The 55,898-nt window shown below is 73.5% G+C and carries 51 protein-coding genes (1 of these 51 running past the window's edge); 25 read left to right on the top strand and 26 right to left on the bottom strand.

What is annotated here, in order from left to right; genetic code table 11:
* Together CCE02nite_RS02585 and glgA are read right to left on the bottom strand one after the other, a co-directional pair.
* Positions 1-83, bottom strand: the 5' portion of a protein-coding gene (locus CCE02nite_RS02585; protein ID WP_141387887.1) for an SRPBCC domain-containing protein. The gene continues 400 nt to the left of window position 1, outside the view; only the first 83 of its 483 coding nucleotides appear in the window; its start codon is at positions 81-83; its stop codon lies off the left edge, out of view.
* Positions 80-1,291, bottom strand: a complete 1,212-nt coding sequence (glgA, locus tag CCE02nite_RS02590; RefSeq protein WP_141387889.1) for a glycogen synthase — start codon at positions 1,289-1,291, stop codon at positions 80-82. The genes CCE02nite_RS02585 and glgA overlap by 4 nt, the downstream gene beginning before the upstream one ends.
* Before the next feature lie 172 nt (positions 1,292-1,463).
* On the opposite strand from glgA, the gene glgC reads away from it, so the two are divergent.
* A complete protein-coding gene (glgC, locus tag CCE02nite_RS02595; protein ID WP_141387891.1) occupies positions 1,464-2,705 on the top strand; it encodes a glucose-1-phosphate adenylyltransferase in 1,242 nt (413 codons plus the stop codon).
* Between the two features lie 116 nt (positions 2,706-2,821).
* Positions 2,822-3,490, top strand: a complete 669-nt coding sequence (gene serB, locus CCE02nite_RS02600; RefSeq protein WP_255318599.1) for a phosphoserine phosphatase SerB — start codon at positions 2,822-2,824, stop codon at positions 3,488-3,490.
* A gap of 75 nt (positions 3,491-3,565) precedes the next feature.
* On the opposite strand, the gene CCE02nite_RS02605 is transcribed toward serB, so the two are convergent.
* The 3 genes from CCE02nite_RS02605 to fabG form a co-directional block, all read right to left on the bottom strand.
* Complete coding sequence (locus CCE02nite_RS02605) at positions 3,566-4,102, bottom strand: SixA phosphatase family protein (protein WP_141387893.1); 537 nt, start codon at positions 4,100-4,102, stop codon at positions 3,566-3,568.
* Between the two features lie 14 nt (positions 4,103-4,116).
* Positions 4,117-4,884 (bottom strand): enoyl-ACP reductase FabI, encoded by a 768-nt coding sequence (gene fabI, locus CCE02nite_RS02610; protein ID WP_141387895.1) that lies wholly within the window; start codon positions 4,882-4,884, stop codon positions 4,117-4,119.
* A 129-nt stretch (positions 4,885-5,013) separates the two neighbouring features.
* A complete protein-coding gene (gene fabG, locus CCE02nite_RS02615; protein WP_170227190.1) occupies positions 5,014-5,739 on the bottom strand; it encodes a 3-oxoacyl-ACP reductase FabG in 726 nt (241 codons plus the stop codon).
* A gap of 209 nt (positions 5,740-5,948) precedes the next feature.
* Here fabG and CCE02nite_RS02620 point away from each other — a divergent pair, with 209 nt between their 5' ends.
* From CCE02nite_RS02620 to CCE02nite_RS02650, 7 genes are all read left to right on the top strand, one after another.
* Positions 5,949-6,317 (top strand): DUF3099 domain-containing protein, encoded by a 369-nt coding sequence (locus tag CCE02nite_RS02620; protein WP_141387897.1) that lies wholly within the window; start codon positions 5,949-5,951, stop codon positions 6,315-6,317.
* Complete coding sequence (locus tag CCE02nite_RS02625; RefSeq protein WP_141387899.1) at positions 6,314-6,562, top strand: hypothetical protein; 249 nt, start codon at positions 6,314-6,316, stop codon at positions 6,560-6,562. The genes CCE02nite_RS02620 and CCE02nite_RS02625 overlap by 4 nt, the downstream gene beginning before the upstream one ends.
* Positions 6,559-7,587 carry an SURF1 family cytochrome oxidase biogenesis protein gene (locus CCE02nite_RS02630; RefSeq protein WP_141387901.1) on the top strand — a complete coding sequence of 343 codons (1,029 nt, stop codon included), beginning with the start codon at positions 6,559-6,561 and terminating at the stop codon, positions 7,585-7,587. The genes CCE02nite_RS02625 and CCE02nite_RS02630 overlap by 4 nt, the downstream gene beginning before the upstream one ends.
* Positions 7,588-7,703: 116 nt before the next feature.
* Complete coding sequence (locus CCE02nite_RS02635) at positions 7,704-8,639, top strand: ABC transporter ATP-binding protein (RefSeq protein ID WP_141387903.1); 936 nt, start codon at positions 7,704-7,706, stop codon at positions 8,637-8,639.
* Positions 8,639-9,403, top strand: a complete 765-nt coding sequence (locus CCE02nite_RS02640) for an ABC transporter permease (RefSeq protein WP_141387905.1) — start codon at positions 8,639-8,641, stop codon at positions 9,401-9,403. Before CCE02nite_RS02635 ends, CCE02nite_RS02640 begins: the two co-directional genes overlap by 1 nt.
* Before the next feature lie 32 nt (positions 9,404-9,435).
* Positions 9,436-10,767: a sensor histidine kinase gene (locus CCE02nite_RS02645; protein WP_141387907.1), complete on the top strand. Its 1,332-nt coding sequence runs from the start codon at positions 9,436-9,438 to the stop codon at positions 10,765-10,767.
* A gap of 8 nt (positions 10,768-10,775) precedes the next feature.
* Positions 10,776-11,396 carry a response regulator gene (locus CCE02nite_RS02650; protein WP_141387909.1) on the top strand — a complete coding sequence of 207 codons (621 nt, stop codon included), beginning with the start codon at positions 10,776-10,778 and terminating at the stop codon, positions 11,394-11,396.
* Between the two features lie 48 nt (positions 11,397-11,444).
* Here CCE02nite_RS02650 and CCE02nite_RS02655 read toward each other — a convergent pair whose 3' ends face one another.
* Complete coding sequence (locus CCE02nite_RS02655) at positions 11,445-13,043, bottom strand: ABC-F family ATP-binding cassette domain-containing protein (protein WP_141387911.1); 1,599 nt, start codon at positions 13,041-13,043, stop codon at positions 11,445-11,447.
* 258 nt (positions 13,044-13,301) lie between these two features.
* Between CCE02nite_RS02655 and ypfJ the strand changes: the two genes are divergently transcribed.
* Complete coding sequence (gene ypfJ / locus CCE02nite_RS02660; RefSeq protein WP_141387913.1) at positions 13,302-14,204, top strand: KPN_02809 family neutral zinc metallopeptidase; 903 nt, start codon at positions 13,302-13,304, stop codon at positions 14,202-14,204.
* Positions 14,205-14,232: 28 nt separating this feature from the next.
* On the opposite strand, the gene CCE02nite_RS02665 is transcribed toward ypfJ, so the two are convergent.
* Entirely contained in the window at positions 14,233-15,366 is a 1,134-nt protein-coding gene (locus CCE02nite_RS02665; RefSeq protein ID WP_141387915.1) for a GNAT family N-acetyltransferase, read from the bottom strand.
* A 194-nt stretch (positions 15,367-15,560) separates the two neighbouring features.
* Between CCE02nite_RS02665 and metH the strand changes: the two genes are divergently transcribed.
* Positions 15,561-19,154 (top strand): methionine synthase, encoded by a 3,594-nt coding sequence (gene metH, locus CCE02nite_RS02670; RefSeq protein WP_141387917.1) that lies wholly within the window; start codon positions 15,561-15,563, stop codon positions 19,152-19,154.
* 20 nt (positions 19,155-19,174) lie between these two features.
* On the opposite strand, the gene CCE02nite_RS02675 is transcribed toward metH, so the two are convergent.
* Genes CCE02nite_RS02675 through CCE02nite_RS02685 form a run of 3 tightly spaced genes read right to left on the bottom strand, consistent with a single transcriptional unit; the run spans position 19,175 to position 23,864 of the window.
* Positions 19,175-20,179, bottom strand: a complete 1,005-nt coding sequence (locus tag CCE02nite_RS02675) for an NAD-dependent epimerase/dehydratase family protein (protein WP_141387919.1) — start codon at positions 20,177-20,179, stop codon at positions 19,175-19,177.
* Positions 20,176-22,845, bottom strand: a complete 2,670-nt coding sequence (locus CCE02nite_RS02680) for an alpha/beta fold hydrolase (RefSeq protein ID WP_255318590.1) — start codon at positions 22,843-22,845, stop codon at positions 20,176-20,178. Before CCE02nite_RS02680 ends, CCE02nite_RS02675 begins: the two co-directional genes overlap by 4 nt.
* Positions 22,842-23,864, bottom strand: a complete 1,023-nt coding sequence (locus CCE02nite_RS02685) for a 3-oxoacyl-ACP synthase III (protein WP_141387921.1) — start codon at positions 23,862-23,864, stop codon at positions 22,842-22,844. Before CCE02nite_RS02685 ends, CCE02nite_RS02680 begins: the two co-directional genes overlap by 4 nt.
* Positions 23,865-24,151: 287 nt before the next feature.
* Here CCE02nite_RS02685 and CCE02nite_RS02690 point away from each other — a divergent pair, with 287 nt between their 5' ends.
* The gene (locus CCE02nite_RS02690; protein ID WP_141387923.1) at positions 24,152-24,799 is read left to right on the top strand and encodes a dihydrofolate reductase family protein; all 648 of its coding nucleotides are present in this window, start codon (positions 24,152-24,154) and stop codon (positions 24,797-24,799) included.
* A 78-nt stretch (positions 24,800-24,877) separates the two neighbouring features.
* Complete coding sequence (locus tag CCE02nite_RS02695) at positions 24,878-25,318, top strand: VOC family protein (RefSeq protein ID WP_141387925.1); 441 nt, start codon at positions 24,878-24,880, stop codon at positions 25,316-25,318.
* Positions 25,319-25,331: 13 nt separating this feature from the next.
* Here CCE02nite_RS02695 and CCE02nite_RS02700 read toward each other — a convergent pair whose 3' ends face one another.
* The 5 genes from CCE02nite_RS02700 to CCE02nite_RS02720 all read right to left on the bottom strand — a co-directional run bounded on the left by CCE02nite_RS02700 (position 25,332) and on the right by CCE02nite_RS02720 (position 29,687).
* Entirely contained in the window at positions 25,332-25,700 is a 369-nt protein-coding gene (locus CCE02nite_RS02700; RefSeq protein WP_141387927.1) for a DUF2200 domain-containing protein, read from the bottom strand.
* Between the two features lie 97 nt (positions 25,701-25,797).
* On the bottom strand, positions 25,798-26,373 hold the full coding sequence (locus tag CCE02nite_RS02705) for a DUF6580 family putative transport protein (protein WP_141387929.1): 576 nt from the start codon (positions 26,371-26,373) through the stop codon (positions 25,798-25,800).
* On the bottom strand, positions 26,370-26,846 hold the full coding sequence (locus tag CCE02nite_RS02710; protein WP_141387931.1) for a DUF4430 domain-containing protein: 477 nt from the start codon (positions 26,844-26,846) through the stop codon (positions 26,370-26,372). Before CCE02nite_RS02710 ends, CCE02nite_RS02705 begins: the two co-directional genes overlap by 4 nt.
* A 64-nt stretch (positions 26,847-26,910) precedes the next feature.
* Positions 26,911-27,555: a cation efflux transmembrane domain-containing protein gene (locus CCE02nite_RS02715; protein WP_141387933.1), complete on the bottom strand. Its 645-nt coding sequence runs from the start codon at positions 27,553-27,555 to the stop codon at positions 26,911-26,913.
* A 2-nt stretch (positions 27,556-27,557) separates the two neighbouring features.
* The gene (locus CCE02nite_RS02720; RefSeq protein ID WP_141387935.1) at positions 27,558-29,687 is read right to left on the bottom strand and encodes a DNA gyrase/topoisomerase IV subunit B; all 2,130 of its coding nucleotides are present in this window, start codon (positions 29,685-29,687) and stop codon (positions 27,558-27,560) included.
* A 197-nt stretch (positions 29,688-29,884) separates the two neighbouring features.
* Between CCE02nite_RS02720 and CCE02nite_RS02725 the strand changes: the two genes are divergently transcribed.
* Positions 29,885-30,097: a DUF7455 domain-containing protein gene (locus CCE02nite_RS02725; RefSeq protein ID WP_141387937.1), complete on the top strand. Its 213-nt coding sequence runs from the start codon at positions 29,885-29,887 to the stop codon at positions 30,095-30,097.
* A 206-nt stretch (positions 30,098-30,303) separates the two neighbouring features.
* Here the strand turns inward: CCE02nite_RS02725 and CCE02nite_RS02730 are convergent, their stop codons facing one another.
* The 3 genes from CCE02nite_RS02730 to CCE02nite_RS02740 all read right to left on the bottom strand — a co-directional run bounded on the left by CCE02nite_RS02730 (position 30,304) and on the right by CCE02nite_RS02740 (position 33,815).
* On the bottom strand, positions 30,304-31,872 hold the full coding sequence (locus CCE02nite_RS02730; RefSeq protein ID WP_141387939.1) for an RNA polymerase sigma factor: 1,569 nt from the start codon (positions 31,870-31,872) through the stop codon (positions 30,304-30,306).
* 271 nt (positions 31,873-32,143) lie between these two features.
* Complete coding sequence (locus tag CCE02nite_RS02735) at positions 32,144-32,545, bottom strand: universal stress protein (protein WP_141387941.1); 402 nt, start codon at positions 32,543-32,545, stop codon at positions 32,144-32,146.
* Positions 32,546-32,639: 94 nt separating this feature from the next.
* Positions 32,640-33,815: a DUF4192 domain-containing protein gene (locus tag CCE02nite_RS02740; RefSeq protein ID WP_141387943.1), complete on the bottom strand. Its 1,176-nt coding sequence runs from the start codon at positions 33,813-33,815 to the stop codon at positions 32,640-32,642.
* A gap of 151 nt (positions 33,816-33,966) precedes the next feature.
* Here CCE02nite_RS02740 and CCE02nite_RS02745 point away from each other — a divergent pair, with 151 nt between their 5' ends.
* Together CCE02nite_RS02745 and CCE02nite_RS02750 are read left to right on the top strand one after the other, a co-directional pair.
* Positions 33,967-34,539: a hypothetical protein gene (locus CCE02nite_RS02745; RefSeq protein ID WP_141387945.1), complete on the top strand. Its 573-nt coding sequence runs from the start codon at positions 33,967-33,969 to the stop codon at positions 34,537-34,539.
* A gap of 54 nt (positions 34,540-34,593) precedes the next feature.
* Positions 34,594-35,772 carry a polyprenyl synthetase family protein gene (locus CCE02nite_RS02750; protein ID WP_308463675.1) on the top strand — a complete coding sequence of 393 codons (1,179 nt, stop codon included), beginning with the start codon at positions 34,594-34,596 and terminating at the stop codon, positions 35,770-35,772.
* A 42-nt stretch (positions 35,773-35,814) separates the two neighbouring features.
* On the opposite strand, the gene CCE02nite_RS02755 is transcribed toward CCE02nite_RS02750, so the two are convergent.
* Positions 35,815-36,240 (bottom strand): Rv2175c family DNA-binding protein, encoded by a 426-nt coding sequence (locus CCE02nite_RS02755; RefSeq protein WP_053371271.1) that lies wholly within the window; start codon positions 36,238-36,240, stop codon positions 35,815-35,817.
* A gap of 92 nt (positions 36,241-36,332) precedes the next feature.
* On the opposite strand from CCE02nite_RS02755, the gene pknB reads away from it, so the two are divergent.
* Positions 36,333-38,360, top strand: coding sequence for a Stk1 family PASTA domain-containing Ser/Thr kinase (gene pknB / locus CCE02nite_RS02765; RefSeq protein ID WP_170227191.1), 2,028 nt, complete (start codon positions 36,333-36,335; stop codon positions 38,358-38,360).
* Positions 38,361-38,384: 24 nt separating this feature from the next.
* Here the strand turns inward: pknB and CCE02nite_RS02770 are convergent, their stop codons facing one another.
* The 3 genes from CCE02nite_RS02770 to CCE02nite_RS02780 all read right to left on the bottom strand — a co-directional run bounded on the left by CCE02nite_RS02770 (position 38,385) and on the right by CCE02nite_RS02780 (position 41,885).
* Positions 38,385-39,734, bottom strand: a complete 1,350-nt coding sequence (locus tag CCE02nite_RS02770; protein ID WP_047233160.1) for a class II 3-deoxy-7-phosphoheptulonate synthase — start codon at positions 39,732-39,734, stop codon at positions 38,385-38,387.
* Between the two features lie 13 nt (positions 39,735-39,747).
* Positions 39,748-40,974 (bottom strand): pyrophosphate--fructose-6-phosphate 1-phosphotransferase, encoded by a 1,227-nt coding sequence (locus CCE02nite_RS02775; protein ID WP_047233161.1) that lies wholly within the window; start codon positions 40,972-40,974, stop codon positions 39,748-39,750.
* Between the two features lie 125 nt (positions 40,975-41,099).
* Positions 41,100-41,885 (bottom strand): lysophospholipid acyltransferase family protein, encoded by a 786-nt coding sequence (locus CCE02nite_RS02780; protein ID WP_255318591.1) that lies wholly within the window; start codon positions 41,883-41,885, stop codon positions 41,100-41,102.
* 57 nt (positions 41,886-41,942) lie between these two features.
* Between CCE02nite_RS02780 and CCE02nite_RS02785 the strand changes: the two genes are divergently transcribed.
* On the top strand, positions 41,943-42,575 hold the full coding sequence (locus tag CCE02nite_RS02785) for a hypothetical protein (protein ID WP_141387947.1): 633 nt from the start codon (positions 41,943-41,945) through the stop codon (positions 42,573-42,575).
* Between the two features lie 55 nt (positions 42,576-42,630).
* Here CCE02nite_RS02785 and CCE02nite_RS02790 read toward each other — a convergent pair whose 3' ends face one another.
* Entirely contained in the window at positions 42,631-43,578 is a 948-nt protein-coding gene (locus tag CCE02nite_RS02790) for an ROK family glucokinase (RefSeq protein ID WP_141387949.1), read from the bottom strand.
* A gap of 272 nt (positions 43,579-43,850) precedes the next feature.
* On the opposite strand from CCE02nite_RS02790, the gene CCE02nite_RS02795 reads away from it, so the two are divergent.
* The gene (locus tag CCE02nite_RS02795) at positions 43,851-45,668 is read left to right on the top strand and encodes an AMP-dependent synthetase/ligase (RefSeq protein ID WP_141387951.1); all 1,818 of its coding nucleotides are present in this window, start codon (positions 43,851-43,853) and stop codon (positions 45,666-45,668) included.
* Positions 45,669-45,737: 69 nt separating this feature from the next.
* Here CCE02nite_RS02795 and CCE02nite_RS02800 read toward each other — a convergent pair whose 3' ends face one another.
* Positions 45,738-47,141, bottom strand: coding sequence for an NYN domain-containing protein (locus tag CCE02nite_RS02800; RefSeq protein WP_141387953.1), 1,404 nt, complete (start codon positions 47,139-47,141; stop codon positions 45,738-45,740).
* A 165-nt stretch (positions 47,142-47,306) separates the two neighbouring features.
* On the opposite strand from CCE02nite_RS02800, the gene CCE02nite_RS02805 reads away from it, so the two are divergent.
* Positions 47,307-49,151: a DEDD exonuclease domain-containing protein gene (locus CCE02nite_RS02805; RefSeq protein ID WP_141387955.1), complete on the top strand. Its 1,845-nt coding sequence runs from the start codon at positions 47,307-47,309 to the stop codon at positions 49,149-49,151.
* Positions 49,145-49,426 carry an Lrp/AsnC family transcriptional regulator gene (locus CCE02nite_RS02810; RefSeq protein WP_024840033.1) on the top strand — a complete coding sequence of 94 codons (282 nt, stop codon included), beginning with the start codon at positions 49,145-49,147 and terminating at the stop codon, positions 49,424-49,426. Before CCE02nite_RS02805 ends, CCE02nite_RS02810 begins: the two co-directional genes overlap by 7 nt.
* Positions 49,427-49,462: 36 nt before the next feature.
* Here CCE02nite_RS02810 and trpD read toward each other — a convergent pair whose 3' ends face one another.
* Together trpD and CCE02nite_RS02820 are read right to left on the bottom strand one after the other, a co-directional pair.
* Positions 49,463-50,560, bottom strand: a complete 1,098-nt coding sequence (gene trpD / locus CCE02nite_RS02815) for an anthranilate phosphoribosyltransferase (protein ID WP_141387957.1) — start codon at positions 50,558-50,560, stop codon at positions 49,463-49,465.
* A gap of 33 nt (positions 50,561-50,593) precedes the next feature.
* Positions 50,594-51,031, bottom strand: coding sequence for a response regulator (locus CCE02nite_RS02820; protein ID WP_047234754.1), 438 nt, complete (start codon positions 51,029-51,031; stop codon positions 50,594-50,596).
* 317 nt (positions 51,032-51,348) lie between these two features.
* Here CCE02nite_RS02820 and ctaE point away from each other — a divergent pair, with 317 nt between their 5' ends.
* The 4 genes from ctaE (at position 51,349) to qcrB (ending at position 55,673) form a co-directional block, all read left to right on the top strand.
* Positions 51,349-51,999 carry an aa3-type cytochrome oxidase subunit III gene (ctaE, locus tag CCE02nite_RS02825; RefSeq protein WP_082141561.1) on the top strand — a complete coding sequence of 217 codons (651 nt, stop codon included), beginning with the start codon at positions 51,349-51,351 and terminating at the stop codon, positions 51,997-51,999.
* Between the two features lie 73 nt (positions 52,000-52,072).
* A complete protein-coding gene (gene qcrC / locus CCE02nite_RS02830; protein ID WP_141387959.1) occupies positions 52,073-52,852 on the top strand; it encodes a cytochrome bc1 complex diheme cytochrome c subunit in 780 nt (259 codons plus the stop codon).
* Complete coding sequence (gene qcrA, locus CCE02nite_RS02835) at positions 52,849-53,910, top strand: cytochrome bc1 complex Rieske iron-sulfur subunit (protein WP_255318592.1); 1,062 nt, start codon at positions 52,849-52,851, stop codon at positions 53,908-53,910. The genes qcrC and qcrA overlap by 4 nt, the downstream gene beginning before the upstream one ends.
* Positions 53,907-55,673: a cytochrome bc1 complex cytochrome b subunit gene (qcrB, locus tag CCE02nite_RS02840; protein WP_141387961.1), complete on the top strand. Its 1,767-nt coding sequence runs from the start codon at positions 53,907-53,909 to the stop codon at positions 55,671-55,673. Before qcrA ends, qcrB begins: the two co-directional genes overlap by 4 nt.
* Positions 55,674-55,898 lie beyond the last annotated feature (225 nt).

Consider the following 55,898-nt stretch of genomic DNA (forward strand, 5'->3'; position numbering starts at 1 on the left):
ACGAGGGCCTGGTAGACGTCGCGGGGCGCCGCGGCGACGCGGCGTGACGCCTCGTCGACCCGGCCGGAACCCGCGGCGGTCACGACTCCCCCAGCACCGTGCGGTAGACCTCGAGCGTGCGCTCACCGATCGCGTCCCACGCGAAGTGGTCCTCGACCCGCTGCCGCGCGGCGCGGCCCATCGCGGCGGCGCGCTCGGGGTCGCTCACGACCTGGGTCAGGGCGGCCGCGAGGTCCGCGACGAACCGGTCGGGGTCGAGGGGGGTGCCCGTGCCGTCGTCCGCCTGGTCGATGGGCACGAGGAGGCCGGTGACGCCGTCGTCCACGACCTCGGGGATGCCGCCCGTGGCGGTCCCGACGACGGGCAGACCGACGGCCATGGCCTCGAGGTTGACGATGCCGAGCGGCTCGTACACCGACGGGCACACGAACACCGTGGACGCGGCGAGCACGGCGACGAGCTCGGCACGCGGGAGCATCTGCTCGATCCAGACGACGCCGCTGCGCTCCTTCTGCAGCTCGGCGACGGCGCCGCTCACCTCGGCGGCGATCTCCGGCGTGTCGGGGGCGCCCGCGCACAGGACGAGCTGGACGTCCTCGGGCAGCGAGCGCGCGGCGCGCAGCAGGTAGGGCAGACCCTTCTGCCGCGTGATCCGGCCGACGAACACGACGGCGGGGCGGTCGGGGTCGATGCCGAGGTCGCGCACGACCCGCCCCGCGACGTCGGTCTGCGTCCCCGGCTCGGGGCGCCGCCAGCCGTCGAGGTCGATGCCGTTGTGCACCACGTGGACCTTCGCGGGGTCGACCTGCGGGTAGACCCGCAGGATGTCGTCGCGCATCCCCCCGGACACCGCGACGATCCCGGCCGCGCCCTCGTACGCGGTGCGCTCGGCCCAGGACGACAGCGCGTACCCGCCGCCGAGCTGCTCGGCCTTCCACGGGCGCAGCGGCTCGAGCGAGTGCGCGGACAGCACGTGCGGGACGCCGTGCAGCAGCCCGGCCAGGTGGCCTCCGAGGTTCGCGTACCAGGTGTGGGAGTGCACGAGGTCGGCGCCCGCGACGTCGTCGGCCATCTGGAGGTCGACGCCGAACGTGCCGAGCGCGGCGTTGGCCCCCGAGAGGACGCCCGGGACCGAGTAGCCGCTCACACCGTCCTCGCCGCGCGGCCCGTCGAAGCAGCGCACGCGCACGTCGACGTGGCGGCGCAGGACCGCGGACAGCTCGGCGACGTGCACGCCGGCACCGCCGTAGACGTGCGGCGGGTACTCACGGGTCAGCAGGTCCACTCTCACGCGCCACACCGTAGCCGAGTCGCCCGCCGCGGTCCCGCGATGACCGCCGGCGGGCCTGTTCCCGCCCCGCGCGAGAGCGCGCGCCGACGCCGCGAGCGAGCGCGAGGGCGCGCCGCGCCCAGGATGCGGCTCCCTGCTGCGTGGTGCCGCCCCGAGGGGCTACGGTCTGGGCATGGCCGCCGCACCACGAGTCCTCGCCATCGTCCTCGCCGGGGGCGAGGGCAAGCGCCTCATGCCGCTGACCGCCTCGCGGGCCAAGCCCGCGGTGCCGTTCGGAGGCATCTACCGACTGGTCGACTTCGCGCTGTCCAACCTCGTGAACTCGCACTACCTGCACATCATCGTGCTCACGCAGTACAAGTCGCACAGCCTCGACCGCCACATCACCAAGACCTGGCGCATGTCGTCGCTCCTCGGCAACTACGTGGCGCCCGTCCCCGCGCAGCAGCGCGTGGGCAAGCACTGGTACCTCGGCAGCGCCGACGCGATCTACCAGTGCCTCAACATCATCGACGACGAGCGGCCGGACATCGTCGTCGTGGTCGGCGCCGACCACGTGTACCGCATGGACTTCTCCCAGATGGTCGACGCGCACGTCGAGTCGGGCGCGCAGCTCACCGTCGCGGGCATCCGCCAGCCGATCTCCATGGCGGACCAGTTCGGCGTCATCGAGACCGACCCGAAGGACCCCACGAAGATCGCGGCGTTCCGCGAGAAGCCCAAGGACCCGGTCGGCCTCGCGGACTCGCCCGACGAGGTGCTCGCGTCGATGGGCAACTACGTCATCGACACGGACGCGCTCGTCGACGCCGTGACGTCCGACGCCGCGAACGCGGACTCGCGCCACGACATGGGCGGCGACATCGTGCCCGCGTTCGTCGAGAAGGGCACGGCGGCGGTCTACGACTTCATCCGCAACGACGTCCCGGGCTCGACGGACCGCGACCGCGACTACTGGCGCGACGTGGGGACGATCGACTCCTACTACGACGCGAACAAGGACCTCATCGCGGTCACCCCGGTCTTCAACCTCTACAACGAGGAGTGGCCGCTGCACACCGGCTACACGGGGCTGCCGCCCGCGAAGTTCGTGCACGCGGGCCGCGGTCGCCTCGGGCACGCCGCGGACTCCCTCGTCTCCCCCGGCGTGATCATCTCGGGCGCGACGGCGGTCGGATCGGTGCTCTCGCCCGGCACCTACCTGCACTCGTGGTCGTCGGTGTCGGACTCCGTGCTCATGGACGGGGTGCAGGTGCACCGCCACGCGCAGGTCCACCGCGCGATCATCGACAAGAACGTCGTCGTGGGCGAGCAGGCACGCATCGGCCTCGACCCCGAGCAGGACCGCGCCCGCGGGTTCACGGTCACCGAGTCCGGCATCACGGTCGTCCCCAAGGGGACGGTCGTCGAGTGACGCCCACCACCGCCGGCGTCGTGCCCGACGCCGTCCTCGTCGCGCTGCCCGTCGACGCACCCGCCGAGGTGCCCGGCCCGGGCACCGACGAGACCGACACCGCGAGGAGCCCCCGCGTGACCCCCGACCCCACGAGCGGCCCCGTCCGGCTCCTCGTCATGGACGTCGACTCGACGCTCATCGAGCAGGAGGTCATCGAGCTCCTCGCCGACCATGCGGGCACGCGTGCCGACGTCTCCGAGGTGACCGAGCGCGCGATGCGCGGTGAGATCGACTTCGCCGCCTCGCTGCGCGAGCGCGTCGCGACCCTCGCCGGCGTGCCCGTCGAGGCGTTCGCCGACGTCCGGTCCCGCGCGACGTTCACGCCCGGTGTGCGCGACCTCGTCGCCGAGGCGCACCGCCGCGGCTGGGAGGTCGCGCTGGTCTCGGGCGGCTTCGAGGAGATCGTCGCCGACCTCGCGGCCGAGCTCGGGATCACGCGCTTCCGCGCGAACCGGCTCGAGGTCGCCGACGGCCGGCTCACCGGTCGCACGACCGGACCGGTGGTGGACCGCGCCGCGAAGGAGCTCGCGCTGCGCGAGTTCGCGGACGAGCTCGGCCTGCCGATGAGCGCGACGATCGCCGTGGGCGACGGCGCGAACGACCTCGACATGATCGGCGCCGCGGGCATCGGCGTCGCGTTCGCCGCGAAGCCGGTCGTGCGGGCCCAGGCGCCCTACGGCGTCGACGGCCCGCGCATCGACGCCGTCCTCGACGTCGTCGACCGTGTGGACTCCGCCCGCTGAGGCGCGACCCGCACGCGAGAGAGCCCTGGTCCGCACGGACCAGGGCTCTCTCGCGTCACGACCGGGACGGGACCCTCAGGACGGGCGACCCACGTAGGTGAGCAGGGCCCCCCGGGGCACCCAGGAGTCCCAGGCCGTCGCCGACTCCAGGACGGAGTACGTCGCGGTCGGCACGCCGACGCGCACCTGGGCGAGCGCCCCGCCGTCGGACGACGGGTCGGCCAGGTGCGACGCCGTCGCCGCCATCGTGGGCTCGTGCCCGACGACGAGCAGCGTGCGCACGCGCGAGTCCGTCGAGCGGACGAGGTCCAGCACGTCGGTGACGTCGGCCGCGTAGAGGTCGTCGCTCACCACGACGTCGGGGTCCACGTCGCCCAGGTGCGCGGACAGGAGCTCCCACGTCTGGCGCGTGCGGAGCGCCGAGGAGCACAGCACGCGCTCGGGGACGAGCCCCGTCTCGCGCAGCGCGCCGCCGACGCGGACCGCCTGCCGCCGTCCGTTCAGGGCGAGGGGTCGCAGGACGTCGTCGATGCTCCCGCCGCCCGGCTCAGCCTTCGCGTGGCGCAGGAGGACGAGACGGCGCACGCCGCCGTCGGTGGTCTCCGCGCCCATGCGCTCCTCCTGAGTCACTGCCCCATGGCGTGCACGCCGCCGTCGACGTGCACGATCTCACCGGTCGTCGCCGGGAACCAGTCGGACAGGAGCGCGACGACCGCGCGCGCGGCGGGCTCCGCCGTCGTCTGGTCCCAGCCGAGGGGCGCCCGCTTGGGCCAGCCGTCCTCCATCTGCTCGAAGCCGGGGATTGACTTGGCGGCCGTCGTGCGGATCGGGCCCGCGGAGACGAGGTTGGCGCGGATGCCGTCCGGGCCGAGGTCGCGTGCGAGGTAACGGTTCGCGGACTCGAGGCCGGCCTTCGCGACGCCCATCCAGTCGTAGACGGGCCAGGCGAACTGCGCGTCGAACGTGAGGCCCACCACAGCGCCACCGTTCGTCATGAGCGGCTTGGCGGCGACCGCGAGCGACTTGTAGGAGAACGTCGAGACCTGGAGCGCGGTGGCCACGTCCTCCCAGGTGCCGGAGAGGAAGTTGCCGCCCATGACGCTCTGCGGCGCGAAGCCGATCGAGTGCACGACGCCGTCGAGGCGGTCCGTGTGCTCACGGACGGCGTCGGCCAGGCCGGCGAGGTCGTCGTCGTTCGTCACGTCGAGCTGGACGACGGGCGCCTCGACGGGCAGGCGCTTGGAGAAGGCCTGCGTGAGCTTCATCTGGCGGCCGAACGAGGAGAGCACGACCTCGGCCCCCTCCTCCTGCGCGAGACGCGCCGCGTGGAACGCGATCGAGGAGTCGGTGAGCACTCCGGTGATCAGGAGCTTCTTGCCGTCGAGCAGACCCATCGGTTTCCTTCCGTCGTGCACCCGCCGTGCGGGCGCGCTGAGGCTGAGCGTACTGAAAGAGAGGGGGCGCGGGCGCGCCGGTGACTGCCGCCGTGACCGGTCCCACGGGCGGGGACGGTCACGGTCGGGTCAGTGGCCCATGCCGAGGCCACCGTCCACGGGGATGACGGCCCCCGAGACGTACGCGGCGTCGTCGGACGCGAGGAACTGCACGACCCCGGCGACCTCCTCGGCCTGCGCGAAGCGCCCGGCGGGGATCGCGGCCTTGTACGCGGCCTGGCGCTCCTCGGGCAGCTCGGCGGTCATCGCGGTGTCGATGAACCCGGGCGCCACGACGTTCGCCGTGATGTTGCGCGACCCGAGCTCGCGCGTGATCGAGCGCGCCATGCCGACGAGCGCGGCCTTGGAGGACGCGTAGTTGACCTGCCCCGCGCCGCCGTAGAGGCCGATCACGGACGACACGAGCACGATGCGGCCGCGGCGCAGGCGGATCATGCCCTTGCTCACGCGGCGCACGCAGCGGAACGTGCCGGTGAGGTTGACGTCGATCACGGACTCGAAGTCCTCGTCGGTCATGCGCAGCAGGAGCTGGTCGTGCGTGACGCCCGCGTTCGCGACGAGCACCTCGACCGGCCCGAGCTCCTTCTCGATCTCGGTGAACGCAGCATCCACAGCCGCGGTGTCGGTGATGTCCGCCACGGCGCCGAAGACGCCCTCGGGCAGCTCGCCGCCCCGGTAGACGGTCGCGACGCGGTCGCCGTTCGCCACGAACCGCTCGGCGATCGCGCGGCCGATCCCCCGGTTCGCGCCGGTGACGACGACGGTGCGCGGGGCGGGTGCGGTGGCTTCGGACACGGTGCGGCTCCTCGGGACGGTCGGGTCGGTCGGCGGCCGGGGACGGGTCCCGCACGGCCGGTGCCAAATGGGCCCGTGCGGGCTCGGGAGAGAGCCGCGCGAACGCGCCGCACCGACCGTACCGTGCGCGGGCCCCGCCGTGCGCGGTGCGCCGAGGTCACACCGCTCCCCCACACTTTGTGGGGTCCCGACAAACGTAGACTGGACGGGTGAGCACACGACGCACGGCCCGGAGGTCGGCCGAGGCGGTCCCGAGCATCACGTCAGCCCCGGAGCCGCTGGCCGCCGACCAGTCACGCCGCGAGCGCAAGTACCTCATCCAGATGGGCATCCGCATCGTGTGCTTCGTGGCCGCGATCCTCGTCGCGCCGAGCTGGCTGACCTGGGTGTTCGCCGCTGCGGCGATCGTCCTGCCGTACAGCGCGGTGCTCATCGCCAACGCCGGCCGCGACCAGGCCCACTACGACACCTCGCCGATGGAGCACCGCGCGCTGCCTGCCGCCGGAGTGCCGGGATCCCACGGGATCGCCGGCGGAGAGTCGCCCGACCCGCAGGACCACGAGGAGGACCACCGGTGACCGACGTCCTGGGCCTCGCCGACCCCGTCGGCGAGGAGGATCTGGTGTGCAGCGCCAAGGGCTGCCGAGAGGCGGCCGTCTGGGGCCTGCTGTGGAACAACCCCAAGATCCACACGCCCGAGCGGCGCAAGGTCTGGCTCGCGTGCGACACGCACCGCGAGCACCTGGAGACGTTCCTCGGCGCCCGCTCGTTCTGGCGCTCGACCGTGCCCGTCGACGAGCTCGAGCGCCGGGCGGCCCCGTGACGCAGGCCGCACCGTCGAGCCCGGCGCCGGGCGCCCCAGCGGGCCCGACGCCGGAGCGCGCCACCGCGGACGCCCACCAGCCGCGCACGCCGCGGCAGTGGGTCACCCTCGCGGTCGGGGTCCTCGTCCTCGTCGCGCTGTGCCTCGTGGCGGGACGCTGGCAGTGGAACCGGTACGTCGCGCGCGAGGCGGAGATCGAGCGCATCGAGACGAACTACGCGTCCGAGCCGGTGCCGGTCGACGCCGTCCTGGACGGTCCCGGTGCCACGCTGGACGAGGCCGACCTCTGGCGCCCCGTGACGCTCGTCGGCCGCTACGAGACCGACGCGACCGTGCTCCTGCGCAACCGCCCCGTGGGCGGCAGCCCCGGGTTCCACGTGCTCGTCCCGTTCGTGACGAACCCGACGCCGTCCGCGCCCGACGGTCTCGTCGTGGTCGTCGACCGCGGGTTCGTGCCGCTGGGCACGGACGCCGTCACGCCGGGAGACGTCCCGCCGCCCCCGGAGGGCGAGGTCGAGGCGACCGTGACGCTGCGGGGCGACGAGCCGCCGTCGGGCCGCGACGCTCCCGACGGGCAGGTCCAGGCGATCGCGACCGACCAGGTGCTCGCCGCCGCGCCCGACGGTGCCGCCTGGGCCGAGGGCCGGACGGTCGGCGCCTACGGGCAGCTCCGCACGGAGGTGCCGCCGGCGGACGAGACGCTCGAGGCCCTGCCCAAGCCCGACACCGACCCCGGGTCGCACCTGTCGTACGCGTTCCAGTGGGCGGTGTTCGCGATCGGCGCGGTCGCCGGCTTCTGGCTCCTGGTCCGCCGCGACCGGCGCGACGCGCGCGGCGAGGAGACCACGCTCACCGCCGGCGACCTGCTCGCTGCCCAGGACCCGGACGCCGCCCGGGCGCGTCGCGAGCCGCGGTCCCGCCGCCCGAGCGCCGAGGACGAGGAGGACGCGCTCATCGACGCCCAGCTCGGCACCGCGGACGCCTCCGGACGCGACCTGCAGCGCGAGCGCCCGCCGCTGAGGTAGCCGCGTCCGCGCGCCGCGAGGGCTGCGGGTCCACCGAACGGTGGAGGCGCGCGTCCACCTCGGCAGCGCCGCGACGGTCGATGTGGCCCGGTGACCGGCGACCGTAGCGTCGCCGCATGACCGCTCTGGAAGTGCGCAACCTGCACAAACGCTACGGGCACCGCGTCGCCGTCGACGACGTGTCCCTGACCGTCGAGGACGGCGAGATCTTCGGCATCATCGGGCCGAACGGCGCCGGGAAGACGACGACCGTGGAGTGCGTCGCCGGCCTGCGCACGCCCGACTCCGGGTCCGTCTCGGTGCTGGGTCTCGACCCGACCACGGACCGCGCCGAGGTGCGGGAGCGGCTGGGCGTGCAGCTGCAGGAGAGCAGCTTCCCCGACGCGATCACGGTCACCGAGGCGCTCGACCTCTACGGCTCCTTCTACCGGGACCCCGTCGACTGGCGCGAGCTCTTGGAGCTCCTCGACCTCTCCGAGAAGCGCGACACCCGGTACAAGGCGCTGTCCGGCGGGCAGAAGCAGCGGCTGTCGATCGCGCTCGCGCTCGTCGGAGGCCCGAAGGTCGCGATCCTCGACGAGCTCACGACGGGACTGGACCCGCAGGCGAGGCGCGACACCTGGAGCCTCGTCGAGCGCGTCCGGGACACGGGCGTCACGATCGTCCTCGTCACGCACTTCATGGACGAGGCCGAGCGCCTCTGCGACCGGATCGCCGTCGTCAGCGGTGGGCGGGTCGCGGCGGTGGACACGCCCGCGGGCCTGGTCGCGCAGGCGAACGCCGCGCAGCAGGTCCGGTTCCGCGTGAGCCAACCCCTGGACAGGAGCGTCCTGACCGGGCTTCCCGAGGTGACCGACGTCGAGAACACCGCGGACCGCTGGCGGGTCACGGGCCGCGGGCAGCTCCTGAGCAGCGTCGCCGGGGCTCTCGCCCGGGCGGACGTCGTGGCGGAGGACCTCCGCGTCGACCAGCGCACCCTCGACGACGCGTTCGTCGCCCTGACGGGGCGACCCCCGGGGTCCGCGGACGCCTCCGCGCGGAGGGCCGGCTGATGCCCGCGCTCCGGAAGCTGGTCCGGGTCGAGTCGAGGCTCTTCCTCCGGGACTCCACGACCGTCGTCTTCGGCGTGCTGTTCCCGACGGCGCTCCTGCTCGGCCTGGGCACCATACCGACGCTCAGGGAGCCGACGCCGGAGACCGGCGGCCTCCGGCCCATCGACGTCTGGGCGCCGACCGCGCTGGTGTTCGGGATGGTGATGATCGCGGTGCAGCACGTCCCGGCGGTGATCGCGACGTACCGGGAGCGCGGCATCCTGCGCCGGCTGTCGACCACCCCGGCGCACCCGCGGAGCGTCCTCCTCGCCCAGGTGGTCGTCGCGTTCGCCTCCGTGGTGGTCTCCGCGGCGCTCCTGGTCCTCGCCGCGTGGGTGGTGCTGGGCATCGCCCCACCGGAACGACCGCTGGAGTTCGTCGTCGCGTTCGTCGTCGGCTTCGCGGCGCTGCTCGGGCTCGGGCTGGTCTCCGCCGCGGTGGTCCGCACGAGCAGTGCGGCGAACCAGGTCGGCACCCTCCTGTTCGTCGCGCTGATGTTCTTCGGCGGGGCGTTCCTGCCCCGCGTCCTCATGCCCGACCTGCTGCGCGCGGTCGGCGACGTGGTCCCACCGGGGCTGCAGGCCCTGACCACGGCGTGGTCCGCCGAGGCGGGCTCGCTCACGGCCACGGCCGGTGGGCAGCCGTTCTGGCTGCAGATGGCCATAATGGCCGGCATCGCGCTGGTCGCGGGCGCGGTCGCCGCGAAGCTCTTCCGCTGGGACTAGGACCGGGAGCCGGACCGGAACAGGAGTCGACGATGCAGGACGCCGGGGCCGTCGAGCGCCCGACCTCCGGGGCGCGCGGACCCGCCGTCGCCGAGGGTGCGCCGTCCCCGGGCGCCACGACCCGGGCCTGGAAGGCGGACCAGCTCCGGGTCTGGGACCTCCTCCAGCTGTTCACCCCGTGGCTGCTCCTGACGGTCTCGACCGCGATCTACTTCGCGGGGGTGCTCCCGGCGTCCGGTGAGCGCTTCTGGCCCGAGGGCGCCTCGGTCCTCGGGCTGGTCGCGGTCTCGGCGCTGTGGGTCCTGTGCGGGCACACGCTTCCCCTGCGGAGGGGGACGCTGCGTCCCGTCCCGGCGGGCATCTACTTCGTCGGCCTGCTGGCGCTGTGCGTCACCCTCATGACCTACTCCGAGATCTTCCTGGTCTTCACCGTCGCGGGCTTCTTCCACGCGTACCTGCTCACGCCCTGGCCGCTCGGCGTGCTCGGCGTCCTCGTCACCTCCGTGGCCCTCAACGGCTCGGCGATGAGCGTGTGGGCCGACCCGACACCGGAGCTGCTCGCCGAGCTCGTGCTCGTCGTCGCCGTGCAGACGGCGGCGATCGGTGCGGGCATCCTGCTGGCAGCGCGCAGCGAGTCGGCGGAACGCAAGCGCGAGGAGCTGGTCGAGCGGCTCGAGGCCGCGCTGCACGAGAACGCCGGGCTCCATGCCCAGCTCGTCGTCCAGGCCCGGGAGTCCGGCGCCCAGGACGAGCGGCAACGACTGGCCCGCGAGATCCACGACACCCTGGCGCAAGGCCTGGCGGGCATCATCACGCAGCTCCAGGCCGCGGAACGTTCCGTGCACGCGCCGGGCGAGACCGACGCGCACGTCGCGCGGGCGCTCCGGCTCGCGCGCAGCAGCCTCGCGGAGGCCCGACGGTCCGTGCAGGCGCTCGGACCCCAGGAGCTCGGGCGCGCGCACCTCCCCGACGCGCTGCGCACCCTGACGGAGCGCTGGTCGCACGACCACGACGTCCGCGCTCACGTCGAGATCACCGGGGTCCGGGAACCGCTGAGCCCGGCGATCGAGGTCTCGCTCTTCCGGGTCGTGCAGGAGTCGCTGACCAACGTGGCGAAGCACGCGGAGGCCTCGCGCGTCGGGGTCACGCTGTCGTACGCGGGCGCCGAGGTGCTGCTGGACGTGCGGGATGATGGGCGCGGGTTCGCCGCAGGGGTCGGCACCGGCTTCGGCCTGACGAGCATGCGCCAGCGGATCAGAGGGGTCGGCGGTCACCTCGAGGTGCAGAGCGCGCCGGGCGAGGGAACCTCCGTGAGCGCTCGCGTCCCGGCGATCGCTCCCGGGGGAATGACGGAGAAGGAGTAGACCGGCCGATGCTTCGACTCGTGATCGTCGACGACCACCCGGTCGTGCGGGGAGGCCTGCGCGACACCTTCGCGGACGTCGAGGACATCGTCGTCGTCGGCGAGGCCGGCGACGGCGCCGAGGGGGTCGACCGTGCGCGGTCGCTCGCGGCGGACGTCGTGCTCATGGACCTGCGCATGCCCGGGACGGACGGCGTCGCGGCGACGGCGGCCCTGCGCGAGCAGGTCCCGGACGCCCGGGTGCTGGTCCTGACCACCTTCGACAGCGAGAGCGACGTCCTCCCGGCGATCGAGGCGGGCGCGATCGGCTACCTCCTGAAGGACGCGCTGCCCGACGACCTGATCCGGGCCGTCCGCGCCGCCGGGCGCGGGGAGTCGGTGCTCGCGCCGTCGGTGACCCAGCACCTGATGGGACAGGTGCGCAGGCCGGGCGCCGGCACGCTGACCGACCGGGAGAAGCAGGTGCTCCAGCTCGTGGCGAACGGCTGCTCGAACCGCGAGGCCGCCGCCGCGCTGTTCATCGGCGAGGCGAGCATCAAGACCCACCTGCAGCACGTCTACGACAAGCTCGGCGTCCGCGACCGCGCCTCGGCGGTGGCCGAGGGCTACCGGCGGCGTCTCCTCACCTGACGCCGCGCCACCCGTCGCGCGCGGGCACGGCGTTCTCCGAAGGGTGCCTCAGGCGAGCGAGACGAGCTCCGCGTACTCGTCGCTCCACAGGTCCTCGTCACCGTCGGGCAGCAGCAGGACGCGCTCGGGCTCGAGCGCCTCGACCGCGCCGTCGTCGTGCGTGACCATGACGACGGCGCCCTCGTACGTCTTGAGCGCCCCGAGGATCTCGGCGCGCGAAGCCGGGTCGAGGTTGTTCGTCGGCTCGTCGAGGAGCAGCACGTTCGCAGCCGAGACGACGAGCGTCGCGAGCGCGAGGCGCGTCTTCTCCCCGCCGGAGAGCACGTTCGTCGGCTTCTCCGCGTCGTCGCCCGAGAACAGGAACGACCCGAGCACGGAGCGCACCTGGGTGTCGGTGAGGTCGGGCGCGGCGTGGCGCAGGTTCTCGACGACCGTCGCGTCCATGTCGAGCGTGTCGTGCTCCTGGGCGTAGTAGCCGATCTTCAGGCCGTGCCCGGGGTGCACCTCTCCCGTGTCCGGCTCCTCCACGCCGCCGAGGATGCGCAGGAGCGTCGTCTTGCCCGCCCCGTTGAGGCCCAGGACGACGACGCGGCTCCCGCGGTCGATCGCGAGGTCGACGCCCGCGAAGACCTCCTGCGACCCGTACGCCTTGGACAGCCCGCTCGCGGTGAGCGGCGTGCGTCCGCACGGCGCGGGCTTGGGGAACCGCAGCTTGGCGACCTTGTCGCTCTGGCGCTCGCCCTCCAGCCCTGCGAGCATCTTCTCGGCGCGCCGCATCATCTGCTGCGCGGCGACGGCCTTGGTGGCCTTGGCCCGCATCTTCTCGCCCTGGGCGAGCAGCGCCCCGGCCTTCTTCTCCGCGTTCTGCCGCTCGCGACGGCGGCGGCGCTCGTCCGACTCGCGCTGCGCGAGGTACGCGTCCCAGCCGAGGTTGTACTGGTCGAGCTCGCCACGGTTCGCGTCCAGGTGGAAGACCTTGTTCACGGTGGCGCGCAGCAGCTCGACGTCGTGGGAGATCACGACGAACCCGCCGCTGTACGACTTGAGGTAGTCGCGCAGCCAGATGATCGAGTCCGCGTCGAGGTGGTTCGTCGGCTCGTCGAGGAGCAGCGTCTCGACCCCGGAGAACAGGATGCGCGCGAGCTCGATGCGGCGGCGCTGACCGCCGGACAGCGTGCTCAGCGGCTGGCCGAGGACCCGGTCGTCGAGGCCGAGGTTGCTCGTGATCCGGTGCGCCTCGCTCTCGGCGGCGTACCCGCCGGCGGCGAGGAAGCGCGCCTCGAGCTTCGGGTACCGCTCCATGGCAGCCTCGTGCGTCTCGACGTCGGCGCTCGCCATCGCGCCCTCGGTCTCACGCATCTGGCGCACGATCTTGTCGAGGCTGCGGGCCGAGAGCACCCGGTCCATCGCGATGACGTCGAGGTCGCCCGTGCGCGGGTCCTGCGGCAGGTAGCCGATGTCGTTGCCGCGCGTGATCTTCCCCGCCGTCGGCTGGGTCTCCCCCGCGAGCGTCTTGGTCAGGGTCGTCTTGCCGGCGCCGTTGCGCCCGACGAGACCGATCCGGTCGCCCGAGGCGATCTGGAAGGTCGCCTCGTGCAGCAGGACGCGGGCGCCGACGCGCAGCTCGACGCCGTGAGCGGTGATCACGGGAGGGTCCTCTCGGGTGGTGCGGGTGCCCGACGACGGCCCTCGCCGGACCGGTCGGCCGGCGGCTCGTCGTGGGGCCGGGGTGCGTGCGCCCCGGCGTCCGGGCCTCGTCGATTCTACGGGGGCCCGGCGTCGCGTCCCACCCCATTCCGCCGGGGCACGTGCGAGGCGGCTGCTCGAGACCGGGATCGCGCTCGCGCGGCGGTCGGACACCCCGGCCAGGACGCCTGGTGCACCGCCCGGCGGTAGCGTTGACCTGTGACTTTCCAGGAGGGTGGCTCGTTCGAGGGCGGGCGGGTCCGCAAGGGCGGCGGTCGGCGCGGCACGATGATCGCGGGCGGCGGGATCGGGGCCGTGCTCGTCGCGTTGCTCGTCGCGTTCCTCGGCAACCAGACGGGCGTGGACCTCAGCGCGCTCACGGGCGGCGACGGGTCCGACTCCGGCGCGTACGGCGAGGGCCAGCAGGAGTACATCGACACGTGCACCGCCGAGGAGGCGAACACGACGCGCGAGTGCCGCCTCAACGGCACGGTCCAGTCGCTCGACGCCTACTGGGCCGAGGCGCTCCCCCAGCAGGCAGGGGTCGAGTACGCGCAGCCCGAGGTCGTGAGCTTCACCGACCAGGTCTCGACGGGCTGCGGCGCCGCGACCAGCGCCGTCGGGCCGTTCTACTGCCCGCCCGACCAGACCGTCTACATCGACCTCGGCTTCTACGACGACCTGACGAACCGGTTCGGCGCCAACGACGGCGGCCTCGCGGAGATGTACGTCGTGGCGCACGAGTTCGGTCACCACATCGAGCAGCTCGTCGGCGCGATGGACGCGGCCGACCGCCAGGGCTCCGGCCCCGAGTCCGACTCCGTCCGCATCGAGCTCATGGCCGACTGCCTGGCCGGCATGTGGGCCAGCCACGCCGCGAGCACCGTCGACCCGGACACCGGCGTGACGTTCCTCGCGCCGATCACCGACCAGGAGCTGAACGACGCGCTGTCCGCCGCGTCCGCCGTCGGCGACGACCGCATCCAGGAGGCCGCGACCGGCCAGGTGAACCCCGAGGGCTGGACCCACGGCTCGAGCGAGCAGCGCCAGCGCTGGTTCACCATCGGCTACAACGGCGGCACGATCCAGGACTGCAACGCTCTCTCCGCCTCGTCGCTCTGACCGCTCCTGCCGATCTCGTGGGCCGTCGTCACAGCTCGATCGAGTACATGCGCGAGCCGGTGACCTTCTCGTAGCCCAGGCTCGCGTAGAGGCCGTGCGCGCCGGACGGGTTCTCGGTGTCGACGTCGAGCGCGGCGTACTGCATGCCGTCCGCGGCGAAGGCGCGCATCCCCGCCGCGAGCGCCGCGACGGCGACGCGACGCCCCCGGTATGCGCTGCGCACGCCGAGGATCTCGGTGTAGCCGAACGTGTAGCCGCGCACGGGGAAGTCCTCGTCGTAGCGGCCGGCCATCTCGTAGCCGACGACGAGCGGCTCGCCAGCGCGGAGCGCCGCGGCGGTCTCGGGGTCCGTGGCCGGGTCGGCGAGGAGCGCGTCGACGTCGGGCGCGTCGTCCACCACGAGGAACGACCACTGCGGCGCGAACTCGCTGCGCCCGTGCGTCCACGCCTCGGCGGTGCGGGGCTCGCTCCCCCAGTGGTCGCGGAACGCGTCGTTGTGCGCGAGGCGGGTCGCCTCGTCGAGCTCGGTCGACCACGGGACGAGACGCAGCGACCCGTCGAGCGGCACCTCGGGGATCGGTGTCGAGAGGTCGCGACGCAGGTCGGAGTAGAAGCGTCGGGTCTCGAGCCCGAAGCGCGCGTAGAGCCGCGCCTTCGCCGGAGGGTCGGTGTCCTCGCCGTACGTCAGCAGGCGCGCGGGCAGCTCCTTGCCGCTCGCCGCGAGGAGCTGGCGCCCGCGCGCGATCTCCCAGGCGAACAGCTCGCGCCCGACGCCGCGCTCACGGTGGGTGGGATGGACGCCGCCCCAGAGGAACGCGCGCACGGTGTTCGCGTCGCCCGGGTTGGTGTCGACCAGGGCGTACGCGCGCAGCGTCCCGTCGGTGTCGACGCCGACGAGCGAGTCGGCCGCGAGGTCGCGCCACGGCGCGGTGAACAGCTCCTCGATCTCGCCGATCGTCTCGCGGTACGGCTCCTGGTCCGCCTCGGCGATCCCGTTGCGCAGGGCCAGCAGCGCGGGCGCGTCGGCCGGCTCGGCGGGGCGCCAGGCCAGGTCGCCCACGGTCACGGTCGGCAGGGTCGACGGCGCGGCGGCGCGCTCGGCGATCGGGGCGAGCGTCGTGGGGGCCGGGTTCTCGACCTGGTCGGTCGCGGGAGAGGACATGCCGACCACGGTAGGTGCGCCCGCGCCGTCGGGCACGCGCTTTTCCCGCCTCTCCCGGACTCCGAGCGATGCGTCCCGGCTCGAGCGATGCGTTCCTGGACGCATCGCTCGCCCCGAGACGCATCGCTCGGCAGCGGTCGGGTCCCGCTGAGACGGCATCCCACGACCGGGCGAGCTCGATCTACGCTGCGAGCATGCCGATCGTCGTACCCCAGGACCTCGCCGACGCCCGTTCCCGGGCCCTTGCCGACGCGCTGCGCACGCGCGTCGTCGTCGCCGACGGCGCGATGGGCACGATGATCCAGGAGCAGGACCCGAGCCTGGAGGACTACCAGGGGCTCGAGGGCTGCAACGAGATCCTCAACGTCTCACGGCCCGACATCATCGCGGCCGTGCACGACGCGTACCTCGAGGTCGGGGTCGACGCGATCGAGACGAACACGTTCGGCGCCAACTGGTCCAACCTCTCGGACTACGACATCGACGACCGCATCCGCGAGCTCGCCGCGGCCGGGGCACGGATCGCGCGCGAGCGCGCCGACGCGTTCGCGACCGACGAGCAGCCCCGGTGGGTGCTCGGCTCGATGGGGCCCGGGACCAAGCTGCCGAGCCTCGGCCACACGACGTACGCGCACCTGCGCGACACGTTCGCGGAGCAGGCCGCCGGACTGCTGGAGGGCGGGGTCGACGCGATCCTCGTCGAGACGAGCCAGGACCTGCTCCAGGCGAAGGCCGCGGTGACGGGGTCGCGGAACGCGATGCGCGACGTCGGGCGCGAGGTCCCCGTGATCGTCCAGGTGACGGTCGAGACCACGGGCACGATGCTCATGGGCTCCGAGATCGGGGCCGCGCTCACGACCCTCCAGGCGCTCGACGTCGACGCGATCGGCCTCAACTGCGCGACCGGCCCGGCCGAGATGAGCGAGCACCTGCGGCACCTGTCGCGGCACGCGGAGATCCCCGTGACGTGCATGCCCAACGCGGGGCTCCCCGTGCTCGGCCCGAACGGTGCGTCGTACCCGCTCACGCCCGACGAGCTCGCCGCCGCGCACACGCAGTTCGTCACCGAGTTCGGTCTGGGCCTCGTGGGCGGCTGCTGCGGCACGACGCCCGAGCACCTGCGCCGCGTCGTCGAGGCGGTGCGTGCACAACCCATCGTTGAGCGGCACCCGGAGCGGGAGAACGGCGTCGCGAGCCTGTACTCGCACACCGACCTGCACCAGGACGCGTCGTTCCTCGCGATCGGCGAGCGCACCAACGCGAACGGTTCCAAGGCGTTCCGCGAGGCGATGCTCGCGGAGAACTGGGACGAGTGCGTCGAGATCGCGCGCGCCCAGACGCGCGACGGCGCGCACCTGCTCGACGTGTGCATCGACTACGTGGGGCGCGACGGCGTCGCGGACGTGAAGCAGGTCGTCTCACGCCTCGCGAGCGCGTCGACGCTCCCGCTCGTCATCGACTCGACCGAGCCCGAGGTCATCGCGGCAGGGCTCGAGCTCGTGGGCGGGCGCGCCGTCGTGAACTCGGTGAACTTCGAGGACGGCGACGGGCCGACGTCGCGGTTCGCGCGGATCATGCCGCACGTCGTCGAGCACGGGGCGGCCGTCGTCGCGCTGACGATCGACGAGGAGGGCCAGGCGCGCACCGCGGCGGGCAAGGTGGAGATCGCGACCCGGCTCGTCGAGACGCTCACGCGCGACTGGGGCATGCGCGTGGACGACATCATCGTCGACGCCCTGACGTTCCCCATCGCCACGGGCCAGGAGGAGACGCGGCGCGACGCGATCGAGACGATCGAGGCGATCCGCGAGATCACGCGCCGCTACCCCGGCATCCACACGACACTCGGCGTCTCGAACGTGTCGTTCGGCCTCAACCCCGCGGCACGCACCGTGCTCAACTCGGTGTTCCTCCACGAGGCGGTCGAGGCCGGGCTGGACTCCGCGATCGTGCACGCGGCGAAGATCCTTCCCCTCTCGCAGATCCCCGACGAGCAGCGCGAGGCCGCGCTCGACCTCGTGTGGGACCGGCGTCGGTACGACGACGAGGGGAACCTCGTGCACGACCCGCTCGCCCGCCTGCTCGACCTGTTCGAGGGCGTGGACTCCGCGGCCCTCAAGGACGCCCGTGCCGCCGAGATGGCCGCGCTGCCCGTCGGCGAGCGCCTCGAGCGACGCATCGTCGACGGCGCGCGCAAGGGCCTGGAGGACGACCTCGACGCCGCGATGGCGTCCGGGCTGAAGCCGCTCGAGATCGTCAACGACCACCTGCTCGAGGGCATGAAGGTCGTCGGCGACCTGTTCGGGCGCGGCGAGATGCAGCTCCCGTTCGTGCTGCAGTCCGCGGAGGCCATGAAGACGGCGGTCGCGTACCTCGAGCCGCACATGGAGAAGGTCGAGGGCGAGTCCGGGTCGAAGGGCACGATCGTGCTCGCGACCGTGCGCGGCGACGTGCACGACATCGGCAAGAACCTCGTCGACATCATCCTCACGAACAACGGCTACACGGTCGTCAACATCGGCATCAAGCAGCCGATCACCGCCATGATCGAGGCGGCCGAGCAGCACGACGCCGACGTCATCGGGATGTCGGGGCTGCTCGTGAAGTCGACGGTCGTCATGAAGGAGAACCTCGCGGAGCTCGCCTCGCGCGGGTTGGGCGAGCGCTGGCCGGTGCTGCTCGGGGGCGCGGCGCTCACGCGCACGTACGTCGAGGACGACCTCGCGGGCCAGTTCCCCGGCGTGGTCCGGTACGCGCGCGACGCGTTCGAGGGGCTTCGGCTCATGGAGCCGCTCGTGCGCGTCGCACGCGGCGAGTCGCCCGACGCGGTCGGGCTGCCCGCCCTGAAGAAGCGCCGCCACGCGGTGGTCACCGTGACCGAGACGCCGGTCGAGGACCTGCCCGCGCGGTCCGACGTCGCGGCGGACAACCCCGTGCCCGATCCCCCGTTCTGGGGGACGCGGCTCGTGAAGGGCGTGCGCCTCGCCGACTACGCGGCGTTCCTCGACGAGCGCGCGACGTTCATGGGGCAGTGGGGGCTCAAGCCGGGGCGTGGCGACGACGGTGCGTCGTACGAGGAGCTGGTCGAGACCGAGGGCCGCCCGCGGCTCAACGAGTGGCTCGACCGCATCCGGACCGAGGGCATGGTCGACCCGTCGGTCGTGTACGGGTACTTCCCGGTGTGGTCGGAGGGCGACGACGTCGTCGTCGCGCACCACGGCGCCGGGCTCGCAGGGCTGGGGGCGCCCGACGGCGGGTCAGGCGGCGAGCCGGGGACCGAGCGGCTGCGCTTCACGTTCCCGCGCCAGCGCCGAGACCGGCACCTGTGCCTCGCCGACTTCGTCAAGCCGCGGTCGTGGGTCGAGGAGACCGGCCGCTACGACGTGCTGCCCGTGCAGCTCGTCACCATGGGCGCGAGCGTCGACCAGCACACCGCGAAGCTCTTCGCCGGGAACCACTACCGCGAGTACATGGAGCTCCACGGCCTGTCCGTGCAGCTCACCGAGGCGCTGGCGGAGATGTGGCACTCGCGTGTGCGCGCCGAGCTCGGGTTCGCCGACGAGGACCCCACCGAGGTCGAGGGCATGTTCAAGCTGGAGTACCGCGGCGCCCGGTTCTCGCTCGGCTACCCCGCCTGCCCGGACATGGAGGACCGCACCAAGGTCGTCGAGCTCCTGCGCCCCGAGCGCGTGGGCGTCGAGCTCTCCGCGGAGCTCCAGCTCCACCCGGAGCAGTCGACCGACGCGTTCGTGTTCCATCACCCCGAGGCCAAGTACTTCAGCGTCTGACGCCGGCGACCGGACCGCCGTCAGACGGCCGTGCCGCCGTAGTGCGCGGCCAGGCGCCGCAGCCCCTCGTCGACGCTCACGGCGGGGCGCCAGTGAAGGTCGCGGCGTGTGGCCCGCTGGTCGAACCAGTGCGCGGTCGACAGCTGCTCGGCCAGGAAGCGCGTCATCGGTGGCTCGTCGGCGCCCGGGCGCACACGCCAGACGGCCTCGACCAGGCTGCCCATTGCCCGTGCGACCCCGGCCGGGACGCGCCACCGCGGTGGCTCGACGCCGCCCGCCCGGCAGATACCCGTGAGCAGGTCGGCGACGGTGCGCGGCTCGCCGTTGGTCAGCACGTACGCGCGGCCGTGCACGTCGTGGGCGCGGTCGAGCGCGGCGAGGATGCCGTCCGCGGCGTTGTCCACGTAGAGCGTGTCGATGAGCGCCGCGCCGTGCCCCAGCAGGGGCAGGCGCCCGTCCGCCGCCCGTTCGAGCACCCGCTCGACGAGCTGGGTGTCGCCCGGCCCCCACACGAGGTGCGGACGCACGGCGACGACGCTCGGTCCGGTCTCGCCGGACCCGTCCGGCCGCCGACGGCGGTCGCGGCCCAGGGCGAGCAGCTCGCCCGCCGCCTTGGTGCGCGCGTAGTCGCCGCGCGCGTGCCGGGGGTCGGCCGGCGTCGTGCCCGCCCCCACCAGGGACGAGCCCAGGTGCGCCACGGACGGCGAGGACACCTGCACGAACCGCTCGACCCCGGCGCGCTCGGCCGCGTCGAGGAGCACGCGCGTGCCCTTCACGTTCACGGCGTGGAACTCCGCGGGCTCGCCCGCGAGCGAGACCTTGGCCGCGAGGTGCACGACCGCGTCGACGCCCTCGACGGAGCGTGCGACGGCCGCCGGGTCGGTCACGGACCCCCGGACGTCCTCGGCGCCCGGCACGCCGGAGGCGCGACGCTGGAGCGTGCGGACCTCGTCGCCGCGTGCGACGAGCGCACGGGCGACGGCGCCTCCGAGCAGCCCCGACGCCCCGGTCACGAGCACGGTCACGGCTGCCCCACCCGCCCGCCGGCGAGGATGCCGTCCGCCCAGGCCGCAAGGCGCGCCCGGTCGATCTTGGAGTTGTGTCGCACGTCGGTGGGCATGCGCGGCACCACGAGAACGGCCGCGAGCGCCACGGGTGACACGGCGCGCACGGCGGCGGTCAGCGCCTCGGGCGCCAGCCCGGGGCGCAAGACGCCGGGCACGGTCTCGACCACCACGACCGCCTGCTGCAGGCCCGCAGGCCCGACGCCGACGACGGCGGCCCGCCGCACCTGCGCGACCCGCTCCACGTGCTGCTCCGGCCCCACGGGCGCCAGCGGGCCGTCGGCGGTGCGGAGCACGTGCGCGAGCCGCCCCTCGATCCACAGGCGGCCCTGCGCGTCGAGGTGCCCGACGTCGCCGGTGCGGTGCCAGTGCCCGGGCGGGGTGCCGCGCTCGGCGGCCTGGTCGGTGAGCCACAGGCGGTCGTAGCGCTCCTTGAGGTGCCCGGCCCGCACGAGGACCTCGCCGAGCACGCCGGGCGCGTCCGACGGCACGCCGGTCGCGGCGCCGTCGTCGTCGAGCGCGCTGACGAGCACGTCCGCCCCGGGCACGGGGCGGCCCACGCACACGCCCGCGTCGGGGGCCGCGGCGGCGTCGCGGATGCCGTCGAGCGTGACGTCCGTGACCAGCAGGCACTCCGTCATCCCGTACGGGGTGTGCGCGGTGGCGGCGGGCATGAGCTCGGCGGCCGAACCGAGCAGCTCGGGCGAGATCGGCGCGCCCGTGGAGAGGAACGTGCGCACGCGCGCGAGGGCGGTGCGGTCGGCGGCGTCGAGCGCGTCGGCGGTCGCGACCACGTTGAGGATCGCGGCGGGTGAGAGGAAGACGATGCGCGCGTCCGACGCGCGCACGGCGTCGGCGACGGCCCGGGCGGTGAGCGTGCGCGGCGAGGAGACGTCCATGCGCGGCGTCACCGACCGGGTGCCGAGCGCGGGCCCGAGCAGCGCGAACGGGGCGAAGCCCGTGACGAGTCCGGTGTCGGGGCCGACGTCGAAGTGCTCGGCGAGCGTGTCCCGCAAGGCGGAGAGGCGGGCGTGCGAGTACACGACGCCCTTGGCCGGGCCCGTGGACCCGGACGTGAACAGCACGGCGGCCTCGTCGTCGGGGCCGGGCTCGGGCGGCAGCGCGGTGCCCGCCCCGGCGCGCGCGACGTCGACGAGCTCGTGCGTCACGCCCAGCGCCCGCCGGACCACGGGCGCGAGCGGGTCGGCCGAGATCCGCACGCCGGGCCAGCCGAGGGCGCGTGCCGCGGCCAACCCCTTGGTCTGCGCGACGACGAACCGCGGCCACGCCCCGCGCTGGGCGCGGGTGAGCCCGCGCACCCCCAGCCCGGCGTCGGCGACCACCACGACGGCCCCGATCCGCAGGCACGCGTAGACCAGCGCGGTCAGCGTGGGCCCCGGTTGGACCAGCAGCGACACCCGGTCGCCCCGGCGCACCCCGATCGCGTGCAGCCCCGCGGCCACCCGCCGCACCTGCCGGTCCAGCGCCCGCCAGCTCACGACCCGGGCCGACCCGTCGGCATCGGTCGACGCCATGTCCAGCACCGCGGGCGCGTCCTCCCCCGCCCGCGCGTCGAGCCCCGCCCACAACGGCACGAACGACGGACGATCGCCGTGCGAGGCGGAGGACTCAGCGCGACCTCCGGCACCGGCCCTGGGCAGCACCTCCCCCTCGAGCCAGCCGAGGACGGCGGGCGTCCAGTCCGCGTCCTCGGCGACGAGATGGCCGGCGTCCGCGTACCGGTGCACGCGCGCGTGCGGCAGCCGGCGCACGAGGTCGTCGAGGTAGCGGTCGGAGAACACCGAGTCGTGCGGTCCCCAGAGCAGCACGGCGGGCACGCGGAGCCGCGTGACGCCAGCGGCGATGCGGTCGAGCTCGGGCGCGCTGGGGTGCGCGGCGTCCACAGGGATGTCGGCGACGAAGCCCTCGATCCCGTCGCGGTCGGGCGCGGTGCGGTAGGGCAGCCGGTAGGCGCTGGCGACCTCGGCGGGCAGGCGCGGGCGCGCCAGGGCGAGCGTCGTGTCGAGGAAGGCGGGCGTCGTGCGGGTCCCGAGCCGGTGCACGGGCCCGGCGAGCGCGAGGCGCAGCGGCGCGGGCACCGCGGCGCCGTCGGGCTGGTGCACGGCCGTGTTGAGCAGCGCGACGCCGGCGAGCAGGTCGGGGTGGTCGACGGCCCAGCCGAGGGAGACGACGCCGCCCCAGTCGTGGCCGAGGGTGACGACGGGCCCGGCCAGGCCGAGGGCATCGGTGAAGGCGCCCAGGTCGGAGACGCGGCGGGCGAGCGGGCGGTGCTCGCCCGTGCGGGCGGAGAACCCCATCTCGAGCTGGTCGACGGCGACGACACGCCACGCCGCACCGCCGCCCCGGGCGGCGGCGACGGAGTCGGTCACGAGCCGCCGCCACAGGTAGGCCCACGTCGGGTTGCCGTGCACGGCGAGCACCGTGCCGACGGGCGCGAGCCCGTGCCGCTCGAGCTCAGGACCCGTGTCGAGGTAGTGCCAGGTCGCGCCCCGGGCGTCGCGCAGCACGTGGCTGTACCGCGGGTCCAGGCCCGGCAGCCCGTGCGGGACGGTGCCGGCGGGCCGCAGGAGGGGATCGGTCGCGGGCGTGCGGGCGGGCCCGCTCACCAGGCCAGCTCCAGCATCGCCGTGTTGATGCCCGAGCCCACGCCCATGAGCAGCACGCGGTCGCCGGCCCTGAGCGTGTCCTGCTCCTCGACGAGCGTGATCGGCACGGACGCCGGCCCCACGTTGCCGAGCCGGTCGTAGGTGACGGGCACGCGCGAAGGGTTCAGGCCCACCGCCTCGACGATCGCGTCGGTGTGCACGCGCGAGACCTGGTGCGTGACGTACCGGTCCATGGACGCCCAGTCCCAGTCGGCGACGGCGTCCTTCCAGGCGTCCACGACGAGCTCGAGGCCGCCCTCGAGCAGCGCCTTGGCGTCGGTGAACATGCCCTCGGTGCTACCCACGCACAGATCGTGGAACCGCGTGGCGGCGCGAGTGACGCCGCCGAGCACGCGGTGGGCGCGCGGGTGCTCGTCGGCGCGGCCCAGCACGGCGGCGGCCGAACCGGAGCCGAGCGTGAGCGAGGCGAACTCCTGCATGAAGTCGTCGCGGTCCCGGTCCTCGCGCAGCAGCCGCCCTATCGTGCGGTCGTGGATGACGTCGGCGTCCTCGCCGTCGACGACGACCGCGTAGCGGATCTGGCCGGACTCGATCATGCCCGCGGCGAGGCTCATGCCGTTGATGAACCCGAGGCATGCGTTGGCGACGTCGAAGTTCGTGGCGGACGACGGCAGGTCGAGACCGTGGTGCAGCCGCACCGCGACCGACGGCTCGAGGTGCTTGCGCGTGACCGACGTGTTGATCAGGAGCCCGACGTCGCTCGGGTCCACCCCTGCGGCGCGCAACGCCTCCTGCCCCGCGGCGACCGTGGCGGCGTCGACGTCCTCCCGGGCGGTCCAGGCGCGCCGCTCGTGCACGCCCGCCACGCGTTGCAGCAGCGTCGACGGGAGGCGCAACCGCCGCAGCGCCGGAGCGAGACGCTCCTGCACCTCGGCAGACGTCCGCACGCCGGCGGGAAGCCGACTGGTGACGGACAGCAGCGCGACGTTGGTGAACCTGGCAGTGGCGTTACCTGACACACGAGCTCCAGACGGCCGGACGCACCAGCGCCCGGCTCAGCGACGAGACGGCCGGGGCGCGTGACCGCCCGTGCGGCCGTGCGACCGCGCCGGGCAGTGAAACGGCTGGTGCCGTCCGCTCCCGCGTCCTTGAGCGTAGGACGCCCGGCGGATGCCCGCCGTTCCAACCGGGCGCTGTGGGGTGCGCCACGTCGGCGCAGCCGTCGCCTGCTCTCCTGCTCGATGACTTCCGCGGTGCCCCGCGGTCTACCCCTGGACCGAGACGGCGAGCCGACCTGGAGACGACCATGGGATCCATCGAGATCGAGCTGTTCACGACCCTCGACCTCGTCGGGCAGGCGCCCGGCGGGCCGGAGGAGGACCCGGAGGGCGGGTTCGCGTTCGGCGGCTGGCAGGCGCCGCTGCTCGACGACGTCGCTGGCGCGCAGATCGCCGCGGCGTACGAGGGCACGGACGCGCTGCTGCTCGGGCGCCGCACGTACGACATCTTCGCGTCGTACTGGCCGTTCCAGGAGGGCGGGCAGGACGACGACTTCGCCGTCCTGTTCAACCGCATCCCCAAGTACGTCGCGTCGCGCGGCGCGCCCGACCTGCCGTGGGCCGGGTCGACGCTGCTCGGCCCGGACCTGCCCGCGGCGGTGCGCGAGGTGCGCGACCGGCACGAGCGCGTCAAGGTCGTCGGCAGCCTCGACCTGGTGCAGACGCTGCTGCACGAGAGGCTGTTCGACCGCCTCGACCTGTGGGTGCACCCCATCGTGCTCGGCACGGGAAAGACCGTGTTCGACGGCGGCGCCGTCCCCACCAACCTCACGCTCCTCGAGCCGCCCGCGCCGAGCCCCACGGGCACCGTCCTGCTGCGCTACGGTCTCGCGGACGGGACGCCAGGGACGGGCGACATGAGCGAGCCGGGTCGCGGCGTCGGGCAGGACGCCTGACCCGGGACCGGACCACCCGGCACGGGAGCTCGCGAGCGCCCGGGCACCTCACCGGCACCAGACCTTCAGGAGGCACCCATGGCGCTCCAGCGCCTCGACAACGTGGCCGTCGTGGTCGACGACCTCGACGCGGCCGTCGCGTTCTTCGCCGAGCTCGGGATGGAGCTCGAGGACCGGATGACGATCGAGGGGCGGTGGGCGGAGCGCGTCGTCGGGCTCGAGGGGCTGCGGTCGGAGATCGCGATGATGCGCGTCCCCGACGGGAACGGGCGCCTCGAGCTCACGCGGTATCACGCGCCCACACCGCTCGACCTCGGCCTGGGCACGGCACCGCCCAACGTGCTGGGCCTGCACCGGGTGATGTTCGCCGTCGACGACATCGACGACACGGTGCGGCGCCTCGGGCCTCACGGTGGCGAGGTGATGGGAGAGATCGTCGAGTTCGAGGGCGTCTACCGGCTCTGCTACCTCCGCGGACCGGGCGGCGTCATCGTGGGGATCGCGGAGCAGCTCGGCTGAGACCCTGCCGGCGCTACGAGGCGGCCGCCGTCTCGCCACGCAGGATCGACGTCATCTTCTTGCCTCGCGCGACCTCGTCGACGAGCTTGTCGAGGTAGCGGACCTTCTGCATGAGCGGGTCCTCGATGTCCTCGACGCGGACGCCACAGATCACCCCGGTGATGAGCGAGGCGTTCGGGTTCCAGGCGGGCGCCCGGTCGAAGAACTCCTCGAGCGTGATCTCGTCCGCGACCGCCCGCGCCAGGCCGGCGTCGTCGTAGCCGGTGAGCCAGCCGATGACCTGGTCGAGCTCGTCCGTCGTGCGCCCCTTGCGCTCCACCTTGGTCACGTAGAGCGGGTAGATGCTCGCGAAGCTCATCCCGAAGATCCGGTGTCCCGCCATGGGTGCCCTCCTCCTGCACGGCCGAGCCCGCAGCCAGCCGAGCCCGTCGCCAGCCGGACCGTGCGGCCGTCCGGCACGAGCTACGCTACCGCGCGGGTCAGGCGGGTCGGGCCGCGACCATCCCGTGCGACGCCTCGAGCCGGTCCACGAGCAGCGTGCCCACCGCGACGAGCGGTACGAGCACGAGATTGCCCAGCAGCATGGTGCGCAGGAACGGGAGCCCGGCGACGTAGCTCGCGACGAGACCGTCGACGCCGGCCGGGTACCAGACGCCGCGGCCCTGGAGCCAGACGCCGAGGTTGGTCCACGCGAAGAACCACAGCGAGCCCGCGACCCCGAACGCCGCGCCCGCCCCGACGCGGCGCCAGCCGGTCGTGTTCCGTGCGAGCAGCGAGCCCAGCCCGACGACGAGCCACGCGCTCCACGTGAACAGCGCGATCGCGGTGTTGCCGAGCACGACGTCGGACACGACGGTCACCGCGAGCGGCACGACGAACGCCCACCGCGAGCGCAGCAGGATCGTCGCGGCGAACGTGGCGGCGGTGACAAGCTCGAGGTTGGGCGGAGCGCCGAGGTCGGCGCGGACGAGGCGCCACACCACGGCGAGCGCCGCGAGCGCCACGACGAGCGCCGGGCGCCACCAGCGCAGCGCCGTGCTCTCCGAGCGCGTCACGAGGTGAAGGTCTCGAGCTTCCACGTGATCTCGTCCCCGTCCTCCGTCTCGAGGGATCCTGCTCCCACGGTAGCCATCTCGCCGTTGACGTACAGCGCCCAGAACTCGCTGTCCGGGTCGGCGGCGACGCCGTCGATCGCCGTGACGAACGCGTTCTCGCCCTCGCCGGTCACCTGGGCGGACGGGTCTGCCTCGAGCAGCAGGTCGAGCGCGGTCGTGCCGGCGCGGCCCTCGTAGGAGAACTCCGGGGCGTCGTCGGTGTCGCCGGACTCGTCGTCGGGCGCCTCGTCCGTCGCGTCGTCCGTCGCGTCGTCGGCAGGCGCGCTCGTCTCCTCGCTCGCGGTCGACGTCGTGGCGTCGGTCGCGGGCTCGTCGGTGGACGAGCACCCGGCGAGCAGGCCCGCGGTGAGCAGGACGGCGGTCAGGGCGGTGAGCGGGCGCGCGGACGTGGCGCGGAGCGTTCGGAGGGTCACGTCGCCAGCGTACGGAGCGCTGCCCGGCTCGCGCCGGGTCGCCCGCCTGTCGGACGACGGCACCTCACCCGATCTCCTCGCCCGCGACGGCCTTGACCGCCAGGCGCTCCTCCTCGCTGACCTCCCACACCTCGTACGCGGAGTGGCCCGCGAGGAGGATGATCCCGCACCCCAGCACGAGGTCCGGCCAGCCGGACCCGGTCCACGCGGTCACGAGCCCCATCGCGATGACGGCGACGTTGACGAGGACGTCGTTGCGGGCCGACAGGAACGCGGCCCGGCTCAGCGACCCGCCGTGGTGGCGGACCCGGACGAGGAGCCATGCGCACGCCCCGTTGACCACGACCGCGCCGAGCGAGGCGAGGACGATCGGCAGCACCTCGGGTGCGGGCGGGTCGCCGAGCCGGCGCACGACCTCCCAGGCGGCGTACAGCGCGGGCACGAGGATGAGCAGGGCCAGTGCCTTGCCCAGGAGCGCGCGCCGCGCGAGGGGGAAGCCCAGCGCGACGGCGATGAGCAGGTTGATCGCCGTGTCCTCGAGGAAGTCGACGCTGTCGGCGAGCAGCGACACCGACCCCGCCGCCAGCGCGACGGACAGCTCGACGACGAAGTACGCCAGGTTGAGCGCTGCGACGACCAGGACGACGCGACGCAGACGACGCGCGACGTCGGCCTCGTCGGGCCGGCGCGCGTCCTGGCCGTTGGTCACCGTCAGACGTCGATGCGCGCGTGGTCCAGCTCGGCGGCGCCTGCGACGATGAACTCCTTGCGCGGCGCGACGTCGCTGCCCATGAGCAGCTCGAACACGCGCTCCGCCGCCTCGGCGTGCTCGGCCGTGACGCGGCGCAGCGTGCGGTGACGCGGGTCCATCGTCGTCTCGGCGAGCTGGTCCGCGTCCATCTCCCCCAGGCCCTTGTAGCGCTGGATGTCGTCCTTGTAGCGGCGCCCGGCCCTGTCGAGCTTCTTGAGCGTCGCGACGAGCTCGGCCTCGGAGTACGTGTAGATGTACTCGTTCTTGCGGCGTCCGGCGCCGATGACCTCGATCCGGTGCAGCGGCGGCACGGCCGCGAACACGCGCCCCGCCTCGACGAGCGGCTTCATGTACCGGTAGAAGAGCGTGAGCAGCAGGGTGCGGATGTGGGCGCCGTCGACGTCGGCGTCCGTCATGAGCACGATCTTGCCGTAGCGCGCGGCCTCGAGGTCGAACGACCGCCCGGACCCGGCGCCGAGCACCTGGATGATCGCCGTGCACTCGGCGTTGCGGAGCATGTCGCTCACGGAGGCCTTCTGCACGTTGAGGATCTTGCCGCGGATGGGCAGGAGCGCCTGGAAGTCGGAGCTGCGCGCGAGGCGCGCGGTGCCGAGCGCGCTGTCGCCCTCGACGATGAACAGCTCGCTGCGCTCGACGTCGTCGCTGCGGCAGTCGACGAGCTTGGCCGGCAGGGACGACGTCTCGAGCGCGTTCTTGCGGCGCGAGATCTCCTTCTGCTTGCGCGCGGTGATGCGCGCCCGCATCTCCGCCACGACCTTGTCGAGCAGCAGCGCGGCCTGCGTCTTCTCGTCGCGCTTGGTCGACGTGAGGAGCGCGTTGAGCTCCTTCTCCACGACGCGCGACACGATGCCGCGCACGGGCGCCGTGCCGAGGACCTCCTTCGTCTGGCCCTCGAACTGCGGCTCGGCGAGGCGGACGGTGACGACGGCGGTCAGCCCGGCGAGGACGTCGTCCTTCTCGATGCGCTCGGACGCGTCCTTGGTGGAGACCTTGAGGCGGCGCGCGTTCGTCTCGACCGACTTGCGCAGCACCTTGAGCAGTCCCTGCTCGAACCCGCCGAGGTGAGAGCCGCCCTTGGGTGTGGCGATGATGTTGACGAAGCTGCGGACCTCGGTCTCGTACCCCGTGCCCCAGCGCAGCGCGACATCGACCTCGCAGTCGCGCTGCACGGCCTGCGGCGTCATGTGACCGCGGTCGTCGAGCACCGGGACGGTCTCCGTGAACGAGCCCGAGCCCGTGAGGTGCCACGTCGCGGTGACGGGCGTGTCCGGCGCGAGGAAGTCGACGAAGTCGACCGACCCGCCGGTGTGCACGAACGTCTCCTCGTGCGGCCCGGACTCCCCCGGCGTGCCGGGGACGCCGCGCTCGTCGCGCACGGTGATCTCGAGGCCGGGGACGAGGAACGTCGTCTGGCGCACGCGGGTGACGAGCTCGTCGTAGGAGAAGACGGCGGTCTTGAGGAAGATCTGACGGTCCGCCCAGTAGCGCACGCGCGTGCCGGTGACGCCGCGCTTCGTCTTCCCGACGACCGCGAGCTCGGAACCCGAGACGAACGGCTCGAACGGGGCGTCCGGCGTCGGGCCCGCCTTCGGGTCCGTGAAGATGCCGGGCTCGCCGCGGTGGAACGTCATGCGGTGCGTCTTGCCGCCGCGGTCCACCTCGACGTCCAGACGCGACGAGAGCGCGTTCACGACGGAGGCCCCGACGCCGTGGAGACCGCCCGACGCGGTGTACGAGCCACCGCCGAACTTGCCGCCCGCGTGCAGCTTGGTGAAGACGACCTCGACGCCGGACAGGCCGGTCTTGGGCTCGATGTCGACGGGGATGCCACGACCGTCGTCCTCGACCGTCACGGACGAGTCGGCGTGCAGCACGACGAGGATCTTGGAGCAGTTCCCGGCGAGCGCCTCGTCGACGGAGTTGTCGATGATCTCCCACAGGCAGTGCATGAGGCCGCGCGAGTCGGTGGTCCCGATGTACATGCCGGGGCGCTTGCGCACGGCCTCGAGACCCTCGAGCACGGACAGGTGCCGAGCGGTGTAGCTGGACTCAGCGGAGGTGGTCGTCACGGCGGCAAGCCTAGACGAGCGCACCCACACCCTTGCGCTCCCCCGCCGCGGGCCCGCGGCTGCGGCCACGGCGCGGCTCCGCTCGGGAGGCGTCACGGACCCGGCGCGGGCCGTGCACGGACCCGAGGCGCTTCGCGGGTAGCGAACCGGGCCCCCGTGGGGGACGAATCCTCAGGGGCGGATGGTTTGATGTTCATGTGACTGCTACGACGACCACCACCGAACCGCTGACCGCGGCCGACCGCTGCGACCGCTGCGGGGCCCAGGCGTACGTCCGCGTGGTCCTGCCGAGCGGTGAGCTGCTGTTCTGCGGCCACCACGCGCGGGCGCACGCCGAGGCCTACACCGACCTCGCGACGTCCATCCAGGACGAGACCGACAAGCTGCTCGCGGAGCACGGCGCGCGCTGACGCGCCGCTCGCACCGCAGGGCCCCGGCCGCCTCGCCGCGAGCGGGGTCCGTCAGGGGCCACGAGGACCGGCTCCACCGCCCGGTCCGGCGGCCGACAGCCGACGACGACACGACGAAGGCCCCGAGGAGCTCTCCTCGGGGCCTTCGTGCGTCTCGACGCTTCTCGCCCTCGGGCGGCCGGGCCGGCCGCCCGAGGGCGGGGACGTCAGTCGAGGTAGTCGCGCAGGACCTGCGAGCGGCTCGGGTGCCGCAGCTTCGACATGGTCTTCGACTCGATCTGCCGGATGCGCTCGCGCGTCACGCCGTAGACCTTGCCGATCTCGTCGAGCGTCTTGGGCTGCCCGTCGGACAGGCCGAAGCGCATCGAGACGACGCCCGCCTCGCGCTCGCTGAGGGTGTCGAGCACCTGGTGGAGCTGCTCCTGCAGGAGCGTGAAGCTCACGGCGTCGGCCGGGACGATCGCCTCGGAGTCCTCGATGAGGTCACCGAACTCGCTGTCGCCGTCCTCACCGAGGGGCGTGTGCAGCGAGATGGGCTCGCGGCCGTACTTCTGGACCTCGACGACCTTCTCCGGGGTCATGTCGAGCTCCTTGGCGAGCTCCTCGGGCGTGGGCTCCCGGCCCAGGTCCTGCAGCATCTGCCGCTGCACGCGCGCGAGCTTGTTGATGACCTCGACCATGTGCACCGGGATACGGATCGTGCGCGCCTGGTCCGCCATCGCGCGCGTGATCGCCTGGCGGATCCACCACGTCGCGTACGTCGAGAACTTGTAGCCCTTGGTGTAGTCGAACTTCTCCACCGCACGGATCAGACCGAGGTTGCCCTCCTGGATCAGGTCCAGGAACAGCATGCCGCGACCCGTGTACCGCTTGGCCAGCGACACCACCAGACGCAGGTTCGCCTCGAGCAGGTGGTTCTTCGCGCGCTTGCCGTCGTGCGCGATCCACTGGAGCTCGCGCTTGAGCTTGCGGTCCAGGTCGTCGCCCTCGGCCGCGAGCTTCTCCTCCGCGAACAGGCCGGCCTCGATCCGCTTCGCGAGCTCGACCTCCTGCTCCGCGTTCAGCAGCGCGACCTTGCCGATCTGCTTGAGGTAGTCCTTGACCGGGTCGGCCGTCGCACCGGCGGTCACGACCTGCTGGACCGGCGCGTCGTCCTCGTCGGCGTCCGACACGACGAAGCCCGTCTCCTCGGGCTCCTCGGTCGCGGCACCGGCGGCAGGCTTCTTCGCGCCCGAGCCCGCGGCCGCGTCCTCCTCGTCCTCGGTCACGTCGATCTCGAGGTCCTCGACCTCGACCTCGGCGTCGTCCTCGTCGTCGTCCTTCTTCTTGGCGCGCGCGGGCGTCGCCTTCGCCTTGGCCGGGGACTTCGCCGCGGTCTTGCGGGCGGCGGGCTTCGCGGGTCCGGTGGACGGCGCGGCCTCGGCCGCGTCGCCCTCGGTCGCCGGGGCGGCCTTGGCGGCGGTCGTCGTGCGACGCGTCGTCGACGACGTCGACTTCGCGGCGGCGGGCTTGGTGCGCGCCGTCGTCGTGCTGCGCGGCGAGGCCGCCGCGGCGACCTTCGTCGTGGTCGGGATGTCGACCTCGACGCCGGCGCCTGCGAGCGCGCGGAAGACCGCCTTCAGCCGCTTGGCGTCGTTGACGGCGGCCTGCTCGCACGCGGTGCGGAAGCTCTCGGCGTCGACGCGACCGTTCGCGCTGCCGCGCCGCAGGAGCTCCTGCAGGGCGGGGTGCTCGAACTCTCGCGGAAGTGCGGAAATCGGGGTTGAGGGCGCCACAAACCGACCTTTCGGCAATCATGGGGGGCGGTAGGGCCGCCAGAGCGGGGACGTGAACCGTGAAGTGCGGGCTTCTCGTGGACTCTCACGGTGAGTCGTCGGGCTCTAGCGGATACCTATATTGTACCGGCGATCCGTGCACCGGGCGCCGCGACACGGGGTGAGGTCGGACCTGACCGCCGCTCGGCGGTCCCGCACACCACGTCTCGGCGACGTCCGTCACCCGGGTCCTGGCCTGTACAACGGCCGGGCACCCGCGAAGATTCCCTGCTCAGGCCCCCGCGGCGCGCTCGGGCTTGACGGCCAGCACCGGGCACGGCGCGTCGAGCAGGATGCGCTGGGCGTTCGACCCGAGGATGAGCTTGCCGACCGGGCTGCGGCGGCGCAGGCCGATGACGATGAGGTCCGCGGAGGCGCGCTCGGCCGCGCTCACGAGGTCGTCGGCGAGGTCGGACGTCCCCCGCTCGCGCCGCAGCGTCGTCCCCGTGCCCTCGAGCCGCTCCTCGACCCGGCGCAGGTCGTCCTCGTGCGCGGCGGCGAGCTCGGGCGTCGACGTCGAGCCCTCCGTGACCACGACCACGAGCTCGGTGCCGCGACGGACCGCCTCGGTGGCCGCGCTGTCGAGAGCCTCGCGGCCCTCGGGCGTGCTCAGGTGCGCGACGACGACGCTCATGTGTCCTCCGGAACGGCTCGTGGGCGCGGCCGGCCGCGGGCGGCGACCGCAGGTCGTGTTGCGGTCGAACCTACCCGAACCCGCGCGCCCCGGCTCACACGTCGGCGCGGATCCAGCCCGGCGGCACACCGGCGTCGAGCGCGCTCGACAGCAGGAGGGCGAGCCGGTACGTCGGGTCCTCCGCGAGCGCCTCGTCGAGCCGGCGTCCCGCCCGGCCGCCGTCCCCGTGCCACCAGGCGACCAGCGCGAGTAGCGTGAGCGCCGGCGCGGTGCTCCCGCGCGGTGCGTGAGCCACGACCGCCTCCAGCACGGCGCGGGCCGGTCCCGTGACGGTCGGGTCGGGCGCCAGACCCGCTGCCGGGTCGACGATCGACGCGATCGCGCGCGCCGTCCCGGCGTCGACGTCGCCACCGTGCACCGTGCGGTCCGCGAGGTCGCCCGTCCCGGGCACGAGCGAGACGAGCACGGCGTCGCGCACCGGGACCGCCTCGAGCCCCGCCGCGAGCCGGCCCAGGACCGTGGCCGGAGGCAGTCCCGCCCCGGTCCGCGCGTCGGGTGCCTGGCCCCCCGCGCGGTCCCGCTCGTGCTGCGCTGCACGGGCGACCGCCGCACGCCACTCGGCCAGGCTCTCGACCCGGCGGGCGACGGGGTCCGGGTCGGCCCAGGCGTCGTTCGGGCCGACCCCGCGGGCGCGGTCCCGTACCCGCCGCGCGGCACGCGCCGCTCGTCGGCGCTCGTCGGCACCCGCGCGCGGGATCCGCAGCGCCTCCTCCCGCGAGTCCGCGAGCGCCGCCCCGGCGAGGACCATGTGCGCGCCCACCTCGCTCGACTCGAGCTCGCGCAGCGGGCGCCCGCCCGGCGGGCAGCACTCGTCCTCGACGCAGTCGAGCGCGTACCAGCCGCTCGGCGCCACGACCCAGACGTCCACCGGGCCGTGGTGCGGCTCGACGGCCTCGCGGCAGTGCTGAACGGCGGCCCTCGCGACGGTGGCCTCGACGCCGCCGGATCGCAGCGGGGCGTCCGTGTAGACCACGAGGACGACCCGTTCCGCACCGTCCGCGGCGAGGTGTCCGACGACGGACCGCGCGAGCTGCGGGCCGTGCTCGAGGTCGGCGACGTCGGCGACGTCGACCCGGACGACGAGCCCGATCCGACCGCGCGGCGGGCGCAGCCCGACGAGGACGACGCTGTCCTGCGGTCGGTAGCCGAGCCGGTAGGGAACGAAGGCGAGGAGCTCGCGCGGGCCCTGGGCCCGGATCAGGGTGGTCATGAGCCCATCCCAGCCCGTCCCGGGGCCGCGCGGGGAGAGCGCGCGGACGCCTGTGGACGCCCTGCGTCCGGCGAGTCGCCGGAACGCGCCCTGTGGTCCAGCCCCGGGGCCGGTGGTGGCTCGCGGAGGCCCGGGTGACTACGGTGTGCGCGTGCCACCACGAACCCGAGCCCGCGTGCGGCGTGCGGACCCGTCCGCTCGTGCTGCCGCCGTCGTCCTCGTCGTGGCGCTGCTCGGCACGACGCTCGCGGGCTGCCGGTCCGACCCGGGCGACGTCCAGGGGGCCGCCGGGCCCCGCGCCACGCCGGAGTCCCCCGCGTCCGAGGCGGCCGGGGTCCCGGGCACGCCGCTGCCCGACTACGACGCGGCGTCGGCGGTCGGCGACCTCGTGGAGGGCTTCCCGGCGGAGCTCGTCACGGTCCCCCCGGGCGCCCAGGTGCTCGCGAGCTCGGCCCGGCCCTCGGAGGACGGCACGCTCGTGGACGTCACCCTCAACCTGCGCTCGGACGAGCCCGTCGACGCCCTCACCGCCTACTACACCGACGCGCTCGGCGCCGCCGGGTTCGAGGTGTCGCCCTCGAGCGTCCCGAGCGCGCTCACGTCCCTCACGACGTTCGTCCGGACGCCCGCCCCCGACTCCCCCACCGAGTCGCTGGCCGTCGGCGTCTTCGACGACGAGACCGAGCGCCTGGTGACGATCAGCGGGCAGGTCGCGGCGGGCTGAGGCTCCGACCGTGGTACGACGCCCCGAGGCGGCCGCACCGCATAGGCTTCCCCCGTGCCGAACCCGTCGCTGCCGACCTCGTCCTCGCCCGAGCCCCTCGCCTCGGAGGCTGCTCAGAGCGTCTCCGACCCGGGCGCGAGCGCGCTCGTCGACCGGGAGGGCGTGCGTGCCGGGGTCGACGAGGCCCTGCGCGTCGCGACCGTCGTGCTGCGCGACCAGCTCTCCTCCACGCACCCCGACGCGGACCCGCTCGCCGACGCGACGGACGAGCTGGTCGCCGGGGGCAAGCGCTTGCGGGCCGCCTTCTGCTACTGGTCCTGGCGTGCGCACGGCGGCGACCCGGAGGGCCCGCACCGCGACGTCGTGCTCCGGACGGGTGCGGCGCTCGAGCTGTTCCAGGCCGCGGCGCTCTTCCACGACGACGTCATGGACGCCTCCGACACGCGGCGCGGGCACCCGACCGCGCACCGCGCGTTCGGGGCGCGGCACCGCGCGCTCGGCTGGTCGGGCGACGCCGACCGGTACGGCGAGAACACGGCGATCCTGCTCGGAGACCTCGCGCTCATCGCGAGCCACCGCGAGCTGGGCGACGCGCTCGACGCCCTCCCCACCGACGTCGCGACGCGGTCGCGCGTCGTGTTCGGGCGCATGCAGACCGAGGTGATCGTGGGGCAGTACCTCGACGTGCAGTCGCAGGTGCTGCCGTGGGGCGACGACCCCGCGGCCGACGAGGAGCGCGCGCGGGCCGTGATCCGGTCGAAGTCCGCGCGCTACAGCGTCGAGCACCCGATCGCGCTCGGCGCGGCGCTCGCCGGGGCCGACGACGTCGCCGTCGCCGCGACGAGCGCGTTCGGGCTGCCCGTGGGCGAGGCGTTCCAGCTCCGCGACGACGTGCTCGGCGTGTTCGGGGACGCGCGCGTCACGGGGAAGCCCGCGGGCGACGACCTGCGCGAGGGCAAGCGCACGGTGCTCGTCGTGCGCGCGCTCGCCGCGGCGACGCCCGCGCAGCGCGACCTCCTGCTCACGCACCTGGGCGACCCGGACCTCGACGCGCGCACGGTCGAGGATCTGCGCGCCGTGCTCGTCGAGACCGGTGCGCGCGACGCCGTGGAGTCGCTCATCGCCGAGCTCACCGACCGGGCGTCGTCGGCCCTCGCCGGTGCCGGGCTCGACGAGCCCGGGGCCACGATGCTCGGGCTGCTCGCGCGGGCCGCCGTCCAGCGCACCGCCTGACGCGAGGCAGAGCAGGTCGGACGAGCGCGTCGGACGCGCGGCTCAGAGCTCGGACTGCGCGACGCGCCGTACGCGCGCCTTGTGGCCGCTCAGGAGCGTGTCGAACGGCGGCTCCCCCAGCTCGGCGTGCGGCGCGAACAGCCACTCGAGGATCTCGGCGTCGTCGAAGCCGGCGTCGGTGAGCACGACGATCGTCCCCTGGAGGCTCGACAGGACGCCGACGCGGCCGCTCTCGTCCGGGCGCCCGGCGTTCGCCGGGTCGACGAGGTGCAGCGGCACGAGGAACCGGGCCGGGATCTGGAACGTCGTCCGCTCACCACGCTTCACGCCGACGACGCGGCGCTCCTGGACGATCCGGCGCACCTTGCCGACGTCGGTGCCGAGCGCCTCGGCGACGTCGGGGAGGGTCAGCCACTCGCCGACCAGGTCGTCGAGGGTCGGGCGGGGGCTGGGGTCACGGTCGGTCACCGGGCAAGCCTACGGCGTGCCTCCACACGACACCCACGCCGTGCACGCCCGCGCTCACCGGATCGCGACGCCCGGCCACCTAGACTCTCCCCGTGGCCACCGTGACGACCGATCCCCTCGTCGGCCGCCTGGTCGACGGGCGGTACGAGGTCGTCTCGCGCATCGCGCGAGGCGGCATGGCGACGGTCTACCTGGCCGTCGACCGGCGGCTCGAGCGCGAGGTCGCGCTCAAGGTCATGCACGCCCACCTCGCCGAGGGTGCGTCGGGCGCCGACTTCGTCTCGCGCTTCCGCCGTGAGGCGCGCGCGGCGGCCCGCCTCACCCATCCCGGTCTCGTCGCCGTGTACGACCAGGGGCTCGACGGGGACACGAGCTACCTCACGATGGAGTACGTGGCGGGCTCGAACCTGCGCCGCGCGATGCTCACCGAGCGCACCCTGCCGCTGGGCCGCACGCTCGACGTGCTCGAGGACGTCCTCGATGCTCTCGCCGCCGCCCACCGCGCCGGGCTCGTGCACCGCGACATCAAGCCGGAGAACGTGCTCCTCGACACCGAGGGCCGGCTCAAGGTCACCGACTTCGGGCTCGCGCGCGCGGTCAACGAGGTCACGGCGACGACGACCGGCACCATCCTCGGGACCGTCGCGTACCTCTCCCCCGAGCTCATCGCGACGGGCACGTGCGACGCGCGGACCGACGTCTACGCCGTGGGGATCCTTGCCTACGAGATGCTGCTGGGAACGGTCCCGCACACCGGCACGACCCCGATCCAGGTCGCGTTCCAGCACGTCAACAACGACGTGCCGCCGCCCTCGGACGTCGCGCCGTGGATCCCGCCCGAGGTCGACGACCTGCTGTGCGCGCTCGCCGCGCGCGATCCCGCCGACCGCCCGGCCGACGCGGGCGCCGCCCTCGCACTCGTCCGCTCGGTCCGGGCGGAGCTCGACCCGGCCGACCTCGAGCGGCGCGTCGACCCGCCCGCGGCCGCGGGCGCCGTCGGGCCCGCCCAGGGCGCGGAGCACGGCCCGACGGCGGAGCACCGTTCGGCGGCGACCGCACCCCTCGCCGCGCTCAGCCTCCAGGACCGTGAGGCCGCCGGCCTCACCGAGCCCCTCGCCGTGGGGCACGTCGTCGCCCCGACGACGCGGCCGGGCCCGCCGCCGCCTCCGGCTCCTCCGGCCACGGCCCGACGCCGCGGCCGGGGCCGTGCCCTCGTGTGGTCGCTCGTCGTCCTGCTCGTCCTGGCGGGTGTCGGTGGCGGCGCGGCCTGGTGGTTCTCGTCCGGGCCGGGCGCATACACGCAGGTCCCCGACGGCCTCGTCGAGGTGTCCCGGACCGAGGCCGCAACGATCCTCGACCGCGCGAACCTCGACCACACGGTCGAGGAGCGCTACGACGACACCGTGCCCGAGGGCGCCGTCGTCGAGACCGACCCTCCGTCCGGCGAGCGCGTGCGCAAGGACGGGAGCGTCCTGCTCGTCGTCTCGAAGGGCGTGCGGATGCTCACGGTGCCGACCGGTCTCGTGGGCGCCACGGACGTCGACGCGACGGCCGCGCTCGAGGGGGCCGACCTGACGGTCGGTGACCCGGTCGCGCAGGCGCACGACGAGGTCCCGGCGGGCCAGGTCATGGCCGTCACGGACAGCGACGGCAACCCGATCGAGGAGGGCGCCACGGTCCGGCACGACGTCCCCGTCGTGCTCACGGTCTCGTCCGGCCCGGCGCCCGTCGTCGTCCCGCAGGTCACGGGCTCCCAGAAGGACGCAGCGGTCAAGGCCCTGGAGGACCAGGGCCTCGTCCCCGCGGTCACGGAGGAGTACTCCGAGTCCGTCGCCGCGGGCCTCGTGATCCGCCAGGACCCGGAGCAGGGCAGCGACGCGCACCGGACGGACACGGTGAACGTCGTCGTCTCGCTCGGGCCCCCTCTCGTCGACGTCCCGAACGTCAACACCAGAAACGTCACGGACGCCGAGAAGGCCCTGAAGGATGCGGGCTTCCAGGTCGAGATCCGCTACCCGCAGGGCATCCACCCGCTCAACATCGTCTACGCCCAGGACCCACCGGGCGGGGACGGGCGCACCGCGCCCAAGGGCTCGACGATCGTCCTCAACGTCTTCTGACGCGACGGCGACCGTCAGCGTCCGTCAACGACGCAGCATCTCCGCGACCTGGAAGGCCATCTCCAGCGACTGCTGGTGGTTGAGGCGCGGGTCGACGAGGGTCTCGTAGCGCAGGGCCAGGCCGGCGTCGTCGATCTCCTCGCTGCCGCCGAGCACCTCGGTGACGTCGTCGCCGGTGAGCTCGACGTGCAGCCCGCCGGGGACGGTGCCCGCGGCGCGGTGCACCTCGAAGAAGCCGCGGACCTCGTCGAGCACGTCGTCGAAGCGGCGCGTCTTGTAGCCGCTCGCGGACGTGATGGTGTTGCCGTGCATCGGGTCGGTGACCCACGTGACGGGCACGCCGGCCCGGGACACGGCCTCGACGAGCGGCGGCAGCGCGTCGCGCACGTTGCCCGCGCCCATGCGCGTGACGAACGTCAGGCGACCCTCGACGTCGTCCGGGTTGAGCCGGTGCGCGAGCTCGAGCGCGACGTCGGGCGTCGTGGTCGGCCCGAGCTTGACGCCGATCGGGTTCGCGACGCGCGACAGGAAGTCGACGTGCGCGCCGTCGAGCTGGCGCGTGCGCTCGCCGATCCACAGGAAGTGGGCCGACGTGTCGTACGCGTCGCCCGTGCGCGTGTCGCGGCGCGTGAGCGCGCGCTCGTAGTCCAGGACGAGGGCCTCGTGGCTCACGAAGAACTCGACGGTGCGCAGGGCGTCGAAGTCGGCGCCGCACGCGTCCATGAAGCGGATCGCGCGGTCGATCTCGGACGCCGTCTGCTCGTAGCGCGCGTAGGCCGGGTTGCGCATGAACCCGCGGTTCCACTCGTGGACCTGGCGCAGGTCGGCGAACCCGCCGGTCGTGAAAGCCCGCACGACGTTCCACGTGGCCGACGAGATCTGGTACGCCTGCACGAGGCGCTCCGGGTCGGGCACGCGCGCCTCGGGGGTGAACGCGTGGCCGTTGATCATGTCGCCGCGGTACGCGGGCAGCGTCACGCCGTCGCGCGTCTCCGAGTCGGAGCTGCGCGGCTTCGCGTACTGCCCGGCCATGCGGCCCATCTTCACGACGGGCATGCTCGCCCCGTGCGTGAGGATGACCGCCATCTGGAGGATCGTGCGGATCTTGTTGCGGATGCGGTCGGCGTTCGCCTCGGCGAACGTCTCGGCGCAGTCTCCCCCCTGGAGGAGGAACGCCTCGCCCCGCCCGGCCGCGGCCAGGCGGGAGCGCAGCGTGTCGGCCGCGGCGGGCACCACGAGCGGCGCGGAGGCCGCCAGCCGGTCCCGGACGGCGTCGAGCGCCGCCTCGTCCGGCCACGTCGGCTGCTGGAGCGCGACGAGCGTGCGGAAGTGGTCGAGCCCGGCGTCGGTCCCCGGCTCGCTCGTGGTGGTCATCCCGCTGCCCGGGTCAGTGCGCGGCGGGTGCCGCGGCGACGAGCGGCTGGCCGATGCCCTCGAGGAGCTCGCCGAACCACTGCTGCGTGACGTCGAACGCCTTGCCCCCGGCGATGCGCGGGAACTCGATCGCGCGCAGGCGGTCGCCGTTCTCCTCGTCGTGCCCGATGACGCCGGACTCGCCGCGCAGCGCGCACTCGACCGCGAGGTCGGTCATCGACTTGATGAGGCGCAGGTCCTCGGCGTTCGCGGCCGCGGCGCGCGAGAAGTAGCCGGACTTCTGGACCATGACCTTCTCGGCACCCAGCTTGTCGGCGAACTGCTTGGCGAACCACTGGCCCGGGTTGACGGTGTCGAGCTTGACGTGGCCGAACGGGTCGCGCTGGACCTCCTCGCCGGCCGCCTCGAGCTGAGCGACGATCTCGTGCATGCCGGCGCCCTCGGACAGGAAGATGTTGACGTTCCCCTGCTCGTCCATGATCGCCTTGAGGCGCTCGGCCTCGGCGTCGATGTCGAGCGCGAGCTCCGGCAGGAAGACGGCGTGGACGTCCCAGCGCTCGCGCGACAGGCCGAGGGCCGGGGCCCACTCCTGCGCGTCGAGCCACTTGCGGTACTCGGCGGCGGACGCGGCGGTGAGCCACCCGCAGTGGCGGCCCATGACCTCGTGCACGATGAGCATGCGCGGGCCCGAGCGGTGCTCGCCGATGACGTTCGCCGCGAAGCCCGCCGCCTCCTCGGCCGCGGTCCAGGCCCCGAGCGACTGACGGATCGGGATCACGTCGTTGTCGATCGTCTTCGGCAGGCCCACGACGGTGAGCTCGTAGCCGTTCTCGTGGAGGTACGCGGCGAGGTCGGCCGCGGTCGTGTTGGTGTCGTCGCCGCCGATGGTGTGCAGCACGTCGACGCCGTCCGCCTTGAGCTGCTCCGCGGCGACCTGCAGCGGGTCCTGGCCCTCCTCGACCAGGCCGCGCTTGACGCAGTCGGCCGCGTTGGTGAGCTTGACGCGCGAGTTGCCGATCGGCGAGCCGCCGAAGCGGTGCAGGATGCCGGCCTGCTTGCGGCCCTCCTCGTCCACCACGATCTTCGTGCCGGTCAGCAGGCCGTGGTAGCCGTACTGGTAGGCGATGATCTCGATCTCCGGGTCGAGCTCCGTGTACCGCTCGATGAGACCCCCGACGGCGGAGGACAGGCACGGGGCGAAACCGCCCGCGGTGAGGAGGGCGACGCGACGAACCGACATGTGAACTCAGAACCTCTCGTAGGACGGATCCTGGCCGGACGGACGCGGTCCGGCGGGGTGGCGGCGACGGCGACGAGCACGTGCCCCACGGAGGGCACCGTGAGCACTGCGCGGCCGGCCGTCGCTCAGTCTACTGACGCCGCGCCGGGCTCCGGCGGCGGTTCCGGGACCTGGACGTCGGGAGCCGGACGGCCGCCTGGCGCCCCGCCCGCCTCCTCGGACTCGGTGTGCCCCGCGGCGAGGCGCGCCTTCGCCGTCGCGGCGTAGATGTCGACGTACTCCTGGCCGGACAGCCGCATGATCGCGTACTGGATCTCGTCGGCGACGGCGCGCAGGATGAAGCGGTCGTTCTCCATGCCGCGGTACCGCGAGAAGTCGAGCGGCTCGCCGACGACGACCCCGATGCGCATGGGCTTGGGGATGACCTTGCCGATCGGCTGGGCGATGTTCGTGCCCACCATCGCGACCGGCACCACGGGCGCGCCCGACTCGAGCGCGAGGCGCGCGACGCCCGTCTTGCCGCGGTACAGCCGTCCGTCCGGGCTGCGCGTGCCCTCGGGGTAGATGCCGAACAGGTCGCCCTCGCGCAGCACGCGCAGGCCGGTCTCGAGCGCGGCCTCGCTCGCCTTGCCGCCGGCCCGGTCGACGGGGATCGTGCCGACGCCGCGCATGAACCCGGCCGTCAGGCGCCCCTTGACCCCCGTGCCCGTGAAGTAGTCGGACTTGCCGAGGAACTGGACCTTGCGGTCGAGGACGAGCGGCAGGATGAACGAGTCGATGACCGCGAGGTGGTTGCTCGCGAGGATCGCACCCCCCTCGTCCGGCACGTGCTCGACGCCCCGCGTCCAGGGACGGTACAGGACCCGCAGGATCGGGCCGACCATCACCTGCTTCATGAACCAGTAGAACAACGTTCCTCCTCGCGGGGTCCCGGCGCGGGACGTGCATCCGACTCTAGAGTGATTCCTATGGCCGCACCGAACGCCCAGCCGGACTCCCCGCAGCCCGACGACGCACCCGACCCCACGCCCGACGACGCGTCGCGGGGCCCCGAGCACCCTGGTCCCGACGACGAGGGTGCCCCGCAGGACGACGCGCCGCGCGAGCCGGCCCTCGACGTCGACGCGCAGTGGGCCGGCATCGTGGCCGAGCTCTCCGACCTGTCCGAGCTCGACCGTGACGCCGCGCGCCGCCCCGAGGACGGGGACGGGCCCGCCGACGCTCCAGAGGGACCCGCGCCGTCGCCGCGCGACGGCCGCGACGTGCTCGGGTCCGTGCCCGTCGCGCCGTGGGTCCGCACCAGCGGTCCCCGCGACTGGCCGACGACGCCGGAGGTCGAGGACCTCGAGGAGGCCGAGAGCCACTTCGTGCCGCCGGACCCGCCGCTCGTGCTCGGCCGCGACCCGCTCCTCACCATGGCGTGGGCCCTGGCCGTCGGCGTGCCGATCCTGCTGCTGGTGGTGCTCGTCGTGGTGCGTCCGTACCCGGTGATCGTCGCGCAGGTGGGCGGCGGGGCGTTCCTCGCCGGGCTCGCGATCCTGCTCTGGCGCATGCCCCACCGCCGGGACGACGACGACGAGGGCCCGGGCGCCGTCGTCTGACGCCCGGGCCTCGCCCGCGCCTGGTCCCGCCGCCCCGTCGGCCGGTCGTCAGCGGTCAGCGGCGCGCGAGGTCCGCCGCGCCGACGATCCCGGCCTCGTTGCCGTGCTCGGCGAGCTCGATGCGCGCCTCGGGACGGTGGCCGCGCGCGGAGAGCTGGTCCGCGAACGCGCGGCGCACCGGCTGGAGCAGCAGGTCGCCGGCCGCGCCGACACCGCCGCCGATGACGATGAGCTCCGGGTCGAGCAGCGCCGTCACCGAGGCCGCGCCCTCGCCGATCCAGCGGCCGAGGTTCGCGAGCAGCTCGACCGCGAGGTCGTCGCCCTCCTGCGCGGCCTGCGTGATCTGGGGGCCGTTGAGCTTGTCCGGGTCCCCGGCGCAGATCTCCAGGAGGCGCGTGGCGCGGTCCGGCTGGGCGATGAGCGCGTTCTGCCCGTCGCGCACCAGGGCGCGCCCGGACGCGTACTGCTCCCAGCAGCCCTCGTGGCCGCAGCCGCAGTAGTGGCCGCCCGGGACGACGCGCATGTGCCCCACCTCGGCGGCGACGCCCCACTTGCCGCGCACGAGCTCGCGGTCGACCACGATCGCGCCGCCGAGGCCCGTCCCGACCGTCAGCATGAGCATGTCGGTCGCGTCGCGCCCGACGCCGAACTGGAACTCGGCCCAGCCCGCGGCGTTCGCGTCGTTCTCGACGACGATCGACACGTCGGAGTCACCGATGAGCTCGCGCACGTTCCTCGCGAGGGGGTACTCGCGCCACGCGATGTTCGGCGCGAAGAGCACGGACGTGCGGTCGGGGCTGACGAAGCCGGCCGCGGCCAGGCCCATCGCGCCCACCTCGTGCTCGGCGGTCAGCTCGGCATACACGTCGGCGATGGCACGGTCGATGCTCGCGACGTCGTCGGGCTCGGTGTCGCGGCGCGTCTGGACGAGGATCTCGCCCTTCTCGTCGACGACCCCGGCCGCGATCTTCGTCCCGCCGATGTCCACACCGATGGCGTGCATGTCCCGTCCTCACTCGCTCGGTAACCGCTGACTAACCGCTGGCTGGATGCCTCACGCTGCGGGTGCTGCCCGCGCACGGGCGACGCACGACGACGGCTCGCGACCCCGCGCCCGGGTCGTCCTGCCGGAGCTCCGCCCGGAACTCCGCGCCCGCGCGAAACGTTGCGCAAGCAGCGCACAGCACCTGAAGCCTACCGACATCGACAGGTCCCGGGCACACACCGCCACTGGGTAGGGTTCTCCCACCGTCGACTACTGCCACTGGAGCCAGAATGGACGAGATCAGCGCCCCACGGATCGTCGAAGTCGATCCCTCGAAGAACCTCAACGACCTGCTCGCGAGCCGTGTCGCGGCCGACCCGGCGGCGCCGATGGTCGAGCGCCGCGTCGGCGCCGACGGTGCGTGGCAGGCTCTCAGCGCCCGCGGGTTCGACGCCGAGGTCGTCGCCGTGGCGAAGGGGCTCGTCGCGCGCGGCATCCAGCCGGGCGACCACGTGGGCATCATGTCGCGCACGCGCTACGAGTGGACGCTCCTGGACTGGGCCACGTGGGCGGCCGGCGCCGTGCCGGTGCCGCTCTACGAGACGTCGAGCGCCGAGCAGGTGCAGTGGATCCTCTCGGACGCCGACGTCCGGCTGCTCGTCGTCGAGACCGAGGCGCACGCGGCGACCGTCGGCGAGGTGCGCGACCAGGTCCCCGCGCTGTCCGACGTCCTCGCGATCGACTCGGGCGCGATCGCGACCCTGACCGCCGACGGCGCGGAGGTCGAGGACGCGGAGATCGCCCGACGCAGGGGCCTGGCGAACCTGGCCGACGTCGCGACGATCATCTACACGTCCGGGACGACCGGCCGGCCCAAGGGCGCAGAGCTCACGCACGAGAACTTCTACTCGCTCACGGTCAACGCCGTGAAGGCGGTGCCCGAGGTGTTCGGTGAGCCGGGCGGTCGCACGCTGCTCTTCATGCCGCTCGCGCACGTGTTCGCGCGGTTCATCGGCGTGCTCGTCGTCGCCGGCGGCACGGTGCTGGGACACACGCCCGACACGAAGACGCTGCTCGACGACCTCGGCACCTTCAAGCCGACGTACATCCTCTCGGTACCGCGCGTGTTCGAGAAGGTCTACAACTCGTCCGAGCAGAAGGCCGCCGCGGGCGGCAAGCTGAAGATCTTCCACTGGGCCGCCGCGACCGCGATCGCGTACTCGCGCGCGCTCGACGAGCCGTCCGGCCCCGGCATCGGGCTGCGGCTCCAGCACAAGGTCGCCGACGCACTCGTGTTCAAGAAGCTCCGCCACGCGCTCGGCGGCCGCGCCAAGTACGCGGTCTCCGGCGGCGCGCCGCTCGGCGAGCGGCTGGGGCACTTCTACCGCGGCATCGGCGTGCGCATCCTCGAGGGCTACGGGCTCACCGAGTCGACGGCTCCGACGTGCGTCAACCGCCCGGCGACCACGAAGATCGGGACCGTCGGCGAGCAGCTCCCGGGCTGCGCCGCGCGCATCGCCGAGGACGGCGAGATCCTGCTCAAGGGCGACCACATCTTCCGCGGCTACCACAACAACGAGCAGGCCACGGCGGACGCGTTCGTCGACGGCTGGTTCCGCACGGGCGACCTCGGCTCGCTCGACGAGGACGGGTTCCTGCGCATCACGGGCCGCAAGAAGGAGATCATCGTGACCGCGGGCGGCAAGAACGTCGCCCCCGCCGTCCTCGAGGACCGCATCCGCGCCCACGCGCTGGTCTCCCAGTGCGTCGTCGTCGGCGACCAGAAGCCCTTCATCGGAGCGCTCGTCACGCTCGACCCCGAGGGTCTGCCGGGCTGGGCGAGCATGCACGGCAAGGAGCCGATGTCGATCGAGGCAGCGGCCAAGGACCCCGACGTGCTCGCCGCCCTCGACGCCGCCGTGACGCGCGCCAACCAGGCCGTGTCGCGGGCCGAGTCCATCCGCAAGTTCACCGTGCTCACCACCGACTTCACGGTCGAGAACGGCTACCTCACGCCGTCGCTCAAGGTGAAGCGCGGCGAGGTGCTCAAGGACTTCGCGGCCGACGTGGAAGCGATCTACGTGGACGGGCCCGCCCCGGTCCGCTGACGCTCGACGGGTCGTCGACGACACCCGAGACAGCCCTCCCCGGCACCCGCCGGGGAGGGCCGTCGACGTTCAGCGGCGCGCGAGCCGCGCGAGGAGCGCCTGCGCGGGGACGCACACCGCGCCCATGGCCTGCACGTCGTCCGACACCGCGCGGTCGCTCGTCACGACGACGACGGGGCGGCCCGCGGGCTCGGCGGCGACCAGCCGGCGGATGAGGTCGTCGGCGATCTCCCCCGACGAGAAGAGCACGCGCACGCCGCGCGGGGCGTGCACCGGTCGGGCGGCGACGTCGGCGCCGTCGAAGCACACCGTGACCTCGGTGCCTCCCGCCGCGACGCGCAGGAGCCCGCTGAGGAGCCGGTCGCGCTGCTCGGCGAGCGTGAGCTCGCCGAAGCCGGTCTTGGTCACGTTGTAGCCGTCGACGACGAGGTGGGTGCGCGGGACGGAGAGGAGGTCGCCGAGCAGCGCGGGGTCGTCCGCCGCGCGCCCGCGCGACCCGGGCCGCGGTCGCGCGGCGGCGTCCGGGAGGGTCGCGGCGACGTCGTCGGCCGGGGTCGTCGTGGCGGGCCCCAGCGCGAGCTCGCGCCGCAGCCCGGCGGCCGCGTCGACCACCGTGTCGAGCAGGAGTCGCGCGCGTGCGGTCGCGACGTCGGCCGCCGACGTCCGCGCACGCCGCGCCTCGTCCCGTTCCGCGCGCGCCCGGGCGAGCTCGACCCCCGCGGCGCGGCGCTCGTCGCGCGCTTCGCGCAGCGCCCCGTCCGCCTCCGCCCGCTCGGCCGACGCCGCCTCGAGGGCCGCCCGGGCCTCCGCCCGCGCCCGGTCGGCGTCCGCGCGCAGCCGCCGCTCGGCGCGGCGTGCGCCCGCGAGCTCCGCCGTCGCGGCGTCCGCGCGCGCGGCGGCGTCGCGTGCCTGCGTCCTCAGCTCCTCGACCTGCGCGGCCAGCCGGTCACGGTCGCGACGCAACCGGGCGACCTCGCTGCGCTCCGAGCGTTCGGTGCGCAGCGTCGCGTCGAGCGCGCGGGCGCGCTCCACGGCCGCTTCCCAGCCGTCCGGACGCAGCAGGAAGGCACCGGCGGCGCGCTCGTGGACGAGGGCTGGCGCGGTGGGGTCCTCGTCGCCCGTCTCCGCCACGGCGTCGGCACGCGATACCGGCGTGAGGTCGTCGGGCAGTCCCGGGTCGTCCGGGACCGAGGGATCCGGCGGCACACCCGTCGCGGTCCCGTGCTCGCGCGACCAGGCGGCGGCGACGGCGTGGCGGAACCCGGCGTCGTCGACCAGGGCGCGCCACAACGGCGCCGCACCGGCCGACGCGCGTCGGCGGGGTGCGAAGGCCTTGACCCGTTGCAGGGCGACGGGGACGAGGACCGGGTCGAGCGTGCCGAGCACGTCCGCCGCCGCCTCGACGAGCAGCGCGCGCACCGCCGTCGGGACGCCGCCGACGAGTTCCTCCTCGTCCGGCCTCTCGGCCACCATCCGCTGCGCCTCCCGCGTTCCTGTCGTCGGGGACTGCCCTGGGACATTTCGTCCCTGATCGTCCCGATTCCCCCGGGCACCACCTTATGCCGTGCCCGTGCCCGAGCGGGGACCCCGCCACGTCCCGTCTCGGCCGTGTCGGTGGCCGCCGCTAGCCTCGCCGCCATGCCGTCCGGACCCCTCCTCGCCTCCTCGCGCGAGGGGTCCGCGCCACGAGGCGTGCCCGTCCAGGCCACGCTCGACGACCTCGGGACGCCGCTGCGCGACGTGACGTTCGTCGTCGTCGACCTGGAGACCACGGGCGGGTCGCCCGCGGGGGCCGGGATCACGGAGATCGGCGCCGTCAAGGTGCGCGGCGGCGAGGTGCTCGGGGAGTTCCAGACGCTCGTGGACCCCGGCGTCCCGGTCCCGGCCTTCGTGGCCCGGCTGACGGGGATCACCTCGTCCATGGTCGCGACCGCCCCGCGGATCGAGGCCGTCCTGCCGAGCTTCCTGGAGTTCGCGCGCGGCGCCGTGCTCGTCGCGCACAACGCGCCGTTCGACATCTCGTTCCTCAAGGCCGCATGCCGGGCAGCGGACTACGAGTGGCCCGGGTACCAGGTGCTCGACACCGTCCCGCTCGCACGCCGCGTCGTCACTCGCGACGAGGCTCCCAACCACAAGCTCGCGACCCTCGCCGCGCTGTTCCGGGCCACGGTGACGCCCGAGCACCGGGCGCTCGCCGACGCGCGCGCCACGGTGGACGTGCTGCACGCGCTCCTGGCACGGCTCGGGCCGCTGGGCGTCACCCACCTCGAGGACCTCCCCGGCGCGACGGACCCGGTCCCGCAGGACGTGCGGCGCAAGCGGCACCTCGCGGACGACCTCCCGGACGCCCCCGGTGTCTACCTCTTCCGCGGGCCCGGGGACGAGGTCCTCTACGTCGGCACGTCGACGTCCATCCGGCGCCGCGTGCGGTCCTACTTCACCCGCTCCGAGAAGCGCAGCCGCATCACCGAGATGGTGCGCATCGCGCACGCCGTCACCCCGGTCGTGTGCGCGACGCCTCTCGAGGCGCAGGTGCGCGAGCTGCGCCTCATCGCGGAGCACGCACCGCGCTACAACCGGCGGTCGCGGCACCCCGAGCGCATGACCTGGATCAGGCTCACGGACGAGACCTACCCCCGCCTGTCCGTCGTGCGGGACGTCCGCGCGCCGGCGGCGCACATCGGGCCGTTCGCGTCCAAGCACCAGGCCCAGGCCGCGGTCGACGCCCTCCACGACGCGTTCCCGCTGCGCCAGTGCACGCGCCGGCTCCCGATCGTCGCCTCGCCCGGGGCGACGGCGTGCGTCCTGGCGGAGATGGGGCGGTGCTCGGCGCCGTGCACGACCGTCGAGCTCGACACCGGGTACGCAGCCGTCGCCGCCGGCGTACGTGAGGCGTTCGAGGGCGACCCGGCGCACGTCGTCGCGGAGCTCGGACGCCGGATCGTCGCGCTCGCGCGCGACGAGCGGTTCGAGCAGGCGGGCGAGCTCACGCATCGCCTGCGGGCGTTCCTCGCGGGCGCGGCGCGCGCCCAGCGACTCGCTCCGCTCTCCGCGTGCGCCGAGCTCGTCGCCGCCCGCCCGACGGACGCCGGCGGCTGGGAGATCGTCGTGGTGCGCCACGCACGCCTGGCCGCGACCGGGGTGAGCGCCCCGGGCGCGGACCCGTGGCCGCTCGTCGACGCCCTCGTCGCGACGGCGGAGACCGTCGCCCCGCCCGTGCCGCCCGCCCCGGCCAGTCACCCCCACGAGGCCGAGATCCTGCTGTCGTGGCTTCAGGAGCCCGGGGTGCGGATCGTCGAAGTCACCGGCCCGTGGGCGTGCCCGGTCCGCTCGGCGGGCTCCCACGTCGACCTCGCCACCACGGCCCGCGACGTCGCGCGCCACGCCGGCCCGGGCGACCGCCCCGACCTGACGCACGCGGCGCCCGGCGTGACCGTAGAGTGGTCGCCAGTCGACGACCCGACCCCGGAGGAACCATGCTGACCGCCATCGTCCTGATCGACACCGACCCCGCCCGCATCCCCGAGGTCGCGTCCGAGGTCGCGGACCTCAAGGGCGTCAGCGAGGTCTACTCGGTCACGGGCAAGGCGGACCTGGTGGCCATGGTCCGGGTCCAGGAGCACGACCAGCTCGCCGACGTCATCGCCGACCGCATCAGCAAGGTCCCGGGAGTCGTGCGCACCGAGACCTTCATCGCGTTCCGCGCCTACTCCAACGTCGACCTCGAGCAGGCGTTCGCGCTCGGCCTCGACGACTGACGAGACGGCCGGCGGCCGCCTCGTCCCGCCGGGTCGTCAGTCCCGCGCCGCAGCCTCGGCCCAGCGCGCGAGGACGTCGCGGGCCGCGCCCGAGTCCACGCTGCGCGCCGCGATCTCGTAGGCGGCGCGGAGGCGCGTGGCGAGCTCGCCTCCCGAGGTCCCGGGCAGCGTGCCGTCCGCGACGAGCCCCGCCGCCGCGTTGAGCAGCACGGTCTCCCGCACCGGCCCCGGCTCACCCGCCAGGAAGCGTCGCGCCACGTCGGCGTTGTGCGCCGCCTCGCCGCCCCGCAGGTCGGCGATCGTCACCGGCGCGAGGCCCAGGTCGGCGACCGGGTCGAGCCGCTGCTCGCTCACGACGCCGTCGCGCACCTCCCACACCGTCGCCCCGCCCGTCGCGGCGAGCTCGTCGAGCCCGTCGTCGCCGCGGAACACGAGCGCCGAGGTCCCGCGCCCCGCGAGCACCCCGGCGATGAGCGGCGCCATGCGCGCGTCCGCGACCCCGATGGCGGCCGCACGCGGCTGCGCGGGGTTCGTCAGCGGGCCGAGGACGTTGAACGCCGTCGGGATGCCGAGCTCCTTGCGCGCGACGCCCGCGTGGCGCATGGACGGGTGGAAGACCATGGCGAAGCAGAACGTGATGCCCGCCTCCTGCACGATGCGGGCCACGCGCTCGGGCCCGTGGTCGAGCCGGATGCCCAGCTCTTCGAGCACGTCCGCGGCGCCCGACGACGAGGTCGCGGCGCGGTTGCCGTGCTTGACGACCCGCACGCCGGCGCCCGCGATGACGAGCGAGGCCATCGTCGAGATGTTGACCGTGTGCGCGCGGTCTCCGCCCGTGCCGACGATGTCGACCGCCGGCCCGTCCACGGCGAACCGGCTCGCGTGGGCCAGCATCGCGTCCGCGAGGCCCGTCAGCTCGGCGACGGTCTCACCCTTCGCGCGCAGCGCCACCAGGAAGCTCGCGAGCCGCACGGGCGACACCTCGCCGGACATCACCTGGTCCATCGCCCAGGCGGTCGAGTCGGCGTCGAGGTCGTGCCCCGCGACGAGCTCGGTCAGCAGGCCGGGCCACGTGAGCCCCGTGCCCGTCGAGTCGCTCGTGGTCGAGGCGGCGGGGTGCGGGGTGGCGGTCACGGGTGGCCCTTCGGCTGGTCGGTCTCCTGTCGGCTACCGCGTGCCGGCGGCACGCAGCAGGTCGGCGACGGCGCGCTGGAGGGCGACCGCGTCGAACGGTCGCGGCACCGCGTCGTCGGCGAGCGACCACGATGCTAGCCAACCGTCCTGCGGCCTGCCGGTGAGGACCAGGACGGGCGGGCAGCGGTAGACCTCGTTCTTGAGCTGGCGGCACAGACCCATGCCGCCGGCCTTGTCCGCCTCCCCGTCGAGGACGAGCAGGTCCCACCCGCCCGCGTCGGCGGAGGTCACGACGGCGGCCGGGGTCGCGACCTCGAGCCACTCGATGTCCGGCTGACCCGCACCCAGCCGGCGCCCGACGGCGAGGCGCACCTGCTCGCGCACCGTCACGTCGTCGCTGTAGAGGAGGATGCGCGGCGCGCGCGGGGTCACGCTCGTGTCCCCGTGCGTCGTCGTCACGGTCGTCGTCATCGTCGTCACCGTCGCCTTCGTGGTTCCCTCGGGTGGTCCGGGAGGCCGCACCCGAGCACCTGTGGCGCGCGCGTCCCGACTGGCATCTTGGCACGTCGGAGCCGATTGCAGCACCCCCTCGCGCGGTGTCGGCACCGACCGGCGGAGCACCGGGGACCAAGGGCCCTGGCCGGCCCTGCGAGCGTGCCAGTTTCATGGCACTTAGCAGCGATCCGTCACCAAGTGCAGGTCTCCGTGGGAAGATCTGGAGACATTGTGAGATTCACCGCCTCCGGGCGGTCGTCTGCGTGCCGCGAAGGGGCCGTTCGTCGGCCATAATGGCTTCTGTGTCGACCGCAACGGCTGCCCCCCACGCCCATCAGCACGTGAGCGTCAACCGACCGAACCCCGTCTCGGTCGGGACGATCGTGTGGCTGGCCAGCGAGCTCATGTTCTTCGCCGGCCTCTTCGCCATGTACTTCACGGTCCGCGCCGTGATGCCCGCCGACGAGTGGGCCCTGCAAGCGGACAAGCTCAACCTGACCTTCGCGGCGATCAACACGACCGTCCTGGTGCTGTCGTCGGTGACGTGCCAGATGGGCGTGTGGGCCGCCGAGCGCTTCCAGCCCGTGCGCACCGGATCGATCTTCCAGGTGAACCGCTGGGGGATGAACGAGTGGATGACCCTCACGTTCCTCATGGGTGCGTTCTTCATCGGTGGTCAGATCTTCGAGTACGCCGAGCTCGTCGAGCACGGCGTCTCGATCTCCTCGACGCCCTACGGCTCCGTCTTCTACATCACGACCGGCTTCCACGGCCTCCACGTCGTCGGTGGCCTGATCGCCTTCCTGTTCCTTCTCGGCCGCTCGTTCTCGGCCAAGAACTTCGGGCACCACGAGGCCACGACGGCCATCGTGACGTCCTACTACTGGCACTTCGTCGACGTCGTGTGGATCGCGCTGTTCTTCGTGATCTACATCTTGCGCTGACGACACGCCCGGGGTCCGCCCCGGTCCGCCCACCCGCCCCCTGCTCCCCCACCTGCGAGACGAGGATCATTTCGTGAAGGCACTCGCCGCCCGCAGACACCACCGCCTCGCGCCGGTCGTGCTGCTGCTGCTGGCGCTGCTGGTCACCGGTGGCGTCTACGCCGCCTTTGCACCGACCCCGGCCAACGCCGAGACCGCCAGCACCGAGGACATCGAGACCGGCCAGAAGCTGTTCCAGGCCAACTGCGCCACGTGCCACGGCCCGAACGCCGAAGGCACGGACACGGCTCCGTCGCTCGTCGGTGTCGGCGCCGCGTCCGTCGACTTCCAGGTGTCCACCGGCCGCATGCCCATGCAGATGGACGGTCCGCAGGCCATCCAGAAGCCTCGCCAGTTCGACGAGGAGCAGACGGCGCAGCTCGCCGCCTACGTCGCCTCGCTCGGTGCCGGCCCGGCGATCCCGACGGACGAGCAGGTCGACGCCTCGCTCGGCGACGTCGCGAACGGCGCCGCGATCTTCCGCACCAACTGCGCGATGTGCCACAACGCCGTCGGGGCGGGCGGCGCGCTCTCCGAGGGCAAGTTCGCGCCCCCGCTGTGGGAGACGTCGGAGCGCAACCTCTACCAGGCGATGCTCACCGGCCCGCAGTCGATGCCGGTCTTCAACGACGCGACCATCACGCCGGAGGAGAAGCGGGACGTCATCGCGTTCCTCGTCGACCAGCGCGAGGGCTCGGCCGGTGGCCTCTCGCTCGGCTCGCTCGGCCCCGTCAGCGAGGGCCTGTGGGCCTGGATCGTCGGAATGGGCCTCCTCATCGGGGCCGCAGTGTGGATCGGAGCGAAGTCCTCGTGAGCGACTACCAGAACCCCCGGTCGCCCGAGTCCTCGCACCGCGAGGTCGGGCACCGCGAGGAGCACGGCACCCTCGAGACGTTCCCGGACCCGGGGCTTCCCGAGCACAAGACCCGCATGGCGGACCGCGACCCGAAGGCGGCGAAGCGCGCCGAGCGCCAGGTCGCGACCCTCTTCGGCATCTCGGTGATCGGCACGATCGCCGCGCTCGTCGTGTACTTCGTCATCCCGCCGGACGGGACCACGGCGGGCGTGCGCCTGTCGACGCTCTCGCTCGGCGTGGCCATCGCCTTCGCGCTGCTCGGCATCGGACTCGGCGCCGTGCACTGGGCGAAGGTGCTCATGTCCGACCACGAGAAGGTCGACGAGCGCCACCCGATCGCGAGCGACGCCGAGACCCGTGTCGGCGCGATCGCCGAGCTCGAGGCCGGCGCCAAGGACTCGGGCATCGCCCGCCGCGGCGTCCTCAAGGGTGCGGTCATCTCCGCGCTCGCACTGTTCCCCCTCACCATCGCCGTCCCGCTCGTCGGCAGCGTCGGTGGCGACTGGAACGTCTCGAAGTTCAAGCACACCCTCTGGAAGCCCGGGACGCGCCTCGCGATCGACCCCTCCGGCCGGCCCATCAAGGCGGCGGACGTGACGATCGGCTCGGTCGTGCACATCATCCCGGAGGCCTCCCAGGAGGAGATGCAGTCCCACGAGTGGATCACGGAGAAGGCCAAGGCGGTCGTCCTGCTGGTCCGTCTCGACCCGCGCGACATCGTGTCCGACCAGTCCCCCGAGGGTGAGACCTGGTCGTACGACGGGATCGTCGCGTTCTCCAAGATCTGCACGCACGTCGGCTGCCCCGTGGCGCTCTACGAGCAGCAGACGCACCACCTGCTGTGCCCGTGCCACCAGTCGACGTTCGACGTGGCCGACAGCGCGAAGGTGGTCTTCGGGCCCGCGAAGCGGCCCCTGCCGCAGCTGCCGATCACCGTTGATGACGAGGGCTACCTGGTCGCCCAGAGCGACTTCCACGAGCCCATCGGCCCGAGCTTCTGGGAGCGTCTGAAGTGACCACCAGCACCGGAACCGCCGCACCCCAGGCGGCCGCACCGAAGTCAGCCGCGCCGACGACCCCCGCCGGCAAGGCCGCCGACTACCTGGACCAGCGCACCGGCATCGGCGTCGCCGTCAAGGAGTTCGCGCGCAAGGTCTTCCCCGACCACTGGTCGTTCCTCCTGGGCGAGATCGCCCTGTACTCGTTCGTCGTCCTGATCCTCACCGGCATCTTCCTGACGATGTTCTTCGTGCCGAGCATGTCGCTCGTCACCTACCACGGCGAGCCGGCCTCGATGAACGGCGTGCTCATGTCCGACGCGTTCGCGTCGACGCTGCACATGTCGTTCGAGGTGCGCGGCGGTCTGCTCATGCGGCAGATCCACCACTGGGCGGCGCTGATCTTCCTCGCCGCGATCGTCACGCACATGATGCGCGTGTTCTTCACCGGCGCGTTCCGCAAGCCGCGCGAGATCAACTGGCTCGTCGGCATGCTGCTCATGATCATGGGCCTCGCTGCCGGCTTCTCCGGCTACTCCCTGCCGGACGACGTCCTGTCCGGCAACGGCCTGCGCATCACCGACGGCGTCGTGAAGTCGATCCCGCTCATCGGGTCGTACCTCTCCTACTTCATCTTCGGTGGCGAGTTCCCGGGCGAGCACATCATCCCGAGACTCTTCACGGTGCACATCCTGCTCGTGCCCGGCCTGATCCTCGCGCTCGTCGCGCTCCACCTGTTCTTCGTCGTGCTGCACAAGCACACGCAGTACCCCGGTGGCGGCCGCACGGACACGAACGTGGTCGGCTACCCGCTGTTCCCCGTGTACGTGGCCAAGGCCGGCGGCTTCTTCTTCGTCGTGTTCGGCATCCTCGCCCTCATGGGCGGCACGATGGCGATCAACAACGTGTGGAACTACGGCCCGTTCGACCCGTCACCGGTGTCCGCGGGAGCACAGCCCGACTGGTACATGCTGTTCCTCGAAGGCTCGCTACGACTCATGCCAGGACAGGCGGAGTTCGTGATGTGGGGCGACTACACCGTGCCCCTCAACGTCCTGATCCCGGCCGTGGTCGTCCCGGGCCTGCTGTTCACCTTCCTGTTCGTCTACCCGTTCCTCGAGGCTGCGGTGACGAAGGACAAGCGTGAGCACCACGTGCTCGACCGCCCGCGCAACGTCCCGGTCCGCACCGGTCTGGGCGTCGCCTTCCTCACGGCGTTCATCATCCTGGCGCTCGCCGGGTCGAACGACCTCATCGCGACGCACTTCCACATGTCGATCAACACGATCACGTGGGCGTTCCGGATCCTGTTCTTCGTCGGCCCGTGGTTCGCGTTCTGGATCACCAAGCGCATCTGCCTCGGCCTGCAGCGCAAGGACCGCGAGCTCGTGCTCCACGGCCATGAGACGGGCCGGATCGTGCGGTTCGCGCACGGCGAGTACATCGAGGTCCACCGCCCGCTCGACGAGCAGGAGCGCTGGCTCCGGGTCAACTACCAGGCCCACGCGCCGCTCGAGATCGAGCCGGCGACGGACTCGCGCGGCGTGCGCCGCAAGGGCTACAAGAAGGACAAGCGCCTCCAGCGCCTGTCGCGGTTCTTCTACGAGGACCGGATCGAGCCCGTGACGCCCGCAGAGCTCGCAGCCGCGCACTCGCACGGCGAGCACGACGCGCTCGAGAGCAGCGAGAGCCACGCGCAGATCGAGGCCGGTGCCGCCACCGTCGGTGGTGGGCGCGACCTCGTCGAGCCGGAGAAGGGCGCCGACGAGCGTCGACCCTGAGGTTCCTGCACAGTAGGACGATGACCCGCGACCAGTCCCCTCATCGAGGCGGACAGGTCGCGGGTCATCGTCGTCTCGGCACCCGGGCGCGGGCAGCCGCGCCTGCCTGAGGGCCAGAGACACCGTCAGTTCACCGCACAGCGGCCGCGGGACGCTCTCCCGCGGTCCGTACCAGGAGGTACTCCGGATGCCCGTCTACACCCTGCCCGAGCTGTCCTACGACTA

Source organism: Cellulosimicrobium cellulans (assembly GCF_006539945.1).
GTDB classification, from domain to species: Bacteria; Actinomycetota; Actinomycetes; order Actinomycetales; family Cellulomonadaceae; genus Cellulosimicrobium; species Cellulosimicrobium cellulans.

Excerpts from the sequence above, each read along its gene's own strand:
- glgC (WP_141387891.1), top strand. The coding sequence starts at position 1,464 with ATGGCCGCCGCACCACGAGTCCTCGCCATCGTCCTCGCCGGGGGCGAG.
- CCE02nite_RS02605 (WP_141387893.1), bottom strand. The coding sequence starts at position 4,102 with ATGGGCGCGGAGACCACCGACGGCGGCGTGCGCCGTCTCGTCCTCCTG.
- fabI (WP_141387895.1), bottom strand. The coding sequence starts at position 4,884 with ATGGGTCTGCTCGACGGCAAGAAGCTCCTGATCACCGGAGTGCTCACC.
- CCE02nite_RS02635 (WP_141387903.1), top strand. The coding sequence starts at position 7,704 with ATGACCGCTCTGGAAGTGCGCAACCTGCACAAACGCTACGGGCACCGC.
- CCE02nite_RS02640 (WP_141387905.1), top strand. The coding sequence starts at position 8,639 with ATGCCCGCGCTCCGGAAGCTGGTCCGGGTCGAGTCGAGGCTCTTCCTC.
- CCE02nite_RS02645 (WP_141387907.1), top strand. The coding sequence starts at position 9,436 with ATGCAGGACGCCGGGGCCGTCGAGCGCCCGACCTCCGGGGCGCGCGGA.
- CCE02nite_RS02650 (WP_141387909.1), top strand. The coding sequence starts at position 10,776 with ATGCTTCGACTCGTGATCGTCGACGACCACCCGGTCGTGCGGGGAGGC.
- CCE02nite_RS02665 (WP_141387915.1), bottom strand. The coding sequence starts at position 15,366 with ATGTCCTCTCCCGCGACCGACCAGGTCGAGAACCCGGCCCCCACGACG.
- metH (WP_141387917.1), top strand. The coding sequence starts at position 15,561 with ATGCCGATCGTCGTACCCCAGGACCTCGCCGACGCCCGTTCCCGGGCC.
- CCE02nite_RS02690 (WP_141387923.1), top strand. The coding sequence starts at position 24,152 with ATGGGATCCATCGAGATCGAGCTGTTCACGACCCTCGACCTCGTCGGG.
- CCE02nite_RS02695 (WP_141387925.1), top strand. The coding sequence starts at position 24,878 with ATGGCGCTCCAGCGCCTCGACAACGTGGCCGTCGTGGTCGACGACCTC.
- CCE02nite_RS02700 (WP_141387927.1), bottom strand. The coding sequence starts at position 25,700 with ATGGCGGGACACCGGATCTTCGGGATGAGCTTCGCGAGCATCTACCCG.
- CCE02nite_RS02735 (WP_141387941.1), bottom strand. The coding sequence starts at position 32,545 with ATGAGCGTCGTCGTCGCGCACCTGAGCACGCCCGAGGGCCGCGAGGCT.
- CCE02nite_RS02740 (WP_141387943.1), bottom strand. The coding sequence starts at position 33,815 with ATGACCACCCTGATCCGGGCCCAGGGCCCGCGCGAGCTCCTCGCCTTC.
- CCE02nite_RS02770 (WP_047233160.1), bottom strand. The coding sequence starts at position 39,734 with ATGACCACCACGAGCGAGCCGGGGACCGACGCCGGGCTCGACCACTTC.
- CCE02nite_RS02775 (WP_047233161.1), bottom strand. The coding sequence starts at position 40,974 with ATGTCGGTTCGTCGCGTCGCCCTCCTCACCGCGGGCGGTTTCGCCCCG.
- CCE02nite_RS02785 (WP_141387947.1), top strand. The coding sequence starts at position 41,943 with ATGGCCGCACCGAACGCCCAGCCGGACTCCCCGCAGCCCGACGACGCA.
- CCE02nite_RS02790 (WP_141387949.1), bottom strand. The coding sequence starts at position 43,578 with ATGCACGCCATCGGTGTGGACATCGGCGGGACGAAGATCGCGGCCGGG.
- CCE02nite_RS02795 (WP_141387951.1), top strand. The coding sequence starts at position 43,851 with ATGGACGAGATCAGCGCCCCACGGATCGTCGAAGTCGATCCCTCGAAG.
- CCE02nite_RS02800 (WP_141387953.1), bottom strand. The coding sequence starts at position 47,141 with ATGGTGGCCGAGAGGCCGGACGAGGAGGAACTCGTCGGCGGCGTCCCG.
- CCE02nite_RS02805 (WP_141387955.1), top strand. The coding sequence starts at position 47,307 with ATGCCGTCCGGACCCCTCCTCGCCTCCTCGCGCGAGGGGTCCGCGCCA.
- CCE02nite_RS02810 (WP_024840033.1), top strand. The coding sequence starts at position 49,145 with ATGCTGACCGCCATCGTCCTGATCGACACCGACCCCGCCCGCATCCCC.
- CCE02nite_RS02820 (WP_047234754.1), bottom strand. The coding sequence starts at position 51,031 with ATGACGACGACCGTGACGACGACGCACGGGGACACGAGCGTGACCCCG.
- ctaE (WP_082141561.1), top strand. The coding sequence starts at position 51,349 with ATGGCTTCTGTGTCGACCGCAACGGCTGCCCCCCACGCCCATCAGCAC.